The 56,113-nt window shown below is 50.3% G+C and carries 64 protein-coding genes and 1 pseudogene (2 of these 65 cut by a window edge); 42 read left to right on the top strand and 23 right to left on the bottom strand.

Annotated features, from left to right (window positions below):
* The 4 genes and pseudogenes from IPF95_01030 to IPF95_01015 form a co-directional block, all read right to left on the bottom strand.
* Positions 1-186: the start of a hypothetical protein gene (locus tag IPF95_01030; GenBank protein MBK6473279.1), read on the bottom strand. It extends 402 nt beyond the left edge of the window; 186 of the gene's 588 nt are visible here — the first part of the coding sequence; it begins with the start codon at positions 184-186; the stop codon falls past the left edge of the window.
* A 75-nt stretch (positions 187-261) separates the two neighbouring features.
* A pseudogene (locus IPF95_01025) lies at positions 262-2,686 on the bottom strand (UvrD-helicase domain-containing protein).
* A 127-nt stretch (positions 2,687-2,813) separates the two neighbouring features.
* Positions 2,814-4,088, bottom strand: a complete 1,275-nt coding sequence (locus tag IPF95_01020; GenBank protein ID MBK6473278.1) for a cyanophycinase — start codon at positions 4,086-4,088, stop codon at positions 2,814-2,816.
* Positions 4,089-4,115: 27 nt separating this feature from the next.
* Positions 4,116-5,075 carry a Fic family protein gene (locus IPF95_01015; protein ID MBK6473277.1) on the bottom strand — a complete coding sequence of 320 codons (960 nt, stop codon included), beginning with the start codon at positions 5,073-5,075 and terminating at the stop codon, positions 4,116-4,118.
* Between the two features lie 348 nt (positions 5,076-5,423).
* On the opposite strand from IPF95_01015, the gene IPF95_01010 reads away from it, so the two are divergent.
* The 37 genes from IPF95_01010 to IPF95_00830 all read left to right on the top strand — a co-directional run bounded on the left by IPF95_01010 (position 5,424) and on the right by IPF95_00830 (position 29,538).
* Positions 5,424-5,825, top strand: a complete 402-nt coding sequence (locus IPF95_01010; protein ID MBK6473276.1) for a 30S ribosomal protein S12 — start codon at positions 5,424-5,426, stop codon at positions 5,823-5,825.
* Between the two features lie 19 nt (positions 5,826-5,844).
* The gene (gene rpsG, locus IPF95_01005) at positions 5,845-6,309 is read left to right on the top strand and encodes a 30S ribosomal protein S7 (GenBank protein ID MBK6473275.1); all 465 of its coding nucleotides are present in this window, start codon (positions 5,845-5,847) and stop codon (positions 6,307-6,309) included.
* A 23-nt stretch (positions 6,310-6,332) separates the two neighbouring features.
* Positions 6,333-8,441, top strand: a complete 2,109-nt coding sequence (gene fusA, locus IPF95_01000) for an elongation factor G (GenBank protein ID MBK6473274.1) — start codon at positions 6,333-6,335, stop codon at positions 8,439-8,441.
* Positions 8,442-8,462: 21 nt separating this feature from the next.
* Positions 8,463-8,768: a 30S ribosomal protein S10 gene (gene rpsJ / locus IPF95_00995; protein MBK6473273.1), complete on the top strand. Its 306-nt coding sequence runs from the start codon at positions 8,463-8,465 to the stop codon at positions 8,766-8,768.
* A 45-nt stretch (positions 8,769-8,813) separates the two neighbouring features.
* Positions 8,814-9,431 (top strand): 50S ribosomal protein L3, encoded by a 618-nt coding sequence (rplC, locus tag IPF95_00990; GenBank protein MBK6473272.1) that lies wholly within the window; start codon positions 8,814-8,816, stop codon positions 9,429-9,431.
* A 1-nt stretch (position 9,432) separates the two neighbouring features.
* The gene (gene rplD / locus IPF95_00985) at positions 9,433-10,062 is read left to right on the top strand and encodes a 50S ribosomal protein L4 (protein MBK6473271.1); all 630 of its coding nucleotides are present in this window, start codon (positions 9,433-9,435) and stop codon (positions 10,060-10,062) included.
* Between the two features lie 4 nt (positions 10,063-10,066).
* Positions 10,067-10,360: a 50S ribosomal protein L23 gene (rplW, locus tag IPF95_00980; protein ID MBK6473270.1), complete on the top strand. Its 294-nt coding sequence runs from the start codon at positions 10,067-10,069 to the stop codon at positions 10,358-10,360.
* A gap of 3 nt (positions 10,361-10,363) precedes the next feature.
* Positions 10,364-11,191, top strand: coding sequence for a 50S ribosomal protein L2 (rplB, locus tag IPF95_00975; protein ID MBK6473269.1), 828 nt, complete (start codon positions 10,364-10,366; stop codon positions 11,189-11,191).
* 13 nt (positions 11,192-11,204) lie between these two features.
* On the top strand, positions 11,205-11,474 hold the full coding sequence (gene rpsS, locus IPF95_00970) for a 30S ribosomal protein S19 (protein MBK6473268.1): 270 nt from the start codon (positions 11,205-11,207) through the stop codon (positions 11,472-11,474).
* Positions 11,475-11,480: 6 nt separating this feature from the next.
* Positions 11,481-11,882 carry a 50S ribosomal protein L22 gene (gene rplV / locus IPF95_00965; GenBank protein MBK6473267.1) on the top strand — a complete coding sequence of 134 codons (402 nt, stop codon included), beginning with the start codon at positions 11,481-11,483 and terminating at the stop codon, positions 11,880-11,882.
* An 18-nt stretch (positions 11,883-11,900) separates the two neighbouring features.
* Positions 11,901-12,716 carry a 30S ribosomal protein S3 gene (gene rpsC / locus IPF95_00960; protein MBK6473266.1) on the top strand — a complete coding sequence of 272 codons (816 nt, stop codon included), beginning with the start codon at positions 11,901-11,903 and terminating at the stop codon, positions 12,714-12,716.
* A 5-nt stretch (positions 12,717-12,721) separates the two neighbouring features.
* Positions 12,722-13,144 carry a 50S ribosomal protein L16 gene (gene rplP / locus IPF95_00955; GenBank protein ID MBK6473265.1) on the top strand — a complete coding sequence of 141 codons (423 nt, stop codon included), beginning with the start codon at positions 12,722-12,724 and terminating at the stop codon, positions 13,142-13,144.
* 7 nt (positions 13,145-13,151) lie between these two features.
* Positions 13,152-13,364: a 50S ribosomal protein L29 gene (gene rpmC / locus IPF95_00950; protein MBK6473264.1), complete on the top strand. Its 213-nt coding sequence runs from the start codon at positions 13,152-13,154 to the stop codon at positions 13,362-13,364.
* Positions 13,361-13,645 (top strand): 30S ribosomal protein S17, encoded by a 285-nt coding sequence (gene rpsQ, locus IPF95_00945; GenBank protein ID MBK6473263.1) that lies wholly within the window; start codon positions 13,361-13,363, stop codon positions 13,643-13,645. The genes rpmC and rpsQ overlap by 4 nt, the downstream gene beginning before the upstream one ends.
* 15 nt (positions 13,646-13,660) lie before the next feature.
* Positions 13,661-14,029, top strand: coding sequence for a 50S ribosomal protein L14 (gene rplN / locus IPF95_00940; GenBank protein ID MBK6473262.1), 369 nt, complete (start codon positions 13,661-13,663; stop codon positions 14,027-14,029).
* A 12-nt stretch (positions 14,030-14,041) separates the two neighbouring features.
* Positions 14,042-14,371, top strand: coding sequence for a 50S ribosomal protein L24 (rplX, locus tag IPF95_00935; GenBank protein ID MBK6473261.1), 330 nt, complete (start codon positions 14,042-14,044; stop codon positions 14,369-14,371).
* Positions 14,368-14,928 carry a 50S ribosomal protein L5 gene (rplE, locus tag IPF95_00930; GenBank protein MBK6473260.1) on the top strand — a complete coding sequence of 187 codons (561 nt, stop codon included), beginning with the start codon at positions 14,368-14,370 and terminating at the stop codon, positions 14,926-14,928. The genes rplX and rplE overlap by 4 nt, the downstream gene beginning before the upstream one ends.
* Before the next feature lie 12 nt (positions 14,929-14,940).
* Positions 14,941-15,210 (top strand): 30S ribosomal protein S14, encoded by a 270-nt coding sequence (rpsN, locus tag IPF95_00925; GenBank protein MBK6473259.1) that lies wholly within the window; start codon positions 14,941-14,943, stop codon positions 15,208-15,210.
* Positions 15,211-15,261: 51 nt separating this feature from the next.
* Positions 15,262-15,663, top strand: coding sequence for a 30S ribosomal protein S8 (gene rpsH / locus IPF95_00920; GenBank protein ID MBK6473258.1), 402 nt, complete (start codon positions 15,262-15,264; stop codon positions 15,661-15,663).
* Positions 15,664-15,675: 12 nt separating this feature from the next.
* A complete protein-coding gene (gene rplF / locus IPF95_00915) occupies positions 15,676-16,230 on the top strand; it encodes a 50S ribosomal protein L6 (GenBank protein MBK6473257.1) in 555 nt (184 codons plus the stop codon).
* An 8-nt stretch (positions 16,231-16,238) separates the two neighbouring features.
* Entirely contained in the window at positions 16,239-16,592 is a 354-nt protein-coding gene (locus tag IPF95_00910; GenBank protein ID MBK6473256.1) for a 50S ribosomal protein L18, read from the top strand.
* Between the two features lie 13 nt (positions 16,593-16,605).
* Complete coding sequence (gene rpsE, locus IPF95_00905) at positions 16,606-17,124, top strand: 30S ribosomal protein S5 (GenBank protein MBK6473255.1); 519 nt, start codon at positions 16,606-16,608, stop codon at positions 17,122-17,124.
* Positions 17,066-17,341, top strand: a complete 276-nt coding sequence (gene rpmD / locus IPF95_00900) for a 50S ribosomal protein L30 (GenBank protein ID MBK6473254.1) — start codon at positions 17,066-17,068, stop codon at positions 17,339-17,341. Before rpsE ends, rpmD begins: the two co-directional genes overlap by 59 nt.
* 51 nt (positions 17,342-17,392) lie before the next feature.
* Positions 17,393-17,881: a 50S ribosomal protein L15 gene (gene rplO / locus IPF95_00895; GenBank protein MBK6473253.1), complete on the top strand. Its 489-nt coding sequence runs from the start codon at positions 17,393-17,395 to the stop codon at positions 17,879-17,881.
* The gene (gene secY / locus IPF95_00890; protein MBK6473252.1) at positions 17,878-19,203 is read left to right on the top strand and encodes a preprotein translocase subunit SecY; all 1,326 of its coding nucleotides are present in this window, start codon (positions 17,878-17,880) and stop codon (positions 19,201-19,203) included. The genes rplO and secY overlap by 4 nt, the downstream gene beginning before the upstream one ends.
* A 4-nt stretch (positions 19,204-19,207) precedes the next feature.
* Positions 19,208-20,008: a type I methionyl aminopeptidase gene (map, locus tag IPF95_00885; GenBank protein ID MBK6473251.1), complete on the top strand. Its 801-nt coding sequence runs from the start codon at positions 19,208-19,210 to the stop codon at positions 20,006-20,008.
* A gap of 63 nt (positions 20,009-20,071) precedes the next feature.
* The gene (gene infA, locus IPF95_00880) at positions 20,072-20,293 is read left to right on the top strand and encodes a translation initiation factor IF-1 (protein MBK6473250.1); all 222 of its coding nucleotides are present in this window, start codon (positions 20,072-20,074) and stop codon (positions 20,291-20,293) included.
* A gap of 14 nt (positions 20,294-20,307) precedes the next feature.
* The gene (gene rpmJ, locus IPF95_00875; protein ID MBK6473249.1) at positions 20,308-20,424 is read left to right on the top strand and encodes a 50S ribosomal protein L36; all 117 of its coding nucleotides are present in this window, start codon (positions 20,308-20,310) and stop codon (positions 20,422-20,424) included.
* A 13-nt stretch (positions 20,425-20,437) separates the two neighbouring features.
* A complete protein-coding gene (gene rpsM / locus IPF95_00870) occupies positions 20,438-20,815 on the top strand; it encodes a 30S ribosomal protein S13 (protein MBK6473248.1) in 378 nt (125 codons plus the stop codon).
* 80 nt (positions 20,816-20,895) lie between these two features.
* Entirely contained in the window at positions 20,896-21,297 is a 402-nt protein-coding gene (gene rpsK, locus IPF95_00865; GenBank protein ID MBK6473247.1) for a 30S ribosomal protein S11, read from the top strand.
* An 85-nt stretch (positions 21,298-21,382) separates the two neighbouring features.
* A complete protein-coding gene (gene rpsD / locus IPF95_00860) occupies positions 21,383-21,991 on the top strand; it encodes a 30S ribosomal protein S4 (protein MBK6473246.1) in 609 nt (202 codons plus the stop codon).
* A 95-nt stretch (positions 21,992-22,086) separates the two neighbouring features.
* On the top strand, positions 22,087-23,091 hold the full coding sequence (locus IPF95_00855) for a DNA-directed RNA polymerase subunit alpha (protein ID MBK6473245.1): 1,005 nt from the start codon (positions 22,087-22,089) through the stop codon (positions 23,089-23,091).
* 50 nt (positions 23,092-23,141) lie between these two features.
* Positions 23,142-23,645 carry a 50S ribosomal protein L17 gene (rplQ, locus tag IPF95_00850; protein MBK6473244.1) on the top strand — a complete coding sequence of 168 codons (504 nt, stop codon included), beginning with the start codon at positions 23,142-23,144 and terminating at the stop codon, positions 23,643-23,645.
* A 350-nt stretch (positions 23,646-23,995) separates the two neighbouring features.
* On the top strand, positions 23,996-25,339 hold the full coding sequence (locus IPF95_00845; GenBank protein ID MBK6473243.1) for a T9SS type A sorting domain-containing protein: 1,344 nt from the start codon (positions 23,996-23,998) through the stop codon (positions 25,337-25,339).
* Between the two features lie 140 nt (positions 25,340-25,479).
* Positions 25,480-26,613 carry a glutamine-hydrolyzing carbamoyl-phosphate synthase small subunit gene (gene carA / locus IPF95_00840; protein ID MBK6473242.1) on the top strand — a complete coding sequence of 378 codons (1,134 nt, stop codon included), beginning with the start codon at positions 25,480-25,482 and terminating at the stop codon, positions 26,611-26,613.
* A 9-nt stretch (positions 26,614-26,622) separates the two neighbouring features.
* Positions 26,623-27,909, top strand: coding sequence for a phosphopyruvate hydratase (gene eno / locus IPF95_00835; protein MBK6473241.1), 1,287 nt, complete (start codon positions 26,623-26,625; stop codon positions 27,907-27,909).
* 42 nt (positions 27,910-27,951) lie between these two features.
* Positions 27,952-29,538 carry a hypothetical protein gene (locus IPF95_00830; protein MBK6473240.1) on the top strand — a complete coding sequence of 529 codons (1,587 nt, stop codon included), beginning with the start codon at positions 27,952-27,954 and terminating at the stop codon, positions 29,536-29,538.
* A gap of 62 nt (positions 29,539-29,600) precedes the next feature.
* Here the strand turns inward: IPF95_00830 and IPF95_00825 are convergent, their stop codons facing one another.
* Positions 29,601-32,036 (bottom strand): T9SS type A sorting domain-containing protein, encoded by a 2,436-nt coding sequence (locus tag IPF95_00825; GenBank protein ID MBK6473239.1) that lies wholly within the window; start codon positions 32,034-32,036, stop codon positions 29,601-29,603.
* 93 nt (positions 32,037-32,129) lie between these two features.
* Between IPF95_00825 and IPF95_00820 the strand changes: the two genes are divergently transcribed.
* Positions 32,130-33,662, top strand: coding sequence for a hypothetical protein (locus tag IPF95_00820; GenBank protein MBK6473238.1), 1,533 nt, complete (start codon positions 32,130-32,132; stop codon positions 33,660-33,662).
* A gap of 26 nt (positions 33,663-33,688) precedes the next feature.
* Here the strand turns inward: IPF95_00820 and IPF95_00815 are convergent, their stop codons facing one another.
* From IPF95_00815 to IPF95_00765, 11 genes are all read right to left on the bottom strand, one after another.
* Complete coding sequence (locus tag IPF95_00815; protein ID MBK6473237.1) at positions 33,689-34,966, bottom strand: PD40 domain-containing protein; 1,278 nt, start codon at positions 34,964-34,966, stop codon at positions 33,689-33,691.
* A complete protein-coding gene (locus IPF95_00810) occupies positions 34,966-35,898 on the bottom strand; it encodes a type IX secretion system membrane protein PorP/SprF (protein MBK6473236.1) in 933 nt (310 codons plus the stop codon). Before IPF95_00810 ends, IPF95_00815 begins: the two co-directional genes overlap by 1 nt.
* Before the next feature lie 4 nt (positions 35,899-35,902).
* Positions 35,903-36,280, bottom strand: a complete 378-nt coding sequence (locus IPF95_00805; GenBank protein MBK6473235.1) for a gliding motility-associated C-terminal domain-containing protein — start codon at positions 36,278-36,280, stop codon at positions 35,903-35,905.
* 233 nt (positions 36,281-36,513) lie between these two features.
* Positions 36,514-37,257, bottom strand: a complete 744-nt coding sequence (gene rlmB, locus IPF95_00800; GenBank protein ID MBK6473234.1) for a 23S rRNA (guanosine(2251)-2'-O)-methyltransferase RlmB — start codon at positions 37,255-37,257, stop codon at positions 36,514-36,516.
* Positions 37,258-37,309: 52 nt separating this feature from the next.
* Positions 37,310-38,584, bottom strand: coding sequence for a GWxTD domain-containing protein (locus tag IPF95_00795; GenBank protein MBK6473233.1), 1,275 nt, complete (start codon positions 38,582-38,584; stop codon positions 37,310-37,312).
* Positions 38,581-39,411, bottom strand: a complete 831-nt coding sequence (locus IPF95_00790) for a DNA recombination protein RmuC (GenBank protein MBK6473232.1) — start codon at positions 39,409-39,411, stop codon at positions 38,581-38,583. The genes IPF95_00795 and IPF95_00790 overlap by 4 nt, the downstream gene beginning before the upstream one ends.
* Positions 39,354-39,905, bottom strand: a complete 552-nt coding sequence (locus IPF95_00785) for a hypothetical protein (protein MBK6473231.1) — start codon at positions 39,903-39,905, stop codon at positions 39,354-39,356. The genes IPF95_00790 and IPF95_00785 overlap by 58 nt, the downstream gene beginning before the upstream one ends.
* 61 nt (positions 39,906-39,966) lie before the next feature.
* Positions 39,967-40,476, bottom strand: coding sequence for a L,D-transpeptidase (locus IPF95_00780; protein ID MBK6473230.1), 510 nt, complete (start codon positions 40,474-40,476; stop codon positions 39,967-39,969).
* A 224-nt stretch (positions 40,477-40,700) separates the two neighbouring features.
* A complete protein-coding gene (locus tag IPF95_00775) occupies positions 40,701-42,410 on the bottom strand; it encodes a hypothetical protein (protein MBK6473229.1) in 1,710 nt (569 codons plus the stop codon).
* Positions 42,407-43,090, bottom strand: a complete 684-nt coding sequence (ung, locus tag IPF95_00770) for a uracil-DNA glycosylase (GenBank protein ID MBK6473228.1) — start codon at positions 43,088-43,090, stop codon at positions 42,407-42,409. Before ung ends, IPF95_00775 begins: the two co-directional genes overlap by 4 nt.
* Before the next feature lie 355 nt (positions 43,091-43,445).
* Positions 43,446-43,598, bottom strand: a complete 153-nt coding sequence (locus tag IPF95_00765) for a hypothetical protein (protein MBK6473227.1) — start codon at positions 43,596-43,598, stop codon at positions 43,446-43,448.
* 120 nt (positions 43,599-43,718) lie between these two features.
* On the opposite strand from IPF95_00765, the gene IPF95_00760 reads away from it, so the two are divergent.
* On the top strand, positions 43,719-44,639 hold the full coding sequence (locus IPF95_00760; GenBank protein MBK6473226.1) for a polysaccharide pyruvyl transferase family protein: 921 nt from the start codon (positions 43,719-43,721) through the stop codon (positions 44,637-44,639).
* 252 nt (positions 44,640-44,891) lie between these two features.
* Here IPF95_00760 and IPF95_00755 read toward each other — a convergent pair whose 3' ends face one another.
* The gene (locus IPF95_00755) at positions 44,892-45,305 is read right to left on the bottom strand and encodes an OsmC family protein (protein MBK6473225.1); all 414 of its coding nucleotides are present in this window, start codon (positions 45,303-45,305) and stop codon (positions 44,892-44,894) included.
* A gap of 75 nt (positions 45,306-45,380) precedes the next feature.
* Between IPF95_00755 and IPF95_00750 the strand changes: the two genes are divergently transcribed.
* The 3 genes from IPF95_00750 (at position 45,381) to gap (ending at position 48,202) form a co-directional block, all read left to right on the top strand.
* Positions 45,381-46,133 (top strand): hypothetical protein, encoded by a 753-nt coding sequence (locus tag IPF95_00750; protein ID MBK6473224.1) that lies wholly within the window; start codon positions 45,381-45,383, stop codon positions 46,131-46,133.
* On the top strand, positions 46,130-47,005 hold the full coding sequence (gene lipA / locus IPF95_00745; GenBank protein ID MBK6473223.1) for a lipoyl synthase: 876 nt from the start codon (positions 46,130-46,132) through the stop codon (positions 47,003-47,005). The genes IPF95_00750 and lipA overlap by 4 nt, the downstream gene beginning before the upstream one ends.
* A 201-nt stretch (positions 47,006-47,206) precedes the next feature.
* On the top strand, positions 47,207-48,202 hold the full coding sequence (gap, locus tag IPF95_00740) for a type I glyceraldehyde-3-phosphate dehydrogenase (protein MBK6473222.1): 996 nt from the start codon (positions 47,207-47,209) through the stop codon (positions 48,200-48,202).
* 9 nt (positions 48,203-48,211) lie between these two features.
* Here the strand turns inward: gap and IPF95_00735 are convergent, their stop codons facing one another.
* The 6 genes from IPF95_00735 to lpxK all read right to left on the bottom strand — a co-directional run.
* Complete coding sequence (locus tag IPF95_00735) at positions 48,212-49,012, bottom strand: UDP-2,3-diacylglucosamine diphosphatase (GenBank protein MBK6473221.1); 801 nt, start codon at positions 49,010-49,012, stop codon at positions 48,212-48,214.
* Positions 49,013-49,060: 48 nt separating this feature from the next.
* Complete coding sequence (locus tag IPF95_00730) at positions 49,061-52,129, bottom strand: M1 family metallopeptidase (protein MBK6473220.1); 3,069 nt, start codon at positions 52,127-52,129, stop codon at positions 49,061-49,063.
* A gap of 176 nt (positions 52,130-52,305) precedes the next feature.
* A complete protein-coding gene (locus tag IPF95_00725; GenBank protein ID MBK6473219.1) occupies positions 52,306-53,133 on the bottom strand; it encodes a TlpA family protein disulfide reductase in 828 nt (275 codons plus the stop codon).
* Positions 53,134-53,450: 317 nt separating this feature from the next.
* Positions 53,451-54,971: an Asp-tRNA(Asn)/Glu-tRNA(Gln) amidotransferase subunit GatB gene (gene gatB, locus IPF95_00720; protein MBK6473218.1), complete on the bottom strand. Its 1,521-nt coding sequence runs from the start codon at positions 54,969-54,971 to the stop codon at positions 53,451-53,453.
* A gap of 290 nt (positions 54,972-55,261) precedes the next feature.
* Complete coding sequence (locus tag IPF95_00715; GenBank protein MBK6473217.1) at positions 55,262-56,074, bottom strand: purine-nucleoside phosphorylase; 813 nt, start codon at positions 56,072-56,074, stop codon at positions 55,262-55,264.
* On the bottom strand, positions 56,046-56,113 hold the 3' portion of the coding sequence (gene lpxK / locus IPF95_00710) for a tetraacyldisaccharide 4'-kinase (GenBank protein MBK6473216.1). 988 nt of this gene lie beyond the right edge of the window; the window shows 68 of its 1,056 coding nt (coding positions 989-1,056); its start codon lies off the right edge, out of view — the gene reads right to left on this strand; its stop codon occupies positions 56,046-56,048. The genes IPF95_00715 and lpxK overlap by 29 nt, the downstream gene beginning before the upstream one ends.

Raw genomic sequence — 56,113 nt, 5'->3', positions numbered from 1 at the left:
GCGGTCTTCGTACACTTTATAGATCCAAAGTGTATAAAGTTCATCGTTCGAGGTTGGGTTCAGGCTGAAGCCAAACTCATAGGTAGCCAAAGGTGGAGCGGGCGCAAGGCTGGCTACTATTGGCCATAAGCAACAGTAGATCAATTCCTGCAACCAACGTTGTTTCGTGCTCTTTGCGACCGACATGTCCAGACAATGCTATACGGCAGAAGCCGCGTTGCAGTTCTGCCTTTCAGTGCTCAAGAGAAACTGGTCCAAGGTCTAACTCAATAATACCTTGAGCTTGGCGAAGCGCAAAAGCAGGTTTTTCTGACCTGAGGTAGGAAAGAAGATGGTGGCCTTCACGTCGGGTGGAATTCCTTCGATCTTCAGCACTTTACCTTTCCCGAATCGCTCATGCTCGACGGTCATACCTTCTTTTAGGTCCGGTACGGCCTCACCAAGTGTTTTTGTCGCTTCCAACACTTTACCTGAAGCAGACATGCGTTTCAACTTTCCAGGTGCAGGCGCCGATGCGTTCACCGAAGCACGCTCGACCTGGGACGATCTCGTCGGTTTAACCGGAGGAGCCTTGCGTTCTCTTCCATAAATAGGTTTGGAGTCCTGATCTTCCGCATCCTTACCGAATGGCCTGCCACCACGTGCCCATGAATTACCGGATGGTCTTGCATAACTGCCACCGGAGAATGCACCGCGCTCGTTCTGCACCGGCATTTCCAAGAATTCAGGGTCTATCTCTTCAATGAAGCGACTCGGTTCGCTGCTTGTGAAGTTTCCCCATTTGAAACGGCTCATCGCATAGCTCAGGGTGGCCTGTTTTTCCGCACGTGTTAAAGCCACATAGAACAAGCGTCTTTCTTCTTCCAGATCGGCACGTGTCTGAACAGCCATAAGGTTCGGGAATAGATCCTCTTCCAACCCAACGATGTGTACATAAGGGAACTCAAGTCCTTTTGCAGCATGGATCGTCATTAGACTAACGCGATCATTATCGTTCGGGTCTGTGTTGTCAGCATCGGTAAGCAATGCCACATCGATCAAGAAGTCGCTCAATGTTTTAAGTTCGGTGCTCTGATCCAGTGTCTGCTTCACCTTCTTCCACAGGTCCTTCACTGAAGGAACGCATACCGCTGAGGAGCTCTTGTATATTTTCATACCTACTCACTCCTTCGGGCGTTTTATCGGTGAACAGGTCTTTCAATAATCCGCTTTTTTGCGCAATGTATTCTCCAAGCGAATGGGCATTGTGCGTGTCCATCATGGTCTGGAAACTCTGGATCAATGTCACAAAGTCACCAAGCGCTTTTCTGGTACCTCCATGTGCCTGAACCTTATCCGGATGATCAAGGATCAGGTCCCAGATCGGTATCTCAAGTTCATTGGCCGTCACCATCAGGCGGTCCATTGTGGTCTGTCCGATGCCGCGTGTTGGGTAGTTGATCACGCGTTTCAGTGCTTCTTCATCACGCGGGTTGCACACCAACCGGAAATATGCGACCAGGTCCTTAATCTCTTTCCGTTGGTAAAAACTTAGGCCACCATAGATGCGATACGGAACATTCAGTTTCCGCAACGCCTCTTCCATGCTCCTGCTTTGCGCATTGGTGCGGTACAGGATCGCAAAGCCTTTGTTCGGGACCTGATGCTGCATCTTTGTCTCGAAGATCGTGTGTGCCACGAACTGACCTTCTTCATTATCACTCAACGATCGGTGAACTTTGATCTTTTCACCTTGTAGATTATCGGTCCAGATCGTCTTTTCGATCTGTTCCTTGTTCTTCTCGATCAAGCTGTTCGCGGCTCCCACAATGGTTTTTGTACTCCGGTAATTCTGTTCCAGCTTGAACAGCTTATGGTCCGCATAATCACTCCGAAAATTGAGAATGTTCTGAATGTTCGCTCCGCGGAAAGCGTAAATGCTTTGGCTATCATCACCCACCACGGTCAGGTTCTCGTGCCGTGCGGCCAAGGTTCGTACAATGTTGTACTGGACAAGGTTCGTGTCTTGATATTCATCCACCAAGATGTAGTTGAACCGGCTTTGGTACTTCAGCATGACATCCGGGTGGTCGCGGAAAAGCTTAGCCGTGTTGAACAGCAGGTCATCGAAATCCATAGCACTCGCACGGAAGCATCTATCCACGTATGTCTTATAGATCTCACCTAGTAATGGTCGCATGTGTGCTGCATCACTTGCCATCAATTCGCCGTTGTTCATGTAGTCCAACGGTCCCATCAAATTGTTCTTTGCCATGCTGATCCGACTATGGACCTGATTGGCTTTGTACAACTTGTCATCCAACTTCATGTCCTTTACAATGGCGCGGATCAAACTGCGGCTATCGTCGGTATCGTAGATCGTGAAGTCCTTTGAGTATCCGATCTTCTCGGCTTCTGCGCGCAGTACACGTGAGAAGACACTATGGAATGTTCCCATCCAAAGACTCCGTGCTAAGCCATCACCGACCAATGCGCCAATACGCGCTTTCATCTCCTTTGCGGCCTTGTTCGTAAAGGTCAATGCAAGTATGCGGAAGGGGTCCACACCCTTTGTAAGTAGATGTGCAATTCGGACGGTAAGCACTTTGGTCTTTCCGCTACCCGCGCCGGCAATGACCATATTGGGCCCTTCAGAATTATTTACAGCCGCCAATTGGGCGGGGTTCAGCCCTTTCAAATGATCCATGGAATGTAGCAAAGGTAAGAGCGTACGATGAGGGAGGCAGAACGAGTTCTCAACCGATCGCTCAGGATCGGACCGTATCCAATGTGCTATTCCATTGCCCTATTGGTAGGTTGTCGCGCAGTGCGATCTACCGTACGACCTTCCAGGTTGTCCATCGAGAATGATGGAGTACCCTTACCAGTAGCAGGCCTTCAGAATCCGTGGCCACAAGCGTTTCATTCATTTGCACGCGATAGGTAAAGGGGACCATTCGACCAGAAACATCGATCAACTCAATGCGTGATCGTTCATCAATACCTTTAAGGACCACACCGGCATCGGTGTTGTGTAAGGTGATGTGCTCACTCACAAATTCCGATAAGCCTACGGTACAATTGATCGGTGCGGTGGGATTGGTGCTAAATGCACCGTTCACCGCGGTCCAATCTTCCCAAGAGCCACCGGAACCTGCTTGCCAAGTATTAAGGTCGAATGTGGTTGCGCCACTGGATACACCCGGCGCTTTATAAACTTTCACGGCCGTGCCGTTATCGTTCCATGTGAGTGGAAGTCCAACTTCACATTGCTGTGGCAGTGAGGGGTTGGTACAATCCACCCGAAGAAAATAGGCGAACTCCTGGTATGTAGGGTAGCCACCATAAACGTGCGCGATACCGTCATCTGTCACACAGACCGCCGTGTATTCGTTACAGGCTATTCCCCGTGCTTCAACACCTTGGTCTGTACGGATGCGTGCCAAGAACGTAAAGTGCCTGCCCTTACGATCTGGGTCATCGTAATGGGTGTCTGTTATCACATTGCTCAAGATCGGTAGATCCAAAAATGCATTAGAGCCGATCTGTATATCATCACTATAAGGGTTACTCAAAGCTGCAGCGGAGGTGACCGTGCCATTCTGTGCGGTAAAACGATGTCCACCAAGAATGGCCATGCCCGCGCTTGTGCCACCAATAACGATGTTACGTTGGTCCAAGGCAATATTGATCAGACTATCAATAGGTGTGTTCTGCCAATATGAGATATAGTCCCATTGATCACCTCCTGCGAACCAAATGGCCTCCGCTTGTCTGATCCGTTCTTGCACGTAGGGTTCTGAGCTTGCAGAAGCATCAGAGAAAACAATGGTTTCCACTGAATTCACCGGAACACCAAGATCTGCATACAAATAATCGTTGTATCCATCGCTACCACTGGCCCGCAATACAAGTACGTCACCACCAATTGCTCGCTGAAGGAACCAGATCATTGCATTATCATCTTCTGTCGCACCACCCATCATGCAGATGCCACCCGTCGGTTGTGTTACTACGTCGGCGGTATTCCCGGTGAAGTAGCTGGTATAGTTAGTTTGGGCGGATAACCCATGTGTTACTAAAAGAACAAATAGAATTGAGAACTTCATGCGTCAAAGTTCGCTACGGGATCGATATCACGGAATAGTCGATATCTTATTTGCTCTATAAACGGCGGTTCTTCTTGTTCCTTCGATGAGGATCCGATCGGTCGCTACGGATTCCTGTAGGTCCCTACTGGCCGTTGCAGTGCTTAGTTCAGGAAAAAAGTTCAAGTAATCCGAGCGACGGAACGTTCTTTCTGTACTGCCTCTCAGCGGGCCATTCAAAAGAAAGATCTCGATGCGGTCCATTGGGCCACGTACGGGGTCCGGTTTTAGCAACAGTTCCGCCAAAGCTTCATCGATTCGTTCCAATAGGTAGACAATGAACTCTCCACAATCGCCTCTTCGATCGGCGTATTCCATTGCGGCGTAGTAAGCGGGTTGGGCATTTAGTATGAATGCTTCGATCGGTAAATAGCCAAAAACCGGCCAATGCTGCATCAACATCCGCTTCTGCCAAAGTCGCGCAAGTCGCCCATTCCCAGCTGTGAATGGACGCAGATATACCAGTCCAAAGTGCAGCACACAACTGGTGATCAACGAAGGAAAATCATCCTCCTCCGTATTGCGAAGCAGTTCCTGAACATTAACGGGAATGTCATGCGCACTTGCGATCCGTAACGGTTCTGGTTCACCATAAAGCACATCCATTGCTCCAGTTCGGAAATGGCCAGCATCAATTGCCAGACCATGCATTAGTACGCTGTGCGCTTGCCGCAGGTCCTGGGGCACGAATGGGTCAAGTTCGGGTAACAGTTCATAGGCACGGTGGGTATTGACCGCCTCAAGGTCTGCCGATCCGGCCTTTGCTGAAGCGGGGTAGTCCACCAGTTCCGCAACCGGCAATGCATCCAAGGAGCTTCCTTCCAACGCAAGTGTGCTGTGAACACTGCTGATATGGTATGCCTTTTCAAGTCCGGGATGCGGCTGATGCAAGTGCCGCGCATGCACTTCGCCCAAACGCTGATGGATCGTCGCCAACAGATTCAGCATTCTGGGACTGATCGAGTAGTAGGTGACACTGCCAATATCCATAAATTAGTATCAAATGATACTAGCAAAGGTAATGCGAAATACGAAATGCGGGCTCAGAAGAAAGAAATCGAAGGTGGTTTGTCGATCTGGTACGGGTTTGATCAGAGCCGATGAGATCCTACAATAACAAGGATTTATGGCAAAAAAAAATAGCTGGTCCGGGTTGTTTTTGATCCAGAACCCGGAACAATACAGTAAATTTTCCATCAACACCGATCCGTGGAAAAGCCAATTCAGTTACATTTGCAGCCCGAATTCGCCCACTGTAGAGCGAAAACACCTGAAAGTCAAGACGAAAAGGAGCTCATGCCAACTATCCAACAGCTCATCCGAAAGGGTCGCCAAACGCCAAAGACCAAAAGCAAGTCGATCGCATTGACTTCTTGCCCTCAACGTCGTGGCGTATGTACCAAGGTTTACACCACTACACCTAAGAAGCCGAATTCAGCGCTTCGGAAGGTAGCTAAGGTGCGCCTTGTTAATGGTTACGAGGTCATCGCCTATATCGGTGGTGAAGGTCATAACCTACAAGAACACAGTATTGTACTCGTTCGCGGGGGTCGTGTAAAGGACCTACCGGGTGTGAAGTACCATATCGTCCGTGGTGTACTAGATACATCAGGTGTAGAAGGGCGTAACCAGCGTCGCAGCAAATACGGCACGAAGCGCCCGAAAGCCGGTGCAGCCGCCCCAGCAAAGAAGAAGTAACCGTCACGAGTAAGCAGCTATGCGTAAAAAGACGATCAAACACAACACCTTGCCTGACCCGAAGTTCGGAGACGTGCAGGTAACCCGGTTCGTGAACAATTTGATGTACGACGGCAAGAAGAGCAAGTCCTTGGACATCTTCTACGCCGCGATCGATATTGTTACGGAGAAGAGCGGCGAAGATGGCTTGGAGATATTTCGCAAAGCCATTGTCAATGTTACTCCTCAAGTGGAAGTTAGAAGCCGCCGTGTTGGTGGTGCTAACTTCCAGATCCCGCAAGCGGTTCGCGAAGACCGCAAGAAAAGCTTAGCAATGAAATGGTTGATCGGGTACGCCCGCAACCGTAATGAGCGCAGCATGCCAATGAAACTCGCGAATGAGATCTTGGCGGCTTCGAAAGAAGAAGGTGCGGCATTCAAGAAGAAGGAAGAGATCCATAAAATGGCCGAAGCGAACAAAGCGTTCAGCCACTTCCGCTTCTGATAACGACTGTAGAGTAAGAGAAAATGGCCAAAAGGGACCTCAAATTCACGCGCAACATCGGCATCATGGCGCACATCGATGCCGGGAAGACCACAACTTCCGAGCGCATCCTGTATTACACGGGTCTTGTTCACAAGATCGGTGAAGTACATGATGGTGCAGCCACTATGGATTGGATGGCTCAGGAGCAGGAGCGTGGTATCACGATCACTTCTGCCGCTACCACAACCAGCTGGGATTACCGTGGTGACAAGTACAAGATCAATTTGATCGATACGCCAGGTCACGTGGATTTCACCGTTGAGGTGGAGCGTAGCTTACGTGTATTGGACGGTGCCGTTGCATTGTTCTGCGCTGTTGGGGGAGTAGAGCCACAGAGTGAGACTGTTTGGCGTCAAGCAAATAAGTATAAGGTTCCGCGCATCGGTTTTGTCAACAAGATGGATCGCAGCGGTGCTGACTTCTTCAATGTGGTTACCCAGATCCGCGAGCGCTTAGGTGCAAACCCTGTTCCACTGCAAGTGCCAATTGGAGCTGAAGCAGATTTCTTAGGTGTAGTTGACCTGATCAACAACCGTGGAATGGTCTGGAATGAAGCGGATCAAGGCATGACCTGGACCGAAGTGCCTATTCCTGATGATCTGGTGGATACAGTAAAAGAGTGGCGCGCTAAGTTGATTGAAGCCGTTGCAGAAAGCGACGATACCTTAATGGAGAAGTATTTCAATGATCCAGATAGCCTTACTGAGGCTGAGATCATGAATGCGATCCGCATCAGCGCTATTAACATGAGCATTACGCCTATCCTTTGTGGTAGCGCTTTCAAGAATAAAGGGGTACAGACCATGCTTGATGCGGTCATGGCTTATTTGCCAAGCCCTATGGACATTGAGTCCGTGATCGGCATTGACCCGCGCACGGATGCAGAGATCGAGCGTCACCCGGATCCGGATGAGCCGTTCTCTGCATTGGCATTCAAGATCGCAACTGACCCCTTCGTAGGTCGTCTGGCATTCTTCCGCGCCTATAGCGGATACCTGGATGCTGGAAGTTATGTACTGAATACGCGGAGTGATAAGAAAGAACGCATCAGTCGTATTTTCCAGATGCACTCCAACAAGCAGAATCCTGTGGAGCGTATTGAAGCAGGAGATATTGGAGCAGCCGTTGGTTTCAAAGATATCCGAACCGGAGATACACTTTGTGCGGAGGCGCACCCGATCATTCTGGAGAGCATGAGCTTCCCAGAGCCGGTAATTGGAATTGCCATTGAACCAAAGACCCAAGCGGACTTGGATAAGATGGGAACTGCTTTGGGCAAATTGGCCGAGGAGGATCCAACATTCAAAGTTCACACCGACGAGGATACTGGCCAGACCGTGATCAGCGGAATGGGCGAATTGCACTTGGAGATCCTTGTGGATCGCATGAAGCGCGAATTCAAGGTAGAGTGCAACCAAGGTGCGCCGCAGGTGAAATACAAAGAGGCCATCACTGGTACGATCGAACACCGTGAGCTGTACAAGAAGCAGACTGGTGGTCGCGGTAAGTTTGCTGATATACACGTGCGTATTGAGCCACAGACCGACCCGGAAAAGCCCGGTCTGGAGTTCGTTGACGCGATCAAAGGTGGATCCATTCCAAAGGAATTCGTAGGACCAGTTCAGAAAGGCTTCGAGGCATCGTTGAAGAACGGCGTGCTTGCTGGTTATCCAATGGAATCCATGAAGGTGACCTTGTACGACGGATCGTTCCACAATGTGGATTCTGATGCATTGAGCTTTGAGATCTGTGCGAAAAGTGCCTTCCGAACCGCAGTGCCACGTTGCAAGCCGGTATTGATGGAGCCGATCATGAAGATCGAAGTGATAACACCAGAAGAGAATATGGGTGATATTGTTGGTGACCTTAACCGTCGCCGCGGTACCATCCAAGGAATGGAAGACCGTTCCGGAGCAAAAGCAATTAAGGGTACAGTGCCACTGAGCGAAATGTTCGGTTACGTGACCAGCCTACGGACCATGTCCAGCGGCCGTGCAAGTAGCACCATGGAGTTCAGCCATTACGACCCAGCACCGAATAACGTAACTGAAGCCGTTTTGGCCAAAGTACGTGGTAAAGTTTCAGCCTAATAACAAATTGACCCGAACGCTATGACCCAGAAGATCCGGATCAAACTGCGATCTTACGATCACAACCTCGTCGACAAGAGCGCCGAGAAGATCGTTAAGACGGTAAAGACCACTGGCGCAGTGGTTAGTGGACCAATTCCACTACCTACGCACAAGCGCATTTTTACAGTGCTCCGCTCACCACACGTGAATAAGACAGCACGTGAGCAGTTCCAATTATGCAGTTACAAGCGCATGATGGACATCTATAGCTCGTCCTCAAAAACGATCGATGCCCTCATGAAACTGGAACTCCCCAGTGGCGTGGATGTGGAGATCAAGGTCTGATAGAAACTGGATAAGCTTCTAACAACGCACTAAGAAAGAAGAACAATGAGCGGATTGATCGGAAAAAAGATCGGCATGACCAGCCTGTTCGACGCGGACGGGTCGATGGTAGCGTGTACCGTGATCGAGGCTACACCCAATGTGGTTAGTCACGTGAAGACCATGGAGAAGGATGGCTACGATGCTGTTCAGCTTGCATATGGTGAGGCGCGCGAAAAAAATACCACCGCTGCTGCTATGGGCCACTTCAAGAAAGCAGGCACTACCCCAAAAAAGAAGACTCACGAGTTCAAGGAATTCCCTCGGGATATGAAGTTGGGAGATAGCGTAGGTGTTGATCTATTCTTTGAGGGTGGTTTTGTTACCGTGACCGCAAGCAGCAAGGGAAAAGGTTTCCAAGGTGTTGTAAAGCGCCATGGTTTCAGTGGTGTAGGTGAAGCTACGCACGGTCAACATGACCGTAGCCGTGCTCCTGGTTCATTGGGTGGCTCATCGTATCCTAGCCGTGTATTCAAAGGCATGCGTATGGCAGGCCGTATGGGAGGTAACAAGGTTACCACGGAGAACCTTCGTGTGATCAAAATTGATAAGGAAAAGAATCTTCTGCTGTTGAAAGGTACCGTTCCTGGTGCTAAAGGCGGCTTAGTGATCATCTGGAAGTAAGATGGAACTTGATATACACACCAAGGACGGTAAGTCCACCGGCAAGAAAGCCAAGCTGAACGACGCGGTATTCGCGATAGAGCCGAACGACCATGCCATTTGGTTGGACGTGAAGCAGCACTTGGCAAACAAACGTCAAGGCACGGCCAAGACATTGGAGAAAAGCGAAATGAGCGGTAGTACGAAGAAACTGCACCGCCAAAAAAGTACGGGTGGATCCCGTAAGGGTTCCATCAAGAGTCCACTCTTCAAAGGAGGTGCTCGTGTATTCGGCCCTAAGCCGCGCGACTACCACTTCAAGTTGAACAAGAAGGTAAAGGACCTGGCTCGTCGCAGTGCCCTAACACACAAGGCCAAGGACGGTGCGATCCGCGTCGTTGATGCGATGTCCATGTCTGCTCCAAAGACAAGTGAATACTTGGCTTTCTTGAAAGCATTCGAACTCAATGGTCGCAAGAGCGTTTTGGTGGTTCCTACGAAGGACGACAACATCGTTCTTAGTGCACGCAACATCCAGCGCACGCGCGTAGTAGTGGCGAGCGAGTTGAATACCTACGATATTATGAACGCCAGCGGATTGTTGATCGTGAAGGACGCGATCGGACTGTTGGAAGCAACGCTCACCAAGTAAGAAAATGAGCCAGATCATCATACGACCTATCGTCACTGAAAAGATGACGGCGCAAGGCGAGAACGAGAACCGTTATGGTTTCGTGGTCGCTAAGACCAGCAATAAAGTGCAGATCAAACAGGCTGTAGAGAAGGAGTACAACGTCACGGTGACGGGTGTACGTACCATGATCTGCGCCGGAAAGGACCGCACCCGTTACACCAAGAGCCTGATCCTCAAAGGCCGCACGCAGAGCTGGAAGAAAGCGATCGTGACGGTTCAAACAGGGGAGACCATCGACCTCTATAGCAGCATCTAAGTCATGGGCATACGCAAACTCAATCCGGTCACCCCCGGCACTCGTCATAAAGTGATCACCGATTTCGAAGGTGTTACAACGCGGGTCCCAGAGAAATCATTGACCACCGGTATCCACAAAAGTGGTGGCCGTAACAATCAAGGTAAAATGACCATGCGCTACATCGGCGGTGGTCATAAACAGCGCTATCGCGAGATCGATATGAAGCGCAACAAGCACGGTATTCCGGCACTGGTGAAGACGATCGAGTACGATCCGAACCGCAGTGCACGTATCGCATTGTTGTTCTATGCCGATGGTGAGAAGCGCTACATCCTTGCGCCGAACGGGTTGAAGGTCGGACAGGAATTGTTGAGCGGTACCGGTATCCCTCCTGAGGTTGGTAATTGCCTTCCTCTTGGTGAGATACCATTGGGTACTATTGTACACAACATCGAATTGAAGCCTGGACAAGGGGGTACCATTGCACGTAGTGCTGGCACCTTTGCACAGCTAAGCGCTCGTGAGGGCAAATACGCGACACTAAAGATGCCAAGTGGCGAGGTTCGCATGATACTCACAACTTGTTTGGCAACTGTAGGTACAGTTGGCAACGGCGAGCACATGTTACAGAAAAGCGGTAAAGCTGGTCGTACACGTTGGCAGGGTCGTCGTCCACGCACCCGTCCAGTAGCAATGAATCCGGTCGATCACCCGATGGGTGGTGGTGAGGGTCGTGCTTCAGGTGGTCATCCTAGAAGCCGGAAAGGTCTATTGGCGAAAGGCAAAAAGACCCGCCGTCCAAAAAATACGTCGAACAAGTTCATCATTGAACGCATCAACGCCAAATAAGGCAGAATAGAACATGAGCCGTTCACTCAAGAAACCACCGTTCATTCACTACAAGCTTGATAAGCGTGTAGGTGATGCCCAAGCATCGGGCAAGAAGAACGTCATTAAGACCTGGTCACGTGCCAGCACCATCAGCCCTGATTTCGTGGGTTTGACGATTGCTGTACACAACGGGAACAAATTCATTCCTGTTTACGTGACCGAGAACATGGTAGGCCACAAGTTGGGCGAGTTCGCTCCAACACGTACCTACCGAGGCCACTCCGGTAACAAGAAGAACTAAGGATAGATGGGAGCCAGAAAGAAATTAGCAGCCGATGCGCGCAAAGAAGCCATGAAGACCGTGGCTCTAGCACAACTGCGCAACGTGCCCACAAGCCCTCGTCGCATGCGTCAGGTGGCTGATCTTATCCGTGGTGAAAAGGTTGAAAAAGCGTTGGGTATCCTTCGTTTCAGCACTCGCCACAGCAGCCGTGATCTGGAGAAGCTTCTGCTTAGTGCAGTTGCGAACTGGCAAGCCAAGAACGAAGGGTCACGTGCGGAAGATGCGGACCTGTTCGTGAAAAGTGTGCAAGTGAATGAGGCCCGTGGCTTGAAGCGCATGCTTCCTGCACCACAAGGCCGCGCCTACAGAATGAAGAAACGTAGCAACCACGTGAGTTTGATCGTGGACGCAGCCACCGCCAACTAAGAGCCGAGAAAAGAGAACATGGGACAGAAAGCACATCCGACCGGACAGCGTCTTGGCTTTATTAAAGGCTGGGACAGCAATTGGTATGGCGGAAAGAATTACGCGGACAAGCTTGTCGAGGACGAGCAGATCCGCAAATACTTGATCGCACGACTTAAGAAAGCCAGTGTAAGCAAGATCGTGATCGAGCGCACCTTGAAATTGGTAACCGTTACGATCAACACCGCACGTCCAGGCGTGATCATCGGTAAAGGTGGTACGGAAGTGGATAAGTTGCGCGAGGAGCTGAAGAAGCTTACGGGTAAAGATGTTCAGATCAATATATTCGAGATCAAACGTCCGGAATTGGATGCACATTTGGTGGCCGATAGCATCGCACGCCAGCTCGAAGGTCGTATCAGCTTCCGTCGTGCTATGAAAATGGCCGTTGCAAGTAGCATGCGCATGGGTGCCGAAGGTATCAAATTGCAAGTGAGCGGTCGGTTGAACGGTGCAGAGATCGCACGTACGGAGAAGTACCGTGATGGTCGTGTTCCATTGCACACACTGCGTGCGGATATTGATTTCGCCATTACTGAGGCTCATACCAAAATGGGCAGGATCGGCATCAAATGCTGGATCATGCGTGGAGAGGTGTATGGCAAACAGGACTTAAGTCCTAACCAAGGTCAAGCAAAAGGTGGTCAAACGGGACCACGCATGGGCGGAGATCGTCCAGGCCGTCGTCCAGGAGGAGACCGTCGCCCAGGAGGGCCAGGAGGAGATCGTAGAGGAGGAGGAGATCGTCGTGGCCCTGCAGGAGGTGGGCGTGGACCAAACACCCGTAAAAGCTAAAAGCCATGTTACAACCGAAACGTAGCAGACGTCGCAATATGCACAAGGGCCGAATGAAAGGCCAAGCACAGCGCGGACACCGCGTGGCCCTAGGGTCATTTGGTCTGAAGGGGATGGAGAGCGTATGGCTCACTGGACGCCAGATAGAAAGCGCCCGTGTTGCACTAACACGTTATATGAAACGTGAAGGTCAGGTGTGGATCAAAGTATTCCCGGACAAACCGGTTACCAGCAAGCCTGCAGAGGTGCGTATGGGTAAGGGTAAAGGATCGTTGGATCATTGGGTAGCGGTTTGCCACGCAGGTCGTATCATCTTTGAGATCGACGGTGTACCATTGGCCACAGCGAAAGAAGCACTGCGATTGGCAGCCCAGAAGTTGCCTATCCCGACTAAGTTCGTGACCCGTGACGATTACGACGGCAACTAAGCGAGCAATGAAACAGAAAGGACACGAATACAAGGACCTTACGGTCGTGGAACTTACCGATAAGCTCCAAGAGACACGCTCTTCGTTGACGAAGCTTCGCTTCAGCCATACAGTGAGCCCGATCGAGAATCCGATGCAGATGCGCGCCGAACGCAAAGAAGTGGCACGTATCCTCACTGAACTACGCAAACGCGAACTCGCTAATACAGCATCCAAATGAGTACCCCTGAAACAGCAACCGCAGCGGTTGACCGTAACCTACGCAAAGAGCGCGTTGGTATCGTCACCAGCGATAAGATGACCAAAAGCGTAACCGTTAAGGTCGAACGTCGCGTTATGCACAAGAAATACGGAAAGTTCGTAAAGCTCTCCAGCAAATTCATGGCCCACGATGAGAAGGATGAAGCCCATATCGGCGACACCGTACGCATCATGGAGACCCGTCCAGTTAGCAAATCGAAGCGCTGGCGTTTGGTGGAAGTTATCGAACGTGCCAAGTAAACAAGAGACCCAGCGATGATCCAACAGGAATCCAGACTCAACGTGGCTGATAACAGCGGTGCCAAAGAAGTGCTTTGCATCCGTGTACTCGGTGGAACGGCGCGTCGATATGCACGCATCGGTGACACTATTGTTGTTAGCATTAAGCAGGCAATGCCCAATGCTGGTGCCAAAAAAGGAACCGTGCATAAAGCAGTAGTGGTCCGTACCAAGAAGGAGACCCGTCGTAAGGACGGTAGCTATATCCGTTTTGATGACAATGCCGTGGTTATCCTCGACGCTGCCGGAGAAATGAAAGGCACTCGCATCTTTGGTCCAGTGGCTAAGGAATTGCGCGAAAAGAAGTTCATGAAGATCATCTCCTTGGCACCTGAGGTGCTTTGATTTATGAGAGCGATGCAGAAGAAGACACACATCAAAAAAGGCGACATGGTAAAAGTGCTCGCCGGTGAGGACCGCTCCAAAGAGGGGCGCGTACTCGACGTTAACCGTGACCGTAGGGTCGCTATCGTTGAAGGCCTCAATATCAATAAGAAGCACAGCAAGCCAACTACCGCCAACCCACAAGGTGGCATCGTGGAAAAGGAAGGTCCTATCCACATCAGTAACTTGATGTTGATCGATGCCAAGACCGGACTGCCTGGCCGCGTGGGCCGCGTGGTGAACAAGGATGGCAAGCTGGAGCGGATCATTAAGACCAAGAAGAAAACCACCGCTAAGTCATGAGTTACGAAACCAGGCTCCGTGCCAAATACAAAGCAGAGGTGATCCCGTCCCTTCTAAAGGAATTCGGATACAAGAGTTCCATGCAGGTGCCTCGTCTTGAGAAGATATGCATCAACCAAGGTTTGGGCGACGCTGTCGGAGACAAGAAGATCGTTGAGAATGCCATTGCCGAAATGACCGTAATTGCCGGACAGAAAGCAGTTGCTACGATCTCACGCAAGGACATCAGTAACTTTAAGCTGCGTAAGGGAATGCCTATTGGTGCACGTGTAACTCTACGGGGTGAGCGCATGTACGAATTCCTTGATCGTTTGCTCGCTGTTTCGCTTCCACGTACACGTGACTTCAGAGGTGTGAAAGTGAGCGGCTTCGATGGTCGTGGCAACTTTACGTTCGGAGTAACCGAGCAGATCATCTTCCCGGAGATCGATATCGATAAAGTGACCAAGATCCAAGGAATGGACATAACACTTGTGACCACGGCCAAGACCGATGCAGAAGCGAAAGCATTGTTGGTCGCCTTTGGACTGCCATTCTCAGATAAGAAACTAGACTAAGACCCAAGCACTATGGCCAAAGAATCAATGAAAGCCCGAGAGCGCAAGCGCGCCAAGATGGTTGAGAAATTCGCCGCCAAGCGTGCTGCCTTGAAAGCAGCTGGCGATTGGGAAGGATTACAGAAACTACCTGCGAACAGCAGTTATGTGCGTAAGCACAACCGTTGCCAACTTACCGGTCGCCCACGTGGCTACATGCGTTTGTTCGGGATCTCGCGTAACATGTTCCGGGACATGGCGCTAGAGGGTAAGATCCCCGGAGTAACCAAGAGTAGCTGGTAATACAAAATGGGATGGGACATCTGTAAAGTGTCCGACCTAACTAAAAGAACAATGACAACCACCGACCCGATCGCCGATTATTTGACCCGCTTGCGCAACGCCATTCAGGCGCACAAGAAGGTAGTAGAGGTGCCTGCGAGCAACCTGAAAAGGGACATCACACGTATCCTTTACGACAAAGGCTATATCCTTTCTTGGAAAACCGAGGAGGATGGTAAACAAGGGATCATCAAGATCGCTTTGAAATACAATGCACAGACGCGCCAATCCGCTATTTCGGAACTGACGCGTGTAAGCTCACCAGGATTGCGCAAGTATGCGAACTCAGGTGCTCTACCTCGCGTGTTGAACGGTCTTGGCGTAGCGATCATCTCGACCAGTAAAGGTGTGGTTACCGATAAGGAAGCCCGTACCTTGAACATAGGAGGTGAAGTATTGTGTTACGTGAGCTAAAAGAATAAGAACATGTCACGCATAGGAAAAGCCCCGATCAACGTCCCAAAAGGCGTAATGATCACCATTAGCGACAAGAACCTGATCACTGTAAAAGGTCCGAAGGGTGAGTTGGAGCAAGCGGTTGATCCGGATATTACCCTGAAGCAGGAGGGTGAGGAGATACTGGTATCACGACCAAGCGATGCTAAACCGCATCGTGCGAAGCATGGCCTTTATCGTGCGTTGATCGCCAACATGGTGAAAGGCGTAAGCGAAGGGTTCGTTATTGAGCAAGAGTTGGTAGGTGTGGGTTACCGCGCTACTACCAAGGGTCAACAGCTGAACCTTTCTTTAGGATTCTCGCACAGCATTGTCATTGATCTGCCAGTGGCGATCAAAGTGGCTGCTGCACAGGAAAAAGGAAAGAACCCGATCATCCGAATGGAGTCGGCAGATAAACAATTGATCGGCCAAGTAGCCGCCAAATTGCGCGCGTTGCGAAAACCAGAGCCCTACAAAGGCAAAGGTGTTCGCTTTGTGGGTGAAGTGGTGCGTCGTAAGGCAGGTAAAGCAGCTGGTAAATAAGCAACACAATGGCATTCGATAGGATAGCACGTCGCAAGACGATAAAGCAACGGGTACGAAAGAACGTGCACGGAACGGCAGAGCGCCCACGCTTATCGGTCTACCGCAGCAACACGGGTATGTATGCCCAGATCGTCGACGACGAGAGTGGTAACACCATGGTTAGCGCCTCTTCATTGAAGGACAAAAAGGCCAACGGCATTGCCAAGGTTGAACAAGCCAAGATCGTTGGCAAAGCAATTGCCGCAAAAGCAAAAGCCGCTGGTATCGATCAGGTCGTTTTCGACCGTAACGGATACTTGTACCACGGCCGTGTTAAAGCATTGGCCGATGCAGCACGTGAAGCAGGCCTCAATTTCTGATCACAAAGAACACATGTCAGATAGTAACATCAAAAAGGTCAAGAGCAGTGACCTCGAGCTTAAGGATAAGCTCGTATCGCTGAACCGCGTGACCAAAGTGACCAAGGGTGGTCGCACATTCACTTTTGCTGCTATTGTAGTAGTGGGCAACGAGAATGGTGTGGTAGGCCATGGTCTTGGAAAAGCGAAGGAAGTGCAAGAGGCGATTGCCAAAGGCATTGACGATGCAAAGAAGAACCTGGTGCAAGTGCCCGTATTGCACGGAACCATTCCTCATTCACAAGAGGGTAAATACGCAGGGGCATTGGTCTTTCTGAAGCCCGCAGCACATGGTACCGGTGTAATTGCCGGAGGTGCGATGCGTGCTGTTCTGGAGAGCGTGGGTATAACCGACGTATTGGCCAAGAGCAAAGGAAGCAGTAACCCGCACAATGTGGTTAAAGCAACCATTGAGGCACTTACGAACATGCGCGATGCGAACCAAGTGGCTCGTCAGCGTGGAATTAAGCTGGATAAAGTATTCAACGGATGATCTCCTTAATGGAGAACACTCAAAGGAAGCAACAATGAAGACCATCATCATTACACAAACAGGCAGTCAGATCAAATGCCCAAAGCGTCAGAAAGACAATTTGAAAGCATTGGGTTTAGGCCGGATCGGCAAGTCCTTGATCGTGGAGGCAACTCCTCAGGTGCTTGGCATGGTGGAGAAAGTACATCATCTGGTATCCGTTAAGGAAGCGGTTTGATCGTATTGAAAGAACGACTTTATGCCTACGCCGGGCCATCGGCGCAAAGACATGGATCTAAGTAAACTTAAACCGGCCGAAGGGGCCACCAAGAAGGAAAAACGTATCGGTCGAGGCCAAGGCAGCGGTCGTGGTGGTACGGCTACGAAAGGTCATAAGGGCCAAAAAGCGCGTGCTGGCTGGAGTGGCAAACGCGGGTTCGAAGGCGGGCAGACCACTTTGACACGCCGTGTTCCTAAGTTCGGTTTCAACAATCCGACCCGAGTGGAATACAAGGGGATCAACTTGGATGCTATCCAAGCATTGGCCACCGAAAAGAAATTGAGCGCCATTGATCCGGCCGTATTGCATGCGAATGGTTTGATCCAGAAGAAGGACAAGCTTAAGATCCTAGGACGTGGTGAAGTTACCGGCGCATTGAACATTACTGCACATGCATTCAGCGCTACTGCAAAAGCAGCCATTGAAGCAAAAGGTGGTAAGGCCGAGACCATTACGACCATCGTTGAAAAGAACGACGAGAAAGCGAAGAAGGCATGAAGAATATGATCGATACGCTCAAGAACATCTGGCGGATCGAGGAACTGCGCAATCGCATCCTCGTTACGCTAGGGCTCTTGTTGATCTACCGGATCGGTAGCTTCATTGTGTTGCCCGGTGTGGACAGCAAGATGATGGCCGCTTCGACAAGTGGTGGAGGTGGTATCGCCGAGATCCTCGCGATCTTTACCGGGGGCGCCTTTACCCGTGCATCGATCTTCGCATTGGGTATCATGCCGTACATCTCGGCGTCCATTATCATGCAGTTGATGGGTATTGCCGTACCAGCTGTGCAGAAGAAACAGAAGGAGGAAAGCGGTCGTCGCCAGATCAATCAGTGGACCCGTTACCTCACCATTCTCATCTGCGTTTTCCAAGCTCCTGGTTACATCTTTACCACCATCGATGCTGCTGCGCGCCCGGAAGGTCAATTCTGGTTGATGACGAGTATCATCATCCTCAGTTCATCCACATTGTTCGTGATGTGGTTGGGTGAGCGTATTACCGAGCGTGGCCTTGGAAATGGTATTTCATTGATCATCATGATCGGTATCATCGCACAATTGCCACAATCATTCGCACAGGAAGTAGTTGGCCGCGTTGGTCCTGGCGGTGGTGGACTGGTATTGTTGTTGGTCGAAGTAGTTCTTTGGGTCTTGATCATTGCGGGTTGTATTCTGTTGGTGCAGGGTACGCGACGTATACCTGTCCAGTTCGCAAAGCGTGTTCAAGGCAACAAGCAGTATGGTGGAGTGCGTAACTATATCCCACTGAAAGTGAATGCTGCCGGTGTAATGCCGATCATCTTCGCACAAGCGATCGTGCTGATCCCCATGTATGTGGCCCAGGCGTTCGAGGAACCACCAGCATGGTTGGTAGGTATGGCGAACAATCAAGGTTGGGGCTACAACTTCATGTTGTTCCTGATGGTGGTATTGTTCACCTACTTCTACACAGCGATCACTGTTAACCCGAATCAATTGGCGGATGATATGAAGCGTAATGGTGGATTCATTCCGGGTATTAAGCCCGGAAAGCAGACCGCTGGTCATATCGACGAGCTTTTGTCACGCATCACGTTGCCTGGAGCTATATTCCTGGGTCTCGTTGCGATCCTTCCCGCATTCGCGGTAATGTTCGGGATCAAGCAGGGTTTTGCGCAGTTCTTCGGCGGTACATCATTGTTGATCATGGTGGGCGTGTTATTGGACACGTTGCAACAGATCGAAAGTCATTTGTTGATGCGACATTACGACGGACTGATGAAGTCCGGTCGCATCAAAGGAAGAAGTGGAGGAGCGGCATTTGGCATGGCCGGATAGGAACATGGCTAAGACCGTGAACCATCTGAGTGATGAGGAGATCGCATTGGTGAAGGAGAGTTCTTTGCTTGTTGGAAGGACCTTGGCGGAAGTTGCCAAAAGGATCGCACCCGGTGTTACTACCGGTGAATTGGACCGCATGGCGGAAGAGTTCATCCGTGACAACGGAGCGATACCCGGTTTCAAAGGCCTGTACGGCTGCCCAAGCACGTTGTTGACCAGCGTGAATGAGCAAGTTGTTCATGGTCTACCTGGTGATACACCGCTTGAAGAAGGCGATATTGCCAGTGTGGATTGTGGAGTGCTGATGAACGAATTCTACGGTGATAGCGCCTATACATTCTGTGTAGGTGAAGTTGCACCGGACACCTTGACGCTCTTACGGGTTACCCAAGAGTGTTTGGAACGTGGAATTGCGGAAGCGATCGCGAACAACCGCATCGGTGATGTAGGTTACGCGATCCAGCATCATGCTGAATCGCATAAGTACGGTGTAGTGCGTGAGTTGGTGGGCCACGGTGTGGGCCGCAAATTGCACGAACCACCCGAAGTGCCCAACTACGGAAGACGTGGGCACGGTGTGAAGATGAATGCAGGTATGGTGCTTGCGATCGAACCCATGATCAACATGGGAGTGAAAGAAGTGAAACAGCTAGCGGACGGTTGGACCGTAGTAACACGCGACGGGAAACCAAGCGCGCATTTCGAACACACCATCGCAGTAAGGCAAGGCAAAGCAGAGGTCCTATCAACATTCAGTTTCATCGAAGATGTGCTGAAAGCAAAAGGAACACTGGTGAATTGAACGTTACTGTAACGTCGCCCAAGAGGTGGACAATACAGCAAGAGAGAAAGGAACAAGAAAGGAATGAGTAAAACAGGGACCATAGAGCAGGACGGCGTCATCAAAGAGGCGCTGAGCAATGCTATGTTCCGTGTTGAGCTGGAGAATGGTCACGTGATCGTCGCCCACATCTCTGGAAAAATGCGGATGCACTACATCCGGATCCTACCAGGTGATAAAGTAAAAGTGGAGATGAGTCCGTACGACCTGAGCAAAGGCCGCATCACCTTTCGTTACAAGAGTTAAAGAACAAGGAAACCATGAAGGTCAGGGCATCCCTAAAACCACGCTCCGCGGACTGCAAGATCGTCCGTCGTAAAGGGCGTTTGTACATCATCAACAAGAAGAACCCGAAGTTCAAGCAACGTCAGGGCTGATAACTAGATAGACATGGCACGTATAGCAGGTATAGACCTACCCAAGACCAAGAGGGGCTGCATTGGCCTCACGTACATCTACGGCATCGGCCGCAGCAAAGCCCTTTCCATTCTGGAGAAGGCCGAGGTGGATCCCGATACCAAGGTTGACGACTGGACCGATGATGAACAATCCCGTATCCGGACGGTCATCAATGAGAGCATTAAGGTTGAAGGTGCGCTTCGGAGTGAAGTGCAGCTGAGCATTAAGCGCTTGATGGACATCGGCAGTTACCGTGGGCAGCGTCATCGTGCTGGTTTACCAGTGCGCGGACAACGTACACGTACGAACAGCCGTACCCGTAAAGGCAAACGTAAAACAGTGGCGAACAAGAAAAAGGCAACGAAATAACGTAGTGGCGGACGATCGTTCGCCAGCTAACGTTGTTACGATGCGGAATTCAACAACACCGTTCCCTCAATAAGAAACACATGGCAAAGCAAGAGCAAAAGGCCGGCGGCAAGAAGAAGAAAAAGAACGTGGTAGTGGAGGCCTTTGGGCAAGCCCACATCCGTGCTACGTTCAACAATCTTATCATCTCGCTCACCAATAACAAGGGTGAGGTGATCAGCTGGTCATCCGCAGGTAAGCAAGGCTTCCGCGGAAGCAAGAAGAACACCCCATATGCTGGGCAAGTGAGCGCCGAAGAGGCTGCTCGCGAAGCGCATGATCTGGGTCTACGCAAAGTGAAAGTGTTCGTTAAGGGACCAGGAGGTGGTCGTGAAAGTGCCATCCGCGCATTGCATAACAGCGGTGTGGAGGTAACTGAGATCATTGATCAGACACCAATGCCACACAACGGCTGCCGACCACCAAAGAAGCGCCGCGTATAAAAAACAACAACCGTAGGGGTGGGACTGTTTCCCATTCCGTAGTTGGTGTTCCATAAAAAGGGGAACACCCAAAAACCAAAGAAGAATGGCACGTTACACAGGACCTAAGACACGGATCGCCCGTAAATTCGGAGAAGCGATCTTCGGACCGGACAAATGGATGGAGCGCAAGCCCCATAGCCCCGGCCAGCATGGCCCCAATGCCCGCCGCCGCAAAAAGGAGAGTGAATACTCCCTTCAGTTGCAAGCGAAGCAAAAGGCGAAATACACCTACGGCATCCTCGAGCGCCAGTTCGAGAAAATGTACTATATCGCTGCCAGTAAGCGCGGTATTACCGGTGAAGTATTGCTACAGTTGTGCGAATCACGTTTGGACAACACGGTATTCCGTTTGGGCATTGCACCAACACGTCGTGCTGCTCGTCAATTGGTCGGTCATGGCCACGTTACGGTAGATGGTAGCATGGTGAATATCCCTAGTTACACGTTGCGCCCTGGACAGACCGTAGCAGTGCGCGAAAAAAGTCGTGCGTTGGAAGCGATCACCAATAGCATTTCGGTAAGCAACAACAAATTCGATTGGTTGGAGTGGAACCCGAGCAACATGACAGGCAAATTCATCAACATGCCTGAGCGCGCACAGATCCCGGAGAACATCCGTGAGCAACTGATCGTGGAATTGTACAGTAAGTAATTGATGAACCTACACTGTTCCTGGTAAGCAGGGGAGCGGTGATCGGGTGAACGGACAAGGACTGCCAACAGACACATAAAACAACGCAACAGCACATGCCCATTCTCGAATTCCAGCGGCCAGACAAGGTAACGATGATCGAATCCGACGATAAGCGCGGATCCTTCGAGTTCCGTCCTCTAGAGCCGGGCTACGGGATCACCATCGGTAATGCCCTTCGCCGTATTCTTCTCTCCAGCTTGGAGGGACATGCGATCACCAGTGTACGCATTGGTGGCGTGGACCACGAGTTCAGCACAATTAAAGGAGTGATCGAGGACATGACCGAGATCGTTCTGAACCTTAAGCAGATCCGCTTCCGCCGTCAGTTGGACGATGTTAGCACGGAGAAAGTATCCTTCACCGTTAGCGGTAAGGATGGTTTCACAGGTGCCGATATCGGAAAGCACACCACTGGTTTCCAGGTGTTGAACCCTGAGCACGTTATCTGCAATATGGACAGCAACGTTAAGTTGCAAGTGGAGGTCACCATCGGAAAAGGACGTGGTTACGTTCCTGCTGATGAGAACAAAGTGGAAGGTGCCCCTATCGGTACCATCTACATCGACTCGATCTACACACCGATCAAGAACGTTAAGTACAACGTTGAGAACACGCGTGTTGAAGAGAAGACCGACTATGAGAAGCTCACCATCGAGTTGATCACGGACGGTAGCATCTCTCCAAAGGATGCGTTGCAGGAAGCTGCGAAGATCCTGATCCACCACTTCATGTTGTTTAGCGATGAGCGCATAACCCTTGATACGGAGATCCGACCATCATCCAGCAGCAATGCGGAAGAGTTCGACGAGACCAGCTTGCACATGCGTCAACTATTGAAGACCAAGTTGGTCGACATGGACCTGAGTGTACGTGCATTGAATTGCTTGAAAGCAGCTGACATCGATACCCTTGGTGATCTCGTTTCATTCAACAAGAACGACCTCTTGAAGTTCCGCAACTTCGGTAAGAAGAGTCTTACTGAGCTTGAGGATCTGGTAGAGAACAAAGGCCTGAGCTTCGGAATGAACGTGGCCAAATACAAGTTAGACAAGGAGTAATGTAGCGGCGACGCATGCGTCGCCTTACATACACCCAACACGATACTACAATGAGACACGGAAATAAGAACAACGCACTAGGCCGTAAGAAAGCCCACCGCGATAGCCTGTTGAGCAATATGGCGATCAGCTTGATCGATCATAAGCGCATCGAGACCACCTTGGCCAAAGCAAAAGCACTACGCTTGTTCGTAGAGCCTTTGATTACCAAGAGCAAGGACGATACCATGCACAGCCGTCGTACAGTGTTCAGCTACCTTCAGAACAAAGAGGCAACAGCCACATTGTTCCGCGATGTAGCGCCTAAGATCGCTGATCGTCCTGGAGGGTACACCCGCATCATCAAAATGGGCAACCGTTTAGGAGACGCGGCTGAAATGGCCATGATCGAATTGGTCGATTTCAACACGACCTACACCAAGGAGAAAGCAGGTACAGCGGCTAAGAAGACCCGTCGTACACGCCGTACCAAAGCCGCATCGAAACCAGAAGCCGAAGCAAAGCCGGAAACCGAAGCAAAAGCAGAAGTTGGCGAAGAGGCAAAAGGCGAGTAGAACAACATTCAACGAAATAGGAACGGGGCGCTTAGAAGGTGCCCCGTTCTTCGTTTTGGTACACGCCGCTCTTCATCGAATGATACAGATGGACGTGAGTGAACGATCACAGATCTATAACATGAGTCGCGTTCGACATTGGCGTTGTACCTAGGTAGAACTCGCAAGCCAATACTTATCTTCATCCTTCCGCAGACATCAAACTTGCGTAGAATGGCAGTTCTGAAAGTATTGGTGAATCGAGATCTCTCCGTGCAATGAGGTCTTTCTATTTAGTCATATTCCTGTTTATCGGGCTCAATGTTCATGCTCAGCATTGGGAGAGGCTCAGCGATGGACCTATTGGTTCGATGACGGCACTTTCGGTTGATCCCATCGCTGATAGACTTTATGGCAGCGGTACGTTTTTGAGAATTGCGAACGAAACCGATACCGTACTTGCATTCGGCATGGCACAATGGGATGGCACCCGTTGGGATAGCATCGGACATCGAATGTATGAGATTCCTGGCAGTACTGCGAGTCAAGTCTATTGGTTTATTCGTTACAATGCTGAATTATATGCCTGCGGTGCCTTTGGATTTTTCGTTGAACCGGACACAGCTAATGGATCCTTTTCTCGCCTCGACGAAACAACTCAACGTTGGGAACCTTTAGACTGTATAAATCCGGTCACCAGCGGGTTGGGTGGTATTTCACCCAGACACGATGAACAGGATAACTTGTATATGACCGGTTTCTCTACAAGTATTTGCGGCTACCCAGAAGCCGCTGTGTTCCGGTATGATGCCGATGGGTTTCACGAATGGTCGCCTTATCAGCAGATTCCAGTAGACAACGGAAATTTTATTGGGACGGTAATCGAGTTTGAAGGTATGACGTACATGCGCGGGATTTTCCGTGATCCACTCTCTGACGGGTGGTGTAATCTTATGCGCCACAACGGTTCCACATGGGAATATGTTCCGGGTTGGGGCACTTCGCTTGGAGCAATTAAAGATGTGGTCATCCACAATGAAGTGCTGTACATCGTAGGTGCTTTCCGGGAACCCGGTGCGCCGGGTAATGGCTTGGCGGCGTTCGATGGGCAGAATTGGTTGGATTTTGGAACAGGACTTGAATTGGCCATAGCACCGGGGTATACTTCGGTACTTACGCTACAATGGTTCCACGATGACCTGTATGTTGGCGGGCAATTCACCAAAGCTGGTGGTATACCGGCAAATGGGTTGGCCAAATGGAACGGTTCGCAATGGTGTTCGTTACCCGGTTTCGATCAAGAACCCGGTCCCAATCCGCAGTCAGTTCCCGGCATGGCCGTTTGGCGAGATAGCTTATACATTGTTGGTGCGTTCACTGAACTGGAAGGCCAACCCTTCAACCGTGTGGCCCAATGGATCGGTGGCGATGCGGTAAGCGGGTGTAGTGTGCCTATTTCTGTTCCGGAGATCTCGACTGAGCACGTACAGCTGAGTGTTTGGCTTACTGATGTGAACAACTGGACGGTTGAGATGCCATACAATGAACGTTGGAGCGTAACCCTCTATGACAACACAGGGCGTACTGTTCAGCGCCAGAATGTCGCGGGGCAGCGTTCAGCGTTGGATCTTTCTGGATTATCCGCTGGAATGTACATCGTGCAAGCGGGTGATCCATCTGGTAAACAATTCACGGCGAAGCTTCTGATGCAATAACGCGGATGCCGTATTGATCAACTAGAATCGGGCTATGCAGGCTGTACATCACCACGTTTTCAACACCTGTGGATGATCTCTTCGTTCGACTTATGACTGAGCGGGTATCTTTGCAGCATTAAAGCTGACGTATATCGCGTATGCTCGTAAGCCAACGTCCCGAAGCCCTTCTGTTACTTGCTGATGGTACGTTATTTCGCGGTCGTTCCATTGGAGCTACGGGTAGCGCCGCCGGCGAGATCTGCTTCAATACCGGCATGACCGGCTACCAAGAGATCTTTACCGATCCGAGCTACACCGGCCAGATCATGACCTTGGCCACACCGCACGTGGGCAATTACGGCGTAAAGGAAGGCGAAGAAGAAAGCAGGTCGCTTACCATCGCTGGTCTTGTAGTGAAGAAGTTCAGTGAAGTGGTGAGTCGTCCGGGAGCCACGGGTTCCTTGGATGATCAACTCAAAGCACAGAACGTGGTCGGGATCAGTGATGTGGACACGCGCAAATTGGTGCGGCACATCCGTGATCATGGAGCGCAGAATGCCATTATTTCTACTGAATTGGATGTTGCTGCGTTGAAGAAACAATTGGCTGCGGCACCCGCAATGGCCGGTCTGGAATTGAGCAGCCGTGTTACCGCAGCACATGCTTATGAGGTCGGGTCCAAGAACGCGAGTTTCCGGGTGGCCTTGTTGGACTTTGGCGTGAAACGAAACATAGAGCGCTGCCTTGTGGAACGTGATTGCTTTGTAAAAGTTTTTCCGATGACCACGCCGCTTTCGGACATGCTCGCATGGGAACCGAATGGGTTCATGCTAAGCAATGGACCCGGTGATCCCGGCGCAATGCCCAACAGCGTGGCGCTGGTAAAAACAATTGTGGACGCAGGGCTTCCGGTCTTCGGGATCTGCTTGGGTCATCAACTATTGGCAGAGGCGCATGGCATGCCCACCCTGAAAATGCATCATGGCCATAGGGGCATCAATCACCCTGTAAAGGACCTCACGACGGGGCGTGATGAAATCACCTCACAGAATCATGGATTCGTAGTGGATCGTGATGCCGCAGAAATGAACAAGGCGGTGGAGATCACCCATGTTCACCTTAACGATGGCAGCGTCGCTGGTTTCAAGTTGAAAGGCAAACCGGTCTTTTGCGTGCAGTACCATCCCGAAGCTGGTCCAGGCCCATTGGACGGGCGTTATCTTTTTGATCGGTTCGTTGCGAACATGCACGCCCATTTCACCGTAGAAGGTGCTCTTATAAAGAATAATTGAACTGTAGTTATGAGTCTGATCGCCAAGATCCAAGCCCGCGAGATCCTCGATTCTCGTGGCAATCCTACCATTGAAGTAGATGTCTACACCGATTCAGGTCACATGGGTCGCGCAGCAGTTCCTAGTGGTGCCAGCACCGGTGCCCATGAGGCTGCTGAATTGCGCGATGGTGACAAGAAAAGATACTTGGGCAAAGGTGTTCTCAAGGCCGTTCAGAACGTAAATAGTACCCTTAACTCCGAGTTGAACGGAGCGTTGGTCACAGAGCAAGCAATGATCGATCGTGCGTTGATCGCGTTGGATGGATCTCCGAACAAAGCGAACTTGGGAGCCAATGCAATTCTTGGTGTAAGCCTTGCGGTTGCAAAAGCTGCAGCTAGTGAATCGGGCATGCCGCTCTACCGTTATGTCGGCGGTGTCAATGCATGCACCTTACCTGTTCCGCTGATGAACATTTTGAACGGTGGCGCACATGCAGACAACAAAGTGGATGTGCAGGAATTCATGATCATGCCCGTTGGTGCAAAGACCTTCGGTGAAGGGTTACGGATGGGTGCTGAGGTATTCCACAATCTGAAAGCCGTTCTGAAAGCGAAGAGCCTGAGTACCAACGTTGGTGACGAAGGCGGTTTTGCACCGGATCTTGCAAGCAATGAAGATGCGTTGAAGTTGGTGATGCAGGCCATTGAAAAAGCAGGATACAAACCAGGTGAGGATATCGTGTTGGCATTGGATTGCGCCAGTACCGAATTCTATGACGCCAAAAAGGAGCGTTACACCTTGGAGAGCACTGGCGATAGTCTCACGAGTAAAGAAATGGTAGCTATGTGGGCCGATTGGGCCAAGCGTTACCCCATTGTAAGTATTGAGGATGGCATGTCCGAGGACGATTGGGACGGATGGAAGTTGCTCACGGAGACGATCGGCGAAAAAGTGCAACTTGTAGGTGATGATCTTTTTGTGACGAACACGGAGCGCCTTGCTGAAGGCATCAACAAGGGCATCGCGAATAGCATTTTGGTTAAGGTGAACCAGATCGGAACACTTACCGAGACCATTCAAGCCGTAGAAATGGCCCACCGCGCAGGATATACGAGTGTCATGAGCCACCGTAGTGGAGAAACCGAGGATAGCACCATCGCCGATCTGGCCGTCGCATTGAATTGCGGCATGATCAAGACGGGTAGCGCTAGTCGCAGTGACCGTATCGCCAAGTACAACCAGTTGCTCCGTATTGAAGAGCAATTAGGTCCTGCTGGTGTGTACCCCGGCAAGAGTTTGCGGTACGCTCATTGAGCTCACCGTTTTCTTCATTCAGTGTGCGTATCTATGCCACGCATGAAGAGCGCACCAACCATCGAACTGAACGAACGTCGATGGGTATCCTATGCGGTTCTTGCGCTGATCCTGCTAAGTATTCTTGATCGGATCGACCTATTGGTGCGATTCGCGTTCAAGCACATCGGTATCGATGATGCGCTTATGCAGCAGATCGCTTTGGACTATTCACATGGAATATTCCGCGAACCCTATATGTATGGGCAGAATTACAATCCGATGCTCGAAGCATTACTCGCCGTTCCGTTGCTCTGGACCGGTATTTCGCCGCAATTCGCGTTACCCATAGTAACATCGTTTCTCGCGTTGATCCCTTTCTGGGCGTTCGCATGGTGGTGTTTGCGCAAGGGTCATATAATTGGTGCGATCGCTTTTTCGGCCATGCCGATATTATTGCCGGTGGAGTGGGGTATGCTTACCTCCATGCCGCGTGGATTCGTTCATGGTATTGGTCTGCTGGCAATGTTGCCTTTCATTCAGGTCATTCGGTCGGTGTGGGCAAGGTCTTTCTTGACCGCTTTGGTGGCCAGTGCCGCCGTTGTCTGTAACCCGAATACATTGCTGGTCCTTGTTCCGGTATTCACATGGCTTGTATGGAAGCAGCAGAGATCGGTAGGCTTCTGGTTGGGAAACGCTTTGGGAGTGTTGCCTTCCTTGGGTTTTGTTCTTTGGGCAAAAGCATTTCATGCCAAAGCCAAGATCACGCCATTGCATTTCATGGATGGCGATTCGGTTCAGTATGGTTTCAATAGAACATTGAGCGGGCTCCAAGGTCTGGACATGCACTGGCAACACTTGGTGCCATTCACGGAAGCGGCTGGGTTGTTAGTGATCTCGCTTCTGGTGATCGCCGTTGTGATGGCATTTAAGCGTAGCGATCAAGGACAATGTTGGGCAATAGTTGCTGTCATGTTGTTCATTCCGTTCGCGTTAGGTGTTCTTAAAGTACACGAAGGGTTGACTACGATCTTCTTTTCGCTTTCGAGAATGTTCTTGGGAATTCCGATCCTGGTCGCGGGTTGTATTGCGTTAGTCGGTAGCACTTATTCGTTCGATCGACGGAAGTTGATAGGCGTGTTTCTTGTCGTTGTCATTTGGCTTCCAATGAAATGGAACGGGGTGAATGAAGTAGTGGCCAATGAGTTGGAAAAGCAGGACGAGGGTTACGTTCGTGAAGAACCGATCGAAGTGGTGCGGTCCTATTGTCGTACGGTTTCTGATGTTGCTACACGCAACGGAGCGCAGTTGATCGTTCCCATTCGATGGCCAGATCTCCGTGTTGATCATCGTACCCATTATATCGCGCATTTCGTGTGTTACGCATGTCCGCAAATGGTGCCGGAGCTACCGCCCGTTTTCATGGCCGGTTATGATAGGCGTACGTGGATAGTCGAAATCTACGGTGCAGCCGAGTGTGAGAAGGTCCTGTTCGTAGGCGGGGATCCTGATGCTTGGCGCATCGCCATGAGCAACGATACTTCCATTCGCGATGTATCAACCCACGATCTGATCATGCATATCGTAGATAACGGATCAGTTTCCATACTGGACCTGATCGCGACCACACATGTTGATGGAAAGCAGTGAAGATGGATTACGAAATATCCATTTTTGGGTGAGCTACGATCCGAAACTGGAGTGCCTCCTACTTACTCTGTGATCACCAAAGGCCCGACGTTGGTTCGAGTTCCTTTGGATGCGAAGCGCAACATATAGGTTCCTGCACTAACACCTTCAAGGGGAAAGACCAGCACGTTCTCTGAAATTGTTAGTTGCCTGATCAAAGCTCCCCGTTGGTCCAGCAGTTCGATCACGCCGTTCGGTGAATTCATATCGGTCCTTACCAAGACCCTGTTCGTTGCAGGATTCGGGAAGATCGACCATACCGCTTCACGAGCATTTTCGCTAACACTAACGGCACTCTTTCGCCAAGCCAATGTGTATTCACCGGCTTGTAGGTCATTGATGTCGATCCGGCCGGTTTTATTCGTTGCACTTCCGATCGTGTTCAGTGTTTGGTCCGGGTGAAGGGTCCAAGCGACGCGTGCGCTTGGTCGGTAGAGCACCACCAAGCTGTCCTCAGTGAACGCCACACCATTGTAGTCGTTCATCAGACCAATATCCAGTGCACCTGAAATGATATCTCTCCCGTCGTAATTGATCCGTCCGGTGAGTTCCGCTCCAACAGGCAGTTGTGCCGTTACGCGCCAATAGCGGTCCGGTGATACCACAAAAGCAAAAGTTTCATCGACTTCAGGATCTGCGGCTACCCAATACTCTTGTACGACGATCGGTGTCGGTGTAGGCATGTTAGCCACTGTGACGCGCAGATCACTATTCACGCTGTTCAATATTCCCGGACTTTCCATCGTGTCAGCATCCAATGTGATCGCCAGACTGATCAGTTCATCGGCATTCAGCACAACTGCGACCGGTTCGAAAGGTGGTAATACTATTGCTGAAGAATTCGTTCCACCGAAAAGCTGTTGTGGAGAGTCCCATCCAGCACCGTTCACGTCGTAACACGTTACGGTGATCGGTACATTGTTGTATGGGGAGGAAGGTCCGCGTTGTTTCTGTTCAACGAAGACATTCGTTGGCCAAACGCCACCGACAACTTGTTCAACCCTGAATGAGTCTACCTCAAATGCCGCCCAGCCAGGTTGATCGATATAATCATTGAAGAAATCGGTCATATCCATGCCGGTTTCCTGTGTGAGATGGTCCCGGAGCAACGATGTATTCACCGATTGAAATGCATAGGTCTCAAGGAAGCTGGTGAATCCTTGAACGAAGAGCGCGTCACCCAAATAACCACGGAGCGCATGAGCAACATCCGCGCCTTTGTTATACACATGCTCACCATAGGTCCATTGTTGCGGAATATCCGATAAGGTTAACCAATCCTCGTCCAGAATATGTGCACGATGCACCATTGCTCGGTGGTTCTTTTTCACAGTGGTCATATAGCGTTCCCTCCCATACACATCCTCTAGGAACAAATAGCTCAAGTACTCGGCAAACCCTTCATTGATGTACATCTCTTCTGCGCGATCGCAGGTCACAAGATCACCGAACCAATGATGCGCAAGTTCATGGGCCATGATATCTTCATACTGCAATGACCCATCCGCAATGGAGCTAGGGTAGTGGATGCTCGTAGCATGTTCCATGGCTCCCTGTGGGGTCAGTACATACCCGACCTTGTTCCAGCGGTACGGCCCGAACCATTCCTCGAAATGTGAGAATGCATCTGGTAGGTGCAGGAATGAATTCTTCATGGCCGTTGTATCCTGTGCTCTGGCAACGAGTTCTACAGGGATCATAGCGCCCGTCGTACTCATGTATTGATCATGCACCGGAACATAATTGGATGCCGCAACACTTGCTAAGTAGCTCGGCATGGTTTCAGCAATGCTCCAATGGAGCAGAATGGTATCACCGCCCAATGGTATTTCAGACAACAGTGTGCCGTTACACCAGGATCTATTCGCACCACGGGTCTTTATCAGGAACTCATAGGAGTTCCGTTCCGTGAAATTGTCGACACAAGGGAACCAGGCTCGGCCATATGAATGGGGAATGCTGGTGAACGCTACACCTAAATTGTACATTATGGTGCCCATGTAGAATCCGCCGAAACCACTCACATCCGTTGTAGGGTCACCTTGGTAATGAACGGTCAGTTCCAGTGTATCGTTGGTTCCGAAACTGCCACCAAGATCTATGTCGAGTACTTCACCTGACTGCGTGAATGTCAAATTGCCATTGATGTCCGTTACGGAATCCACGGTCAGTGTCAATAGGTCCAGAGGGAAGTTGGAGGTGCCTTCTGCGCGAGGAACTGCAATAATGGTGCAATGGCCAGCAATGGTGTTCGCCATCGTTAGGTCAAGCGCGATCACTTGATGAAGGATATCCAATGGCCACAAAGCAGGTGCCCCACCTGCTTTGGCTTGGAATAAGCCAGACCCTTGTTTTGTGGTCTTGCAGTCATGTTGGGCGTCAGTGGCGGATGTTACAAGCAGCGTAACGAATGTCAATAAGAGTGGGATTGATCTGCGGAGGATCCGAATATCATGCATTTGTCAAATGTAGTGAGGGTTGGTATTTGCGTCGCAGGCTTCCTATCTTTGGAGTGCAAGGTTGGGATCCTATTTCAATTATTACAGGAAGACATGAAGCCAAGTACAGAGCTATTCGATCTGATCCGTTCGCTGACGAAGTCGGAAAAGCGATTCTTTAAGTTGCATTCATCACTACAAAGTGGCGACAAGAATTACCTACGCATTTTTGATTCCATCGATAAGCAGAAAGCGTACGACGAAGAGGCCTTGAAGAAGCAGTTCGCAAAGGAGACCTTCATTAAGCATTTGCCTTCTGAGAAGAACCATTTGTACAAGCTGATACTTAAAGCACTTCGGGCTTACCATTCGGAAAGTTCCGTGAGTGGAGTGTTGAAACAAGAGATCAAGAACATTGAGATCCTTTATCAGAAAGCGCTGTATACCGAATGCAATAAACTGCTTCATCGTGCGAAACGCATTGCGCGTGAGAATGAACGCTTCTATTACTGGTTCGAGCTATTGAGCTGGGAGAAGATGTTATTGGAGGAAGCTTATGAGAGTGGGGAATTCACCAAGGATCTGGATGCACTGATCGAAGAAGAGCGTGAAGTGATCGAGAAACTCCGGAATCTTGCGGCATACCATATCCTCTATTCAAAGATCAATTACGTATTCCACAGTGGTGGTTATGTGCGCACGGAAGAAGAACGCGCCATGGTCGAGGAGATCAGTGAGCACCAATTGATAAAAGGGAAGAATACGGCACTGAGCCATCGCGCAGCAACGATCTGTTACTACACGCAAGGTTTCTGTTATTGGGCGAAGCGCGATTGGAAGACCAGTTTGGAAAAATTCCTTCGCGTTAAAGAGATCCTGGACCGCAGCAAATTGATCAAGAACGACCTGCCGAAACGGTATATCAGAACATTGCATTACATCATCAATGCGCAGATCGAGCTTAAGGATCTGAAAAGCGCAAGAGAGAGCATTAAATTGATGCGTTCACTTTCCGGAACACAAGGATTCACGGGTCAGAATCTGGAGACACAGATATTCGTTGCCAGTTATTTGGGAGAGTTGCGCTTGTTGGATCGTTCCGCGGATTACGGAAAGGCCATGGAGCTGGTGGATCCGATCCTGAAGGGGATGGAAGAAATGGCCGCTGGCATACACAAGGAAAGCGAGATCGAATTCTATTTCACGCTAGCGATCGTACACTTCGGTGCCAATGAAATGAACAAGGCGTTGTTCTGGTTGAACAAGGTGCTGAACGATAATGAACCGACATTGCGACAGGACATATTCACGTATGCAAGGTTGTTCAATCTGGTTGTCCATTTCGAGTTGGGTAACTACGATCTGTTGGAATACATCGTGCGCAGTACATCACGTTTCATGAACAAGCGGCATGATGCGAATGATGTTGAAGTGCTATTGATCGACCACATCAAGAAGATGGCACGGTCTACGGATCCGGAAGTTAAAATTGAACACTTTGCCATGATGCACAAAGAGTTCAAAGTGATATTCAAGGATCCATTGGAAAGCATGGTCCTTAAATATTTCGATGTGATGTCCTGGGTCGAGAGCCGCATGGAAGGCATCACGTTCGCAGAGGTCGTGAAGCGGAACAATAAAGCATAGACCTTCGAGTACGCGTGGTATCTATCCTAAGGTGCTGCTTTGGATAATTGTTCCACTGGGAGCTTCCGTAATGAATAGATCCCATCTTTCCCATCCCGGTTGCTACTCAAGAAGCCGCTGGATCCGTCATTCCGGAATTGAAGCGAAAAGTCGTCATAGGTTGAATTGATCGGTGCATTCATGTTCGCTGGCAGCGACCAATCATCGTTCGTGTAAGCTGATGAGAAAACGTCCAGGCCACCTAGTCCGCCATGCCCGTTGGATGAAAAGAACAATGTGTCACCTAGAACGGTTGGGAACATTTCATTCCCTGGTGTGTTGATAGTAGGTCCAAGATTCTCCGGCGGACTCCATGCGTTGAGCATCCATTTGCATTGGTATACATCCGTACCACCGAATCCGCCCGGCATATCGCTGATCATGTACAACGTTCTGCCATCGGCGCTAAGAGCAGCCTGACCAATACTTCGTCCATCGCTATTGAAGGCGAATTGCTCAACGTTCTCCCAAGAACCATTGCGTTGTTTTTCCGCACGGAACAACTGTACGTGGCTCACGTTCTGTTCGTCTTTTATTATGCGGTGTTTCATGTAATCACTGCGTGAGAAGAACATCGTGCGACCATCGGAACTGAAGGTCGCGGGGCCGTCGTGGTACATCCCGTTCACGATTCCGAAAAGCGGTTTGATGTCGGCAAGATCACCCTGTGCATTCGGCTCTCCGTAGTACAGGTCAAGGAATGAGTGACCATTCAATGGGTTCGTTCTTTTCGCGTTTACGGATGCATTTGCTCCCGCGAAGACGACGCCTTTGCCGTATGGAACGGCGCAAAAGGCTTCGGGTAATTCTGGAATTCGTACTGGTTGAATTTCGTACAATGGTGTAGCAGGAGTATAGGATGTATGCGCGTAACACGCATCGAGCAAGCGCTTTGCAATTACATTTCCTGAGTCTGACGCAAGAATATTCTTGAATTGGATCTCAGCATTGGCAACCTCTCCTATTTGTTGCAGGGCCATCCCGTACAGCAATCCATCGGTGGTCTGCAACGGGGCCTCTTTTTGTGCCATTCCATAAAGCTCCACGGCGCGATGTAGGTCATTCAATTTTGAATGGGCAATGGCAGCGCGTAGGGCAATCGACCGGTCGAATTTTTTCTGAAGCAATTGATCGTATTTCGCGGAAGCCGTTGCATATGCCATGCGGTTGAATGCCGCATCAGCATGGGCACGGCGCGAATTGGAACATGCGGAAAGCAAGCTCGCAATGAGAACAATTCCAATGATCTTCGACCGTGTACCCATTAGAAATAACGTGGAGATTTCAATGTGATCGCCTCACGACCGAGATCGAAACCGATCATGATCTCATGCGATCCGGTGGTGTAATTACGCATCCGCGCTGCTGCCATATCATAGGCATAACCGATCCGCAATTGCGGGGAGATCACATACTCCACCATGCCGACAAAAGCAGCACCAGTGCGGTAACCCACACCAAGCCATAGGCGTTCGCGATAGAGTAGGTTACAGTTCAGGTCGGCTTGGACGGCGGCATTGGGGGCGAACTTCACCAGTACATTCGGTTTGATATCCAAGGACTCCGAAAGCGGGTAGACCTTACCGGCATGCAAATAGTAGTGGCTGGAATAGTACCGGGTTTGAGTGCTGTCGGTCACTGCTTTAATGGCCTTATCCGCAGCGAACAGGGAAGGGGCCGAAAGACCTAAGTAGGCATCCGATCTGTACCAGTACAAGCCGAAACCGAATTTCGCTACGGGTACATTGGTGAGGTTCCGATCAAGAACTTGATCATTGGTATCCCAATAACGCAGACCACTGAGTTGTGCAGAATAAATGGAAACACCTGCACGCAGGCCGAATGCCAATTTACTTCGAGTACCGATGCGCATGTGGTATGCGAAATTCCCTGAGAGGTCCAGGTCTTTCGAGATGCCGATGCGATCATGGACAACGGTAAATCCTGCACCGATCTTTTGTTTCATCAATGGTGCGTCAAAGGCAACCATGCTCGTAGTTGGTGCACCTTCCATTTGGGCCCATTGAGAACGGTGCAATAGCGATGACGTGGCATACGCGTGCGAACCGGCACTGCCAGGGTTCAAGAACAAGCCGTTGAACATGTATTGGCTTACCGATACCTGCTGCTGAGCATGAACGGAACCCGTCCGTACCAGGGTTCCCACGAAGAGTATGATCAGGTATATGCGGTTCATACCATCAGCGACGTAATTCAACAAAGCCTTGCCAAGTTCTTTCGCCGCCATTCACGGAGAAGCGCACGAAATAGGTTCCATCGGGTAAGGGTTGTCCTTGCACATTCTCACCCGTCCAATTGTTCGTGTAATTGTAAGTGTCGTAGACCAAATTGCCCCATCGGTTCACTACGGTGAACGTGTTCCTCGGATATGCTTCGAGACCATGAATTACGAACGTGTCGTTCGCGCCGTCACGGTTCGGGCTGAATCCTGTGGGCAGCTCAATTTCGCCTTCCTGTATCACATATACAGCTGATCGGACCGAGTTAGGATCGGCCGTCCAGCCGCTGAATACCAGTGCAAGACCTACAATAAGAGCATTCGGAAGAATGGTGTTCATTAAATAAAACGAAGCACGAGAACGCCATGGAACCATACGTATTCCGCGGTGAGATCAGCTTTCGTGCGCTTTAGTACGCAACTCACCGGTTGAAGGTTGCCAAATTGTAATGGGACGGAAGGTGCAAGTGTCCTTGCCGGAAATAGCCTTGGAGCTTAATTGAATAGACACCTTTCACTAGAAGTCGATCTGATACCTTCTCTGATCGCCTGTGTGTGAACTTCACGCTCCGCTCACTTCGCTCCGTTCCGCGACTTCAGCACGGCATGCAGCGCAACCCCAGCTGCAACCGAAACATTCAGAGATCCGATCGAGCCCGCCATGGGGATCTTCACCAGGTCATCGGCCATACGCAAAACGGAGTCGGAAATTCCTTCGTCCTCTGCTCCCATGACCAGGACCAAGGGGCCAGCAAGGGCAGCTTCATCCAAGAACTGCGTACCTTTTTCGGTGATGGCAACTATACGTAAGCCATGCTCCCGTGCTCTGAAGAGTCCTTCGGTGAACTTGTTCACTCTACACACTGGCTTTCGCAACAAAGCACCAGCGCTGCTTTTTACAGCGTCCGGCCCTAATCGGGCGGTTCCCGTTTTAGGCACGAGCATGGTATGTGCACCAAATACTTCTGCGCTTCGTGCAATGGCACCCATGTTCCGAACATCGGTAACGCCATCCAAAGCAATGACCAACGGCGTTTCCCCGCTCTCATAGGCCATGGTGATCACTTCATCCAGGTCCTGTTCCTCGACTTGGCTCAAGTAAGCTATAACGCCTTGGTGTTCGGTCTTCGTAAGGCGATCGAGCTTTGCAACAGGTACGGGCTGCCATGGAATATCGCGGTCCAATGCCAACTGCCGGATCTCTTTGATCCCATCACCACCGGCTTCTCGGCGAATGAGCAAGCGTTCCACGTTCTTTCCTGCGCGCAATGCTTCGATCACGGGCCACACGCCACACACAAGGTCATTCGATGCCATCTTCAATAGTAGTTGTTGGTCTGCGTGTATTTCGGCTTAATTGTAACGGTTTTCAATTCTGGTAGACCCTTCCGTTGCGCCAGCTTTCCACATTCCTGTACCAAGCTCCTTTAAGCAAAGGGTCCCGGTTCAGCACGAGGTCATTGTCACTGAACGCGCTTTTTCCTTTCACGAAAGTGAAAGTAAGCGACATGAGGTTATTCTCTTCACCGTAGATCCAAGTCTCGCTATGATCACTTTTGTAGATGGAGGTAGGTGTCCCGAAGATGATGTTGACCAGGCCTCGGTCGGTTCGCCATCCTTCCACAAACGAGGTAAAGAACCGGTTAGCCGTTTCCACCCGCCCGTAATAGATCCGAATGGCCTCTCTGGCCCGCTCACGATCTCCTGCAGCGTCGATCCAGAACCGTTCAATTGCATAGCGCACATTCGGGGCATTGGATATGTGATCGAACTCTTGTAGTGAAGTTATGTAACGCAATGGCTTCAACATGTCCGCAGCGGTTCCAACATAGGGATAGCAATCCTTCAACGCGAACAAGGAGAATCCATCATCAGCAACACTATCCGATCGAATAAAATAGGTGCCAGGGTTGTTCAATGACATCAGAAATGTCCCTTCCTCGGACACGGTGATCGCATACGTACTGTCAGGTATCGGATCGTTCGGCATTGAACTCGCCGTTGTGAATACGGGAACCGGTAGTAGCTCATCAACCGGGTATCGCTGACAGCTCAAGGTCTTACCAGCGAATACGTCACTGCGCACTTTTACACTGGAACCAACGGCGAGATGATCATCGAACAACGGCAGGCCTTTAGCGGTATCCACTGGCATGAAATACTGGTGTGAGGCAATACCATCCCGCTCAACACGCAGGTAGACCGTGCTTTCATTGTCCCGGTTGAGGTCTCGCGCAACGATCTTCAGAATAAAGGATCGTTGTTCTTTTCGCCGAAGCTCCATACTGCCAATGAGTTCGCGGTCCTCATCGGTGTCGTAGCTTTTGTCCTGGATCAACGTTGTTGCGCTGTCCAACAGATTCTTTGTGCTCCAGTCCGAATACGCTTCATATTTTATCTGAACGATCGATCTGAAAGGCCCTCCGCTTCCATCGCCTTTGTAAAGTAGGTCGCGTGTGTTCAATTTGTAGTACACTGTGGAATGGTCAGGCGCACTGTGGTACACACGTGCATGCAGACGCATTTGTGATCCGCCTTTGCCGTAGATGTATGCGAAGTTATCGTGCTTGGTTGCGGTAGCGCGGCTTCTACATCCGCCAAAGATCAATACGGACATGAAGAGTATTCCGATCAATAGCCTCATTCGATCAGGTTCGTTATTCCACCTTTGGAACGTTCCAATAATTTGGGGTGGATCGTCTTGTTGGTCTTTGCGCCGAGCTCCTTCAGTTTTTCGACTTGGCGGATCAAGTTCCCCGGTCCTTCGCTCAATTTTCCCACTGCAGCTTCGTAACTTTTCTGGGCATCGTTCACGCTTTTTCCGATGCGTCCAAGGTCTTCCGTAAAACCATGGAACTTATCATACAATGCGCCAGCGCGTTCCGCGATCTTAATGTGGTTCCGTGCAATGCGTTCGTTCTTCCAGATCCCATGGATGGTGCGTAAAGTTGCCATCAATGTGGAATGCGTTACCATGACCACCTGTCGGTCATAGGCCTCTTGGAAGATCTCCGGTCTTTCGCGTATTGCGGTCAAGAACGCGGGTTCGATCGGCACGAACATCAGCACGAAATCCACGCTGTCCACACCATATAATTTGGTGTAGTTCTTTTCACCGAGCCCCTTGGCGTGCGTTCGGATACTATCCACATGTTGCTTCAGGAACTTATCGCGTTCATCCGATCCGTTGCTGGATGCATAGCGTTCGTAGTGCAACAATGAAACCTTGGCATCGATGATCAGGTGCTTGTTTTCAGGAAGCATGATCACCGCATCAGGACGCAGCCGTGAACCATCACTGAGCGTAGTGCTTTCCTGCATGGAATATTCCTGTCCTTTGATCAGGCCGGAACTGTCCAATAGTTTTTCCAGGATCATTTCGCCCCATGCACCTTGGCTCTGTGAATCGCCCTTCAATGCTTTGGTAAGATTATCCGCTTCTTGGGTAAGGCGTGTGTTCTGTGTAACCAATTTTCGATCTGGTCCTTCAACGCAAAACGTTCCCGGCCTTCTTTGTCGTATGCATCGCGTACTTGCGTCTGAAATTCAACGATCCGTTCCTGAAGCGGCTTCAGGATGGTGCCCAGTTTTTCGCTTTGTTGTTCCTGTAACTCCTTTCCGCGTTGGGAAAGCAATCGATTCGCAATATTCTCGAATTCGGTGGTCATGCGGACCTGCAATTCCTCAAGTTCCGTTTTTTGAGCGTCCAATTTTTCATGCAGGCCCTGCGTCTTTTGTTGCTCTCGGGCTACGTCAGCGCTAAGCAGCCTTGTTTGTTCGGTTCGCGTATTATTCTCACGGACCTCGCGTTCGATCCGTTGCTCAAGGTCCTTACGCTCTTTGTCGTATTGAGCGCGTACAATGTCCAACATGCCAGCATCGCGCTTACGATACCAGAACGCGAACGCGACGGCACCGATCAAAATGCCAGCAAAAAGGCCAAAAAGTGAACTAAAAAGATCCATGTACTACGGAATGCACGAAGATACGGAGTGCTGCTCGGTCTTCGAATTTCAAATTACGACTTCAGTTATCCAATATCACCACCAATGCGCCAACAGGAACTCTTTCGTAAAGGTCAATGACATCGGCATTCAGCATGCGGATGCAGCCATGCGAAGATGGGGATCCAATGGAACGTTCATTGGCCGTGCCGTGGATATAGATGCACCGTTGATAGCTATCGTTTGCTCCACCTTTGTTCACGCCCGGTTCCAAACCTTCCAACCACAGGATGCGCGATGTGATCAGGTCGGTGTCCTCGCTGATCCGATCAGGGTTCGCTAATTCACCCGTATAGCGCCGTTCACTCAGGATACCCATCATCGGAACATTATCACCGATCTTTTTTCCGATCACATGAAGACCAGTAGGTGTGCGATTACTATTTATTTCCATTCCTGGTCCGTTGCTAGCAGTGGCAACCGGGTAGACCTTCAAGAGCGTGCCCTCTTTTACGAGGAACATGCTCTGTTGATCCAACGAGACATAAAGCAAAGTCCCCGTTCGCGGCTGTTCCGGATAACGCAGTTCCATGTACTCAAGCAGAAAGTCGATATAGGCCTGCTTCGGATGCGATCGCACGGTCGGTTCCGAGCCAATTCCAGCAAAGACCGGGACCGACAACGCAACTGCCAATAGAGTCATGGATCGCATAGGGTAAGCAAAACTAGTGTATATACTGATGTTTGATGAGTTTGATGTGTTCTTTGAGCAACAGGTAAATGGCTAGCATTCAGGTGGATCGCTTAGCACACAGGTCAGAATAAGCTAATGAACCCGAAATGCACTTTACCGGTGCGCAATTCGATCGGGTTATTGAACTGTTTACCGAGCGCATAAGTGAGGCTGAAAAGGCCTGCCTTCGTTTCAAACATGGTGCCTACTCCAAAACCGAATGGTGTATCGGTAACAAAGTCATTCTGGCTTGAATTCTCCCACCACCCCTGATCGAAGAATGCAAAGAAGTTGGAGTTCTCTTCGAATACGAAACGATATTCCAGTGTGGCAATTGCATAGGAGGAGGCAACAATAAAAGCTTCATTAGCGCCTCGCAACGTTTTAAGTCCGCCAATGCGATAGAGCTCGTTCGTGTAGAGGTCATCATTCACCATCCAACCGCCCTGCCCTGCGAGCCGAATAGTGCTCCTTCTCTTGATCGGGATATGGGCAACGGCCGTTCCGTCCAATTGGTATTGCACCGTTCTGATCTCCGGAGGTTGTTCCTGTTGGCCGAATACGGCCGTCGTGGTGCGCTTTTTCCCAGCTGAACCTTCTATTTTGGCGCTATGTCCGCGTTTCGGATTGAAACGATAATCGAATCGTTCCCTTTCCAGGCCGAGGCCGTAGCTGATTGTACTCACATCTGCAAGACCTGGCACCTGCACCGTGTTCCTCCCCAATCGATCACTGCTTTTGCTGTTTATGAATACCGAAAGTTTATCACCGCGTGGCAAAATATAGTCCAGTCCACCTCGCGCGGTCACTTCAAGAAACGTCGTATCCCGTTTAAATAATTTCAGGCCGAGGTCTACACCGAATGGTGTATTGAAGGCGAAGGGCAAGTTGAAATGCGTCTTCAGGTCTTGTGTGGAATTCACGAGGGATCGCCAGTTCAGTTCGATCGCTTCGCCACGTTTCAGGGCATTCCGTAGGCGGAGGTCAATGTCACCCGTTAGCGTGGTCTTTCCGGTAAGTGGATCGGGTTGTAATCCAAGAACTCCATTTATGGAACTCGCTTTCTTGGTGTCAAGGAATAGATAGAGTTTCGTGCTTTCCTGGGTGAATTGCACATACGGACGTTGCTTTTGCACTATGAAAGGAAGCTCTTTTAGTCTGCGCTCCACACTGGCTACAACGGCTTCATTGTAAAGGTCGCCTGGTCGAATTCCGATGTATGAATGTAAATAACGGATGTTGGTCTTAGCACTTCCACGCACGAGCACACTATCGAATTTCACCAAACGGCCTTTATCCAAAACGACACGGGCCATGAGTCCATCATCCGAGAAATTCAAGCTATCGAAACGCACGTTCACGAATGGATAACCGTTGTTCTCACTTTGCTTTATGAGCCCTTCGAATAGACGCGCCACTTGTCGGGGAGTTATTGGCCGACCGGAATACAATTTATCCCGGAATTTGGCGGCACTTGCGATCTCGACAGGAATACCGGACCCGGAAAGTTGCGCCCAACGATAATTCCATCCAACCGCGATAGGGCAGACCGTAGTGTCACCTGTTGTGATGCAGGTATCGATCGTCGCTTCTAGGTACCCCTTGCTCAATAGGAAGTTTATCTGTTCGACCTTGGCCTGCTGGGTTCCTGCTGCGGTGGGTAATTGCACCGGTTGCCACCATTTCGACGGCAGTTCAATGTCCGGTACGAATTCGATCCGGTGCTTTTGGGCATGAAGAGATTGGGCGAACGCTGCCACCACCACCCCGATTATGATCCTAGTAGTGATCATTGCATCCAGTCGATGGTGCTTTTTCCTAGTTCTTGGAGCAGTTCATTTACGCGACTGAAATGCCCACATCCTATGAATCCTCGGTGTGCTGAGAGTGGAGAAGGATGGGGCGCTTTGAGCACAACATGTTTTTGGGTATCGATCAATGATTCCTTGTGCTGAGCAGGATTTCCCCAAAGTAGGAAGATGATGCCGTTCAGTTGTTCCGACACTACCGTTATGACCGCATCCGTGAATTGTTCCCAGCCTTTGCTGCGATGTGAGCCCGCTTCGTTCTCACGGACCGTAAGTACCGTATTTAGCAAAAGTACGCCTTGCTGAGCCCAGCCACTAAGGTCGGTCGTCCGGGGTGCCTCAGTATTGAGGTCACGTTGGATCTCCTTGAAGATATTCCGCAGAGAAGGTGGAGTTCGCATACCCTTTGGTACAGAAAAAGAAAGTCCATGTGCTTGTCCTTCGCCGTGATAAGGGTCTTGCCCTAGGATGACCACCTTCACGTTGAACAAAGGCGTATGACCGAACGCAGCGAACACGTCTTCCTTCTTTGGGTAGATCACCGAGGTAGTTCGTTCACGATCCAGAAAGGTGCAAAGTTCAGAATAGGAAGGACTCTGGAATGCACTTTGCAAGTGAATTATCCAATCCTCGCCAATATTCGAAATAGGTGGAGCGTTAACCATTGGAAGGCTGATGGTATTGGTCCAGAATAGTTCGACGAACCAATTGTTGAAACATTTTAACGGAACACATCGTTATGAGGGCTAACTTTGGGGAGCATTCCCCGCCGAACCATTCTGGCTAGGAATACAAATTACGAACGATGAAAAAGGTGCTTTTGGTACTGGTTGCTGTTTTCTTCACGAGCATTGTGATGACATCCTGCGGCTCCGCCCATTCTTGCCCTGCGTACGGTAAAGTAACAAACGTTACACCGGAAAAACGCGGTTAAGCCTTTGTCCCGGTAAGGGGTCTTAGGTTCAAGCCCAGAGCGGAAGCTCGGGCTTTTGCTGTTCACGGGCTGACCGATGGACGAAGCTAATTATCCAGAAAGGTCAGCGTTACTTTCCGGACCAAGCTACTTTCTAAGCTCAGTGCTACAAGACAAGTAGGTGCCGTGTGCTCCATGATCGAGCGTGCTTGTGCTTGCAACCACTTAAAGGATAGCCTTAAGAAGTTCTGTTGCTCCATTGCGCGTGATAACGTGTCGGGACTTTCGTCGAATTCGAGTTATGACAGGACATATTTGGCCAATGCACGTCCATAGGGACTCAGTTGTGCTGTCTGATACCGTTACTCATCTTTGTCCCAATGAAACTGACCTACCATGAAGGCCAAAATTTTGGAGATGCCTTGAACCCGCTCATCTTCAAGAAACTATTCCCTGACTTTTTCGATGACGACGAACGCATCCTATTCATTGGCATTGGATCCATATTGGGGCTCAAGAAGGGAACTGAGCGAACAGAACGTCGCATTTATTTTTCCAGTGGATTTGCGGCAGACGCACCGAGCACCTACGGCACCCTACCAGAGCTGCGTGGGACGGATGATGTGATTTGTGTGCGTGGACCATTGACCGCTAAGGCATTAGGCCTGCCTGCGAGCAAGGCGATAGCTGATGGTGCCATTCTCATTAAGCCCCTATTTCCGCTTGAACGGACTGAGACCGTAACGCCGTTTGCCTATATGCCACATATCGGCAGTTTCAAATTTTTCAATGATTGGAAAGGTCTCCTCGTTGAACTTGGCATTGCGCCGATCGACCCACGGGACGAACCGATGAGCATCCTGCAACAATTACAAGGAACCGGGGTGCTGCTTACAGAGGCCATGCACGGCGCGATCGTGGCGGATGCTATGGGAGTTCCTTGGATACCGGTTGTTTGCTATGATACCATCAACGCCTTTAAATGGCAGGATTTCACATCCTCCATGGGTCTTTCCTATACCCCACAGCGAGTTCCTCCTTTGTTCGATCGGGATTTTGTCGGACTGATGGTCAAGAATAAAATGAAGGGCATAGGCCTTGTGCCATTGGAGCGTATTGCTACCCGGTCATACGCAGCTTATCAGCAAGGCATCGTCCGCGGGAGGGTAGCAAGAGCATTTGAAAAGATCCTTGGCATACGGCCAGAACTAAGCGATCGTGCCATATTGGACCAGCGGATCAGTGCGCTTTTGGACAGAGCGGACCATGTGCGCAGTACGTATGGCAGACCTATGGCTTGAGCTCACCGATCGAAACGGGATCCCGCCGCCTCCACTCCTATCGGGTCCTTGTGATCGGACCAACACCAGCACAATGATTGTCGGGTCTTGCATTTTCCGAAATGCATGTACCCTCCTCATCTAACGCACCTGTTTCGTTACAACTGCGTCAGCTATGCGTCGCTGTGCTAGAACTCTGTGCCCCACAAGAACGATCTTCCATCATTCTCGGGCCGCACATGCGCGGAACAAAAAACCATTTAGAGTAGTACTCTAGTTATCGAGAAAGGTCAGCGTTATTTCCTGTACCAAGCTACTTTCCAAGCTCAATGCAACAGGACATGTGTGTGCCGTGTGCTCCATGATCGAGCGCGCTTTTGCATTCAACCCGGTTCCATCCATCTCCAAATGAACTTCTATACGTTCCACCCTGCGTGGACCGCTGGCCATGTGTTTCACCACCCGGGCCGATAGGCCATGTACCGGAATACCCTTATCGGCAGCGACAATGGCCATTGTGGTGATCATACAGCTCGCCAAGGATGTGGCCAATAGATCGGTTGGTGAGAATGCTGCTCCTTTTCCTTTGTTATCGACTGGTGCATCGGTAACTATCGATTCACCACTGCGCACATGCGTGCATGTGGTCCGTAGGTCTCCGAGATAGGTGATGTTTGCTGTATCCATTGAATAAGGATCGAAATAACGATCGCCCGCAAGGTAGCGTTGAAGTGTTGTAGCTTTGTAGCTGCTTCAAGCCTTATGCGTAACAGCTTATCGATCATCCTGCTGCTATGTGGATCAATGCCATTATTGGCGCAAGAAACGATCTACGAGGAGACGCGCGTGCCCTTCCGGAAAGAGATCTATGGCGGGGCCATGGTCCATGGCGATGGATGGGGGCTGAATTTCTATCATGCGAAATATCGAACAGCGATCTACCGAAGACTGTTAGGCTTGGAGATCGTGGGCATGAAGCATCCGAAGGAAGTAAAGAGCTTCAATCCGTATTATGAGGACTCACGAGGCTATTTCTACGGAAAGACCAATGCGCTTTTGATCATTCGACCTACGTACGGAGGCAAACATCAGATCACCGACAAGATCAGGCGCAGCGGCGTTGAAGTGAATTACGTCTGGGGTATTGGCCCATCGCTCGGACTGGTAAAACCCGTTTATCTGCAGATCGGAACTCCTGACCAATTTCCCTACGAGAACATTGTAACGGAGCGATACGACCCGGCCATCCATGATGTGCAGAATATTTATGGAAGAGCGTCATACTTCAATGGGATTGGAGAGATCGCATTGTATCCTGGAGCATTTGGTCGGTTCGGTCTCAATTTCGAATACAGTGGGAACACGTTGGGGATAAAAGCGCTGGAAGTTGGAGTAAGTGCGGATGTTTATGCAAAGAAGGTCCCAATGATGGCGGATGTGGAAGGCGTGAAGAACAAACAGTATTTCTTCGAGTTCTATCTGAACCTGCTTTTCGGAAAGAAATACGTGCAATGAGCGAGAATAATGGAGTGGAGTTACAAGAAGCACGACCACGGAAACCGTCCTGGTTACGTGTGAAGTTGCCAACGGGTGAGAGTTTCAAGAAAGTGCGTGAGATCGTTAGCCAGCATAAGCTGCATACGATCTGCCAAAGTGGTAATTGCCCGAATATGGGCGAATGCTGGGGCGCAGGCACAGCAACGTTCATGATCCTTGGTAATGTGTGTACGCGGAGCTGTGGATTCTGTTCCGTAGCGACCGGCCGGCCAGAAGCTGTAGATCCATTCGAACCAGCGCGCGTAGCACGGAGCATCGAATTGATGGGCATCAAACATTGTGTGATCACCAGTGTGGATAGGGATGACCTGAAGGATGGCGGAAGTGATATTTGGGCAAAGACCATTCGTGCCATTCGCCGCAGAACACCGGGAACCACCATGGAAACACTGATCCCGGATTTCCAAGGGAATTGGGACAACTTGGAGATCGTTACCAACGAAGCACCAGAGATCCTCTCGCATAATTTGGAGACCGTACGTAGGCTTACAAAGCAAGTGCGTATCCAAGCCAAATACGACCGCAGTTTGGAAGTGTTGCTGCGTGCCAAACGTGCAGGTCTTCGCACCAAAAGTGGCGTCATGTTAGGCTTAGGGGAAACCGATCAAGAAGTGATCGAGACCATGGATGATCTTCGCAGCGTAAACGTGGATATCATCACACTAGGCCAGTACCTTCAACCCACCAAAGTCCATTTACCCGTAGTGGAATTCGTTCATCCGGATAAGTTCGCATTCTTCCAAAAGATCGGTAAGGAAAAAGGTTTCCGCCATGTTGAAAGCGGCCCATTGGTGCGGAGTAGTTACCATGCAGAAAAGCATATGGCTTGAGGTGATTAGTTGCTGGTTGTCGGTTTTTTGCTGGCTGCCGTTGCCAGCATTACCGTCCACTAGGCCTAAGCAAGTGGACTTCATTGTATATCCTTTTCTTAAAATCATAACCATCTGCATAATCTGCGGTCCTCTTTTCAGCTAGTCATCGCCCAAGCAGACAGCAATAACTGACAACCGACAACTAACAACTAACACAAAGTGAAAACTCGCATAGCAATCAATGGTTTCGGTCGCATTGGCCGTGTAACCGCACGTATCCTTTTAGGCCGCACCGATCTGGAACTGGTGGCGGTTAATGACCTCACCGATAACAAGACCTTGGCGCATTTATTCAAGTACGATTCCGTTCACGGAGTGTATAAGGGCGAAGTAAGTTTCGGTGATGATCACTTGAATTTAGGGGGCACCAAGGTGAAAGCATTCGCAGAAAAAGACCCATCGAAATTGCCGTGGAAGGAATTGGGGATCGATGTGGTGATCGAATGCACCGGGTTTTTTCTGACGCGTGATTCGGCTGGTGGACATTTGAAAGCCGGAGCCAAGAAGGTGGTGTTGAGCGCACCAGCGAAAGACCCATCGATCAAGACCGTTGTGTTGGGTGTGAATGATCACATCATGGATGGAAAGGAGGACATTATCTCCAATGCAAGCTGTACCACCAATTGCGCAGCGCCCATGATCCAAGCGTTGCATGAGTTCTGCGTGATAGAGGACGGTTTCATCACCACCGTCCACAGCTACACCGGAGACCAACGCCTGCACGATGCCCCGCACAAGGACCTACGACGTGCACGTGCCGCTGCCATAAGCATGGTGCCCACAACAACAGGTGCGGCAAAAGCGATCACCCGCATTTTCCCTGAACTGGATGGGAAGCTCGGTGGCTGTGGCATACGCGTACCAGTGCCCGATGGCTCCATAACCGATATCACGTGTAAAGTGAAGACGCTACACACCGCAGATCAGATCAACGCACGTTTCAAAGAACTCGCCAACGGAAAACTGAAAGGCATACTCCGCTACACCGAAGACCCGATCGTAAGTGTGGACATCGTAGGCGACCCCAACAGCTGCATCTTCGACGCGCAACTCACCAGTGTAGTCGGCAACATGGTAAAAGTGATGGGCTGGTACGACAACGAGTACGGTTACAGTAGCCGGTTGGTGGATCTGGTAGTTAGGTTGGGGAAGTAAGAACGAACGCTAAACGGCAGGACCACCGCTGATCGCAATATCTGCACTTAGTCCTCCATCACCAACCCGTTTCTTCAATTGCAGGTCCTTGCCATCAAAAACCGCATAAGTGAAATACGTGATCCAATCGCCGAGGTTGATGTAGCGGCAACCGGGTTTTACTTCGAGGTCCACCGGTAAGTGACGGTGCCCGAAGATCATGAAGTCGTAATGTGTTTTCTCTAGTTCGGTGCGGCAGTACTGCACCAACCATTCCTTGTCTTCGCCAAGCCATTTGCGGTCGTTCTCGTAGCTTTTCTTACGACTGCGTCCGCTCCAGAAATCGCCTAGCCACAATCCGAAATTCGGGTGCAAGCGTGCAAAGGCCCATTGGCACATTTTGTTCCGGAAGATCTTCTTCATGAACTTGTAGCCATGGTCGCTAGGTCCAAGCCCATCGCCATGCCCGATCAAGAATTTCTTGCCGTTGTAGGTCAGCTCGATCGGTTCGCGGTGCGCAATTACACCGGTCTCCGAAGGCACATAATCGAAGATCCACATATCGTGGTTGCCGATATGTAGATGCACCGGAATGCCACGGTCGGTGAGTTCGGCCATCTTGCCCAACAACCGCACGTAGCCTCGGGGCACTGCACGTTTATACTCGAACCAAAAGTCGAACAGATCACCAAGCAAGTGGATCTCAGCGGCATCCTTCGCAGCTTCATCCAAGAAAGCCACAATTCGTTTTTCGCGCGCCAAACTTGCATCCGCATCCGGCACTCCCAAATGGAAGTCACTCAAGAAATATATTTTCTGGCCGGGTCTCATACGCGGGTCGAAGGTCGTGGTTTAATAGGGATCCAGAATGTTGTTCGCTCAGAACTTCATTGAACGTAAGATCCGAGTTGGGTCCAACTTTTCTAAAGCAAGAACAAAGCGGATGCGATCTCCGATATCCCGTCCTCTGAACGTTTCCTCATCGGCGATCCGTTGAGATACGATCAATGGGAACCACACCTCCACCGCATCTTTAATGATCGGAAATCCTACTCCCGCTTCATAGTAGAATTCCGCATTGGTGCTTTTTCCTTCTTGGGTGATGGTCGTCACCGGTACGCTTCCGAGACTCGCGAAGAGAGCAATGGGAATCGGCACGGGAAGGTCGAGTTCCGCGTTAAGTGCTGCTATCCACGTATCACTTCCACCCTGTAGGAACGGCGTTTTGAAGGCACCTTGTTGCTGGGTGAATTGGCGACTTAGGAAGTTCACGGATGCTCCACGATCCAAGTAAGCGTGTTCGTAGAGCATGTCTTCCGGACCCCATGTCAAGCCCCAGGCTTCGAGACCGTTGCGTAATCCGATATCACTTTTCCAAAGGAACGAACCGGCAAAAGCACGCATGCGGAATTGCTTGTTCCTCGCATTGTAGGCCCATGCTTGTTCTACTTCCACAGAAGCTTGGAGCCAATTGTCGGTGGCCGTGATCTTTGGGTTCAAACGGGTAGGATGGAGCTTGCGCTTGTCCTCGGATCGCAGTGAGACCTCGTAATAGAATTGGTCCGTTGCATTCCTCAAAACTTCGGTCCCGTCCATGTTCTCTGCGACATAAGTGTTCCGCAAGAAAACGGAACGCAGCGCAATGCGATGTTGCCATGGTTTACTAAGCGGATCTTGCTTCACATCAAAATGCACATAAGGTGAAACGTTCTGGTACCATGCATTCGCGAAATGGTCATGGAATGTGGATGCTGTGCGTCCGCTTACGCCGAATGTGACGTTGCGGAAGATGTTGCTTTGTAAGCGATCCAAATGTTGTTCGATGCGCGCTGCGCCCACCACGCGCTCACTTCCGAAAGCGAAGAGCGGTGCAACAACCCATTCGGTGCGTTGCGATGGGAATATGGTGTTGTGCAGCACTAAGCCGGCTTGCCAACCATCGTGGTTGTTCCATGCTGGTGCTAGCGAATAGTAGATCGTTCGGCGATCTTGTTTTTCGAGGCCGTACAACGGTTCGAACGCAGGGAGTTTCCAGCGTTTGAACAAGCCGTGGGAGCGTAATTCGTTATTGCGTCTGTCGATGTCGAGGGTACGGTTGTTAGCATCGATTACGATTCGGTCCGCATTAGGCCATGGGAGGGTCAAATTTTGAATACTTCTATCAATGGTCGGTATCTCATAGTTCACTTTTCGATAATGTGAATGAACTGTGATTTGCGTACCACCAATCTCCCAGATGGACCCAATAGTGTCCTTACTGTTAAACGCGGTAACGGAAAACGCAAACAAGCCTTTCGAATCGAGCTTGTATCGCAATTGGTCACCTCTCAATTGCTTTGCCTTCACATCCACCTTACGATCGGCAACGATCAAACCATCAAACAACCACCCGAGATTCTTTCCACTTTCACGTTCAAATACTTCACGCACATCCTTCGGTTGCGGATGTTCGAATTGCCATTCGTCGTAGTAGGCGTGCATGCATTTATCGAATGTTTCCTCGCCGAGATAGGCGAATAAATGATCGAACGCCAATGCGGTCTTCATGTACACGCCTGTGCCGTAGTTGAACTCCGTCATGTCATCCGAAGAAAGCGACAGCGGTTGATCCAAATTGCGGCGTGCATTGAGCCTGTATCCCAATTCAGAGAGCGTTCGGTGCGGATCTGTAACCTGTTCGAACAACTTCTTTTCACCCGGAAGGCCAAGCTCTAGTGTACTGTTCGGGTAGTTCTTTCGCATATACCGAAGCTCCACGAAACTGTTCATGCCTTCATCCATCCACGCATGATCACGTTCGTTGCTGCCCAGAATGCCATAGAACCAATTGTGCCCGACCTCATGTGCGATCACATTGTCCAATTCTTCACGTTCCGAGCAATTGCCGATGATGGTGATCATGGGATACTCCATTCCGCCACCAGCGCTGATCGTGCCATCCACCGCTGTGCAGACGTCGTATGGATAGTCCCCGACCCATTCACTGTAACGCAATACGCTCTCGTTCAAAAAGGAAGTTGCATCCTGCCAGATCAACGCATTGGCCGGTGTGAACAAAGCCCATGTTGTAACGGTGTGGCCTGTCCGTGGCAACGCGATCTTGCTTTTCCTCACCAAGAAACGCTTGTCAGCGAACCACGCGAAATCATGGATCCTGCTTTGTGTAAAGCGTATGGTCTTTGTTTCCGTATCCGAAGCCGGAAATGGTGACGAAGTTTCGGCAAGAGCTGTGGATAAGGAGCGCTCAGCCAATTCATTCATCCAAGCATTTTCTAAAGGATCCTGTAATGACCCGGTAGCCCCTACGACGTAATTTCTTGGTAGGGTGATGGATACATCGAACGAACCGAATTCACTATAGAATTCACCCAAGGTCAAGTAGGGCATTGCGTGCCAACCATCCGCATCGAACACTGCAGGCTTAGGATACCATTGTGTGATGTAATAGGCTTGTTGAGTATGCCCAAGCCGTGAGAATTTTCCACTGGGGATCTTCACCCGGAACGGCGTCGAAATTGAAATGGAATCACCCGTGGCAAGCGATGTGTTCAGTTTGATCCATGCGATATCGCTGTGCTTCTGATCGTAACCCCAAACAAGTGTTTGCTCGGCAGCAGTGAAATCCAAACTGTCGATGTATCCGCGTTCGTCGTCAGTGGCGAAGTGCAGTTTCAATTTGCCCATGCGATCGAGTTGATCACACAAAGCGGTGTGTTTATCACGATACGCATTCGGCCACAAATGCATCCAGACCGTATCCAGTGCATCCGGGCTGTTGTTGTGGTAAACGAATGTTTCATTGGCGTGCAGAACGTGTGCAACATCATCCAACCGCACGTCGATGGTGTAGTTCACCTCTTGCTGCCAATAGGTTTGCGCTTGTGAAGCAAAAGTCAACAGCGTAAATAGGCAGGAAAGAGTGTGGTTAGGTGTGCCTATTATCATCATTCAGCGTGTGTGAAAATAGCTGCGCCTCGATCTGGTCAATACGGAAAGTTGTCAGTTGTTGGTTTTTTGCTGTCTGCATTGCAACACGCGGGCTTACCGAGCGGAATAATAACACGTATGGTGCGACTGGTCATCGCCCGCCCAGACAGTAAAAACCAACAACCAATTGCCAATAACTACTTTCCAAAGATCTCTTCCAACTTCGGTTCCAGTTCGTTCGCGCGCATTCCTTTTGCGAGGATCTTTCCTTCCTTATCGACCAGCACGGTGTACGGGATACTGTTGGCCCCGTATTCCTGTGCGGCGGCATTGTTCCAGTAACCGAGATCACTCACGTGTTTCCAGGGAAGGCCATCGTCCTTGATCGCTTTTTTCCAAGCCTCAAGATCCTTATCCAACGACACGCCGAGGATCTCGAATCCTTTTTTATGGAAGCGCTCATAGATCCGTTTCACGTTCGGGTTCTCGTAACGGCATGGACGGCACCAGCTGGCCCAGAAATCGATCAGCACGTACTGGCCGCGAAGGTCACTTAGAGCGAATGTTCCGCCATCCGGAGTTTGTTGGCGGATCTCCGGTGCAACGCTTCCGAACGGGAGCATGCTGTTCTTCCGTTCTTCTGCCTCCTGTTGCATTTTAAGTTGCGTTTGTTGTGTTTCGAAGCTCGCAACTTGATCTCGGAATTGAGTGAAAACGCTGGACTTCGGCATCACCTTGCGCAGATCATCCCGCACTTTTTTGAACAGATCCATCTCCTTGTTGATATCCAGTCGTGTAACCGAAGTGATCGCAACCGGCGAACCGGAATTCTCTTGCGTGAACGTCTTGGTGCGTTCGTAGAATTCGGCATTGAGCTGATTGTACCGTGCCATTGTACTTGCGTCTGGCGGTTGCATGTTCAGAGCTTCCTTTAATGTATTTGTCTCCGTCTCGAATGTCTTTGCGCTCTTGAAGAAGTCATGCAGCGCAGTAGCATGTAACGAACCCTCGATCCTGGACGGCATATTCAGGTCCCCTAGCTTGGAATCAATACTTAGTGATTCAGCACTGTCCAAGGCCAGAACGAGCTGCTCGCCATCAATTGTAATCCGATAAAAGTCCAACGGTAACTTCGGGATCTCCAGTTTGCCTTTACCATTTGCGTCCAGGACAACGGTATCCACACGAACAGGAACATTGTTGTCGAATTTATCGAAGACCGCGGTCCTATTACCGGCGCCTTCAACGTTCAATTCAACGGTACGGGAATTTGAACCTATGTTGCCACAGGATACTAGGATGATACAGGCCAGTGCCTGAAAAATGGAACTTGTTTTCATTGTTAAGCGTTGTCTTTTTCCAGTATGGAACGTACTACTTCGTTTGCTTTTTTAGGATCGGCCTTACCCTTGGTTCCCTTCATTACTTCACCCATGAACAAGCCAAGTAGCCCTTTGTTCCCGGCACGATAGGCTACTACTTTATCGGGATAGCGAGCCATTACTTCCTTCATTATTCCTTCTACCACGTCATCCCCGGCATCTTGGACAAGGTCATTTGCAGCGGCTAGGTCAGCAGGGCTTGTCGACGTATCGTTCAGCATTAAAGGGAACAATTTCTGGCTGGCGATCGAGTGGCTTATCCTCCCACTATCGATCAACGTGACCAGGCCCGCAAGACGATCCGCGGAGATCGGGAATTGGTCCATCGTCAGCCCTTGCTCATTCATCCAACTACGCACATCGCCCATTACCCAGTTTGCCGCTGCTTTGTGATTGGTCGTTCCCTTGATCACATCCTCATAGTACAAGGCGGTTGCTTTATCATCCGTAAGTATTGCGGCGTCGTAATCGCTTAGCCCTAACTCCTTGGTGTACTTCTCACGCAGTTCGCGGGGTAGGGGAGGCATTGCCTTTCGGATGGCTTCCTTGTGCGACTCAGAAACGGTGATCGGTTGTAGATCAGGTTCTGGAAAATACCTGTAGTCATGCGCTTCTTCTTTGCTACGCATGCCACTCGTGCTTCCGGTGGCAGCATCGAACGAGCGGGTCTCCATGTGGATCTCGCCGCCAGCGTCCAGGATCTCGCTTTGGCGCTGTGCCTCGTATTCGATCGCACGCATCACGTTGCGGAAACTGTTCATGTTCTTCACTTCACAACGCGTACCGAACTCCTCAACTCCCTTAATGCGCAGACTGATGTTCGCATCGCAACGCATGGAACCTTCTTCCATGTTTCCATCGCAGATATCCAAATAACGCACTAAGCGACGCACCTCCACCAAGTAATCGTAAGCCTCCTGTCCGCTGCGGATATCAGGTTCGCTTACGATCTCCACCAGCGGTACACCGGCGCGATTGAGGTCAACGAGCGTATTGAACGGATCGACATCATGGATGCTCTTTCCGGCATCCTCTTCCATGTGGATCCGAGTGATACCGATCCGTGTCATTTCCTTCACTCCAGGATCGCGTGTGTTCGGAATATCAATGAACCCATTGGTGCAGATGGGCGTTTTATCCTGTGTGATCTGATATCCTTTCGGTAGATCAGGGTAGAAATAGTTCTTACGAGCGTAGTGCATCCAAGGCGCGATCGTGCAATTGGTGGCCAACCCGATGCGAACGGCATGTTCTATAACACGTTTGTTGGCAACTGGCAAAGTTCCAGGATGCCCTAGCGTCAGTGGGGAGACATTCGTATTCGGATGATCTCCGTATGCATTCGGGTCGCAACTGTACGCCTTGGTCTCGGTGATCAACTGCGCGTGTACTTCGAGCCCTACAACAAGGTCGTACTTCACACTCCAATGAGGTGCACCGGTGCCGGTCACGGAAGCTTTTGTATCGATCTCTTTTACCATTCAATTCTTCACTTGAGCTAAGTCATCACCAATAAGCCTTACCACAACAATCGAAATTCAACAATTCTAACGAAGTTAACAATGAGCAGTTGGCAGTGGCAGTTGGCAGTTAGCAGTGAGCTGTGGCAATTTGCAGCGGCAGTTAGCAGTCCCGGAATTTATCGCTTTGCTGAAAAATAGGTTTCAGGCAATACCATTTTCACTACGCTATCCATAATCTGTGTTGATCATTTCTTTCAGCATCTGTCACTCCGGTCTTGGGCTGGAGAGCGTTCCATTTCATTCACCACTCAACAACTCGCGATCAATTCCCGCATGATCAACGTGAGCTTTGGCTCTGCAACTTCGGCGACGCGCTGAACCATTTCATGCGTCGTTTTTTCGATGCGTCCTTCCACACCCATATCGGTGATAACGCTCATTGCGAAACACGGAATTCCCATTTGTCTCGCAGCAATCACTTCCGGTACGGTACTCATACCCACTGCGTCACCTCCAATATTCCTAACGTAGCGATACTCCGCAGGAGTCTCAAGCGTTGGCCCGGTAAGTCCAACGTAAGTTCCTTCGCGTACCGTGATATTGTTCTTGGCAGCGATCTCCTTTGCGGTTGCGATCAATGCATGATCGTAAGGTTCACTCATATCTGGAAAGCGTGGTCCGAGCTCATCGATGTTCTTGCCAATGAGCGGGTTAGGGAAAAGACAAATGTGATCGTTCAGGATCATCAGGTCGCCTGTGTCGTGAGCTGGATTGACACCTCCGCATGCGTTGCTCACGAAAAGTCTATGGATCCCTAAGAACTTCATAACGCGAACAGGCATGATCACCTCATCCATGGTCCAACCTTCGTAAAAGTGGAAACGGCCTTGCATGGCCACTACGGGCTTACCACCAAGGATGCCGAACAGCAATTTGCCGGGATGTCCTTGAACCGTACTCACCGGAAATTCAGGGATATCCTTGTATGCGATGCTGAATTTCACATCGATCTCCTTCCCTAGACCGCTAAGCCCCGTTCCGAGGATGATCCCCGTCTCTGGTATGAAACCATCAGTGGCTTTCTTAAGGTATTCAGCTATGCGTTTTATGCGTTGCAACATGGCGTTGGATCAATTCAGCGAAACGTTCTGGTTCATTCA

It is taken from the genome of Flavobacteriales bacterium (assembly GCA_016704485.1).
GTDB lineage: Bacteria > Bacteroidota > Bacteroidia > Flavobacteriales_F > PHOS-HE28 > PHOS-HE28.
The sequence above is the reverse complement of the archived record's forward strand: the minus strand, read 5'-3'. Positions and strand labels throughout refer to the sequence as shown.

Coding starts and splice junctions, on each gene's coding strand:
- IPF95_01015 (MBK6473277.1), bottom strand. CDS start 5,075: ATGCTGAATCTGTTGGCGACGATCCATCAGCGTTTGGGCGAAGTGCAT.
- IPF95_00730 (MBK6473220.1), bottom strand. CDS start 52,129: ATGATGATAATAGGCACACCTAACCACACTCTTTCCTGCCTATTTACG.
- IPF95_00775 (MBK6473229.1), bottom strand. CDS start 42,410: ATGATCACTACTAGGATCATAATCGGGGTGGTGGTGGCAGCGTTCGCC.
- ung (MBK6473228.1), bottom strand. CDS start 43,090: ATGGTTAACGCTCCACCTATTTCGAATATTGGCGAGGATTGGATAATT.
- rpsC (MBK6473266.1), top strand. CDS start 11,901: ATGGGACAGAAAGCACATCCGACCGGACAGCGTCTTGGCTTTATTAAA.
- rlmB (MBK6473234.1), bottom strand. CDS start 37,257: ATGGCATCGAATGACCTTGTGTGTGGCGTGTGGCCCGTGATCGAAGCA.
- rpsJ (MBK6473273.1), top strand. CDS start 8,463: ATGACCCAGAAGATCCGGATCAAACTGCGATCTTACGATCACAACCTC.
- rplB (MBK6473269.1), top strand. CDS start 10,364: ATGGGCATACGCAAACTCAATCCGGTCACCCCCGGCACTCGTCATAAA.
- IPF95_00820 (MBK6473238.1), top strand. CDS start 32,130: ATGAAGCCAAGTACAGAGCTATTCGATCTGATCCGTTCGCTGACGAAG.
- rplX (MBK6473261.1), top strand. CDS start 14,042: ATGCAGAAGAAGACACACATCAAAAAAGGCGACATGGTAAAAGTGCTC.
- gatB (MBK6473218.1), bottom strand. CDS start 54,971: ATGGTAAAAGAGATCGATACAAAAGCTTCCGTGACCGGCACCGGTGCA.
- infA (MBK6473250.1), top strand. CDS start 20,072: ATGAGTAAAACAGGGACCATAGAGCAGGACGGCGTCATCAAAGAGGCG.
- lipA (MBK6473223.1), top strand. CDS start 46,130: ATGAGCGAGAATAATGGAGTGGAGTTACAAGAAGCACGACCACGGAAA.
- rplO (MBK6473253.1), top strand. CDS start 17,393: ATGGATCTAAGTAAACTTAAACCGGCCGAAGGGGCCACCAAGAAGGAA.
- rplV (MBK6473267.1), top strand. CDS start 11,481: ATGGGAGCCAGAAAGAAATTAGCAGCCGATGCGCGCAAAGAAGCCATG.
- rpsK (MBK6473247.1), top strand. CDS start 20,896: ATGGCAAAGCAAGAGCAAAAGGCCGGCGGCAAGAAGAAGAAAAAGAAC.
- IPF95_00795 (MBK6473233.1), bottom strand. CDS start 38,584: ATGAGGCTATTGATCGGAATACTCTTCATGTCCGTATTGATCTTTGGC.
- IPF95_01010 (MBK6473276.1), top strand. CDS start 5,424: ATGCCAACTATCCAACAGCTCATCCGAAAGGGTCGCCAAACGCCAAAG.
- rplE (MBK6473260.1), top strand. CDS start 14,368: ATGAGTTACGAAACCAGGCTCCGTGCCAAATACAAAGCAGAGGTGATC.
- rpmJ (MBK6473249.1), top strand. CDS start 20,308: ATGAAGGTCAGGGCATCCCTAAAACCACGCTCCGCGGACTGCAAGATC.
- secY (MBK6473252.1), top strand. CDS start 17,878: ATGAAGAATATGATCGATACGCTCAAGAACATCTGGCGGATCGAGGAA.
- rpsH (MBK6473258.1), top strand. CDS start 15,262: ATGACAACCACCGACCCGATCGCCGATTATTTGACCCGCTTGCGCAAC.
- IPF95_00735 (MBK6473221.1), bottom strand. CDS start 49,012: ATGAGACCCGGCCAGAAAATATATTTCTTGAGTGACTTCCATTTGGGA.
- IPF95_00750 (MBK6473224.1), top strand. CDS start 45,381: ATGCGTAACAGCTTATCGATCATCCTGCTGCTATGTGGATCAATGCCA.
- IPF95_00845 (MBK6473243.1), top strand. CDS start 23,996: ATGACGGCACTTTCGGTTGATCCCATCGCTGATAGACTTTATGGCAGC.
- IPF95_00725 (MBK6473219.1), bottom strand. CDS start 53,133: ATGCCGTCCAGGATCGAGGGTTCGTTACATGCTACTGCGCTGCATGAC.
- rplW (MBK6473270.1), top strand. CDS start 10,067: ATGAGCCAGATCATCATACGACCTATCGTCACTGAAAAGATGACGGCG.
- IPF95_00855 (MBK6473245.1), top strand. CDS start 22,087: ATGCCCATTCTCGAATTCCAGCGGCCAGACAAGGTAACGATGATCGAA.
- map (MBK6473251.1), top strand. CDS start 19,208: ATGGCTAAGACCGTGAACCATCTGAGTGATGAGGAGATCGCATTGGTG.
- eno (MBK6473241.1), top strand. CDS start 26,623: ATGAGTCTGATCGCCAAGATCCAAGCCCGCGAGATCCTCGATTCTCGT.
- IPF95_00805 (MBK6473235.1), bottom strand. CDS start 36,280: ATGAACACCATTCTTCCGAATGCTCTTATTGTAGGTCTTGCACTGGTA.
- fusA (MBK6473274.1), top strand. CDS start 6,333: ATGGCCAAAAGGGACCTCAAATTCACGCGCAACATCGGCATCATGGCG.
- rpsG (MBK6473275.1), top strand. CDS start 5,845: ATGCGTAAAAAGACGATCAAACACAACACCTTGCCTGACCCGAAGTTC.
- IPF95_01020 (MBK6473278.1), bottom strand. CDS start 4,088: ATGAAGTTCTCAATTCTATTTGTTCTTTTAGTAACACATGGGTTATCC.
- IPF95_00810 (MBK6473236.1), bottom strand. CDS start 35,898: ATGAACCGCATATACCTGATCATACTCTTCGTGGGAACCCTGGTACGG.
- rpsM (MBK6473248.1), top strand. CDS start 20,438: ATGGCACGTATAGCAGGTATAGACCTACCCAAGACCAAGAGGGGCTGC.
- rpmD (MBK6473254.1), top strand. CDS start 17,066: ATGCGAACCAAGTGGCTCGTCAGCGTGGAATTAAGCTGGATAAAGTAT.
- rpsD (MBK6473246.1), top strand. CDS start 21,383: ATGGCACGTTACACAGGACCTAAGACACGGATCGCCCGTAAATTCGGA.
- IPF95_00715 (MBK6473217.1), bottom strand. CDS start 56,074: ATGTTGCAACGCATAAAACGCATAGCTGAATACCTTAAGAAAGCCACT.
- rplD (MBK6473271.1), top strand. CDS start 9,433: ATGGAACTTGATATACACACCAAGGACGGTAAGTCCACCGGCAAGAAA.
- rpmC (MBK6473264.1), top strand. CDS start 13,152: ATGAAACAGAAAGGACACGAATACAAGGACCTTACGGTCGTGGAACTT.
- rpsE (MBK6473255.1), top strand. CDS start 16,606: ATGTCAGATAGTAACATCAAAAAGGTCAAGAGCAGTGACCTCGAGCTT.
- IPF95_00910 (MBK6473256.1), top strand. CDS start 16,239: ATGGCATTCGATAGGATAGCACGTCGCAAGACGATAAAGCAACGGGTA.
- rplP (MBK6473265.1), top strand. CDS start 12,722: ATGTTACAACCGAAACGTAGCAGACGTCGCAATATGCACAAGGGCCGA.
- rplF (MBK6473257.1), top strand. CDS start 15,676: ATGTCACGCATAGGAAAAGCCCCGATCAACGTCCCAAAAGGCGTAATG.
- rpsQ (MBK6473263.1), top strand. CDS start 13,361: ATGAGTACCCCTGAAACAGCAACCGCAGCGGTTGACCGTAACCTACGC.
- IPF95_00755 (MBK6473225.1), bottom strand. CDS start 45,305: ATGGATACAGCAAACATCACCTATCTCGGAGACCTACGGACCACATGC.
- rplN (MBK6473262.1), top strand. CDS start 13,661: ATGATCCAACAGGAATCCAGACTCAACGTGGCTGATAACAGCGGTGCC.
- IPF95_00815 (MBK6473237.1), bottom strand. CDS start 34,966: ATGGGTACACGGTCGAAGATCATTGGAATTGTTCTCATTGCGAGCTTG.
- rpsS (MBK6473268.1), top strand. CDS start 11,205: ATGAGCCGTTCACTCAAGAAACCACCGTTCATTCACTACAAGCTTGAT.
- rplQ (MBK6473244.1), top strand. CDS start 23,142: ATGAGACACGGAAATAAGAACAACGCACTAGGCCGTAAGAAAGCCCAC.
- carA (MBK6473242.1), top strand. CDS start 25,480: ATGCTCGTAAGCCAACGTCCCGAAGCCCTTCTGTTACTTGCTGATGGT.
- IPF95_00785 (MBK6473231.1), bottom strand. CDS start 39,905: ATGGATCTTTTTAGTTCACTTTTTGGCCTTTTTGCTGGCATTTTGATC.
- rpsN (MBK6473259.1), top strand. CDS start 14,941: ATGGCCAAAGAATCAATGAAAGCCCGAGAGCGCAAGCGCGCCAAGATG.
- IPF95_00780 (MBK6473230.1), bottom strand. CDS start 40,476: ATGGAACTGCGTTATCCGGAACAGCCGCGAACGGGGACTTTGCTTTAT.
- IPF95_00830 (MBK6473240.1), top strand. CDS start 27,952: ATGAAGAGCGCACCAACCATCGAACTGAACGAACGTCGATGGGTATCC.
- IPF95_00760 (MBK6473226.1), top strand. CDS start 43,719: ATGAAACTGACCTACCATGAAGGCCAAAATTTTGGAGATGCCTTGAAC.
- rplC (MBK6473272.1), top strand. CDS start 8,814: ATGAGCGGATTGATCGGAAAAAAGATCGGCATGACCAGCCTGTTCGAC.
- IPF95_00765 (MBK6473227.1), bottom strand. CDS start 43,598: ATGGAGCAACAGAACTTCTTAAGGCTATCCTTTAAGTGGTTGCAAGCA.
- IPF95_00825 (MBK6473239.1), bottom strand. CDS start 32,036: ATGCATGATATTCGGATCCTCCGCAGATCAATCCCACTCTTATTGACA.